At 65.0% G+C, this 55,847-nt stretch carries 52 protein-coding genes and 1 pseudogene; 36 read left to right on the top strand and 17 right to left on the bottom strand.

The features are described from left to right. Positions 1–235: 235 nt before the first annotated feature. Positions 236–877, bottom strand: a complete 642-nt coding sequence (narL, locus tag ACWKV7_RS22375; protein WP_483859916.1) for a two-component system response regulator NarL — start codon at positions 875–877, stop codon at positions 236–238. Next, positions 874–2,676: an ATP-binding protein gene (locus ACWKV7_RS22370; RefSeq protein WP_483859915.1), complete on the bottom strand. Its 1,803-nt coding sequence runs from the start codon at positions 2,674–2,676 to the stop codon at positions 874–876. Before ACWKV7_RS22370 ends, narL begins: the two co-directional genes overlap by 4 nt. A 237-nt stretch (positions 2,677–2,913) precedes the next feature. Between ACWKV7_RS22370 and ACWKV7_RS22365 the strand changes: the two genes are divergently transcribed. The 20 genes from ACWKV7_RS22365 to ACWKV7_RS22270 all read left to right on the top strand — a co-directional run bounded on the left by ACWKV7_RS22365 (position 2,914) and on the right by ACWKV7_RS22270 (position 22,487). Then, positions 2,914–4,176: an MFS transporter gene (locus tag ACWKV7_RS22365; protein WP_483859914.1), complete on the top strand. Its 1,263-nt coding sequence runs from the start codon at positions 2,914–2,916 to the stop codon at positions 4,174–4,176. A 21-nt stretch (positions 4,177–4,197) separates the two neighbouring features. Then, entirely contained in the window at positions 4,198–5,607 is a 1,410-nt protein-coding gene (locus tag ACWKV7_RS22360) for a NarK family nitrate/nitrite MFS transporter (protein ID WP_483859913.1), read from the top strand. 75 nt (positions 5,608–5,682) lie between these two features. Next, the gene (locus ACWKV7_RS22355) at positions 5,683–9,438 is read left to right on the top strand and encodes a nitrate reductase subunit alpha (RefSeq protein WP_483859912.1); all 3,756 of its coding nucleotides are present in this window, start codon (positions 5,683–5,685) and stop codon (positions 9,436–9,438) included. A 12-nt stretch (positions 9,439–9,450) separates the two neighbouring features. Then, positions 9,451–10,989, top strand: a complete 1,539-nt coding sequence (gene narH / locus ACWKV7_RS22350) for a nitrate reductase subunit beta (protein WP_483859911.1) — start codon at positions 9,451–9,453, stop codon at positions 10,987–10,989. 2 nt (positions 10,990–10,991) lie between these two features. Then, on the top strand, positions 10,992–11,747 hold the full coding sequence (gene narJ / locus ACWKV7_RS22345) for a nitrate reductase molybdenum cofactor assembly chaperone (RefSeq protein WP_483859910.1): 756 nt from the start codon (positions 10,992–10,994) through the stop codon (positions 11,745–11,747). After that, entirely contained in the window at positions 11,740–12,435 is a 696-nt protein-coding gene (gene narI, locus ACWKV7_RS22340; RefSeq protein WP_483859909.1) for a respiratory nitrate reductase subunit gamma, read from the top strand. The genes narJ and narI overlap by 8 nt, the downstream gene beginning before the upstream one ends. 563 nt (positions 12,436–12,998) lie before the next feature. After that, the gene (locus tag ACWKV7_RS22335; protein ID WP_483859908.1) at positions 12,999–13,952 is read left to right on the top strand and encodes a peptidylprolyl isomerase; all 954 of its coding nucleotides are present in this window, start codon (positions 12,999–13,001) and stop codon (positions 13,950–13,952) included. A gap of 73 nt (positions 13,953–14,025) precedes the next feature. Next, the gene (gene moaA, locus ACWKV7_RS22330) at positions 14,026–15,018 is read left to right on the top strand and encodes a GTP 3',8-cyclase MoaA (protein WP_483859918.1); all 993 of its coding nucleotides are present in this window, start codon (positions 14,026–14,028) and stop codon (positions 15,016–15,018) included. A gap of 303 nt (positions 15,019–15,321) precedes the next feature. Continuing rightward, complete coding sequence (locus ACWKV7_RS22325) at positions 15,322–15,720, top strand: hypothetical protein (protein WP_483859907.1); 399 nt, start codon at positions 15,322–15,324, stop codon at positions 15,718–15,720. A 35-nt stretch (positions 15,721–15,755) separates the two neighbouring features. After that, positions 15,756–16,334 carry a hypothetical protein gene (locus ACWKV7_RS22320; protein WP_483859906.1) on the top strand — a complete coding sequence of 193 codons (579 nt, stop codon included), beginning with the start codon at positions 15,756–15,758 and terminating at the stop codon, positions 16,332–16,334. 46 nt (positions 16,335–16,380) lie between these two features. After that, positions 16,381–16,893 (top strand): hypothetical protein, encoded by a 513-nt coding sequence (locus ACWKV7_RS22315; RefSeq protein WP_483859905.1) that lies wholly within the window; start codon positions 16,381–16,383, stop codon positions 16,891–16,893. A 449-nt stretch (positions 16,894–17,342) separates the two neighbouring features. Next, a complete protein-coding gene (locus tag ACWKV7_RS22310; RefSeq protein ID WP_483859904.1) occupies positions 17,343–17,885 on the top strand; it encodes a cysteine hydrolase family protein in 543 nt (180 codons plus the stop codon). 65 nt (positions 17,886–17,950) lie between these two features. Continuing rightward, positions 17,951–18,253, top strand: coding sequence for a PepSY domain-containing protein (locus ACWKV7_RS22305; RefSeq protein WP_483859903.1), 303 nt, complete (start codon positions 17,951–17,953; stop codon positions 18,251–18,253). Beyond that, on the top strand, positions 18,253–18,561 hold the full coding sequence (locus ACWKV7_RS22300) for a PepSY domain-containing protein (protein WP_483859902.1): 309 nt from the start codon (positions 18,253–18,255) through the stop codon (positions 18,559–18,561). The genes ACWKV7_RS22305 and ACWKV7_RS22300 overlap by 1 nt, the downstream gene beginning before the upstream one ends. Then, positions 18,561–19,232, top strand: coding sequence for a response regulator transcription factor (locus ACWKV7_RS22295; RefSeq protein WP_483859901.1), 672 nt, complete (start codon positions 18,561–18,563; stop codon positions 19,230–19,232). The genes ACWKV7_RS22300 and ACWKV7_RS22295 overlap by 1 nt, the downstream gene beginning before the upstream one ends. Then, positions 19,229–20,590: an ATP-binding protein gene (locus tag ACWKV7_RS22290; RefSeq protein WP_483859900.1), complete on the top strand. Its 1,362-nt coding sequence runs from the start codon at positions 19,229–19,231 to the stop codon at positions 20,588–20,590. Before ACWKV7_RS22295 ends, ACWKV7_RS22290 begins: the two co-directional genes overlap by 4 nt. Before the next feature lie 102 nt (positions 20,591–20,692). Further along, positions 20,693–20,956, top strand: a complete 264-nt coding sequence (locus ACWKV7_RS22285) for a PepSY domain-containing protein (RefSeq protein ID WP_483859899.1) — start codon at positions 20,693–20,695, stop codon at positions 20,954–20,956. A gap of 1 nt (position 20,957) precedes the next feature. Continuing rightward, complete coding sequence (locus ACWKV7_RS22280) at positions 20,958–21,485, top strand: cytochrome b/b6 domain-containing protein (protein WP_483859898.1); 528 nt, start codon at positions 20,958–20,960, stop codon at positions 21,483–21,485. 209 nt (positions 21,486–21,694) lie between these two features. Beyond that, positions 21,695–22,189, top strand: a complete 495-nt coding sequence (locus ACWKV7_RS22275; RefSeq protein ID WP_483859897.1) for an RDD family protein — start codon at positions 21,695–21,697, stop codon at positions 22,187–22,189. Positions 22,190–22,310: 121 nt separating this feature from the next. Further along, complete coding sequence (locus tag ACWKV7_RS22270; RefSeq protein WP_483859896.1) at positions 22,311–22,487, top strand: hypothetical protein; 177 nt, start codon at positions 22,311–22,313, stop codon at positions 22,485–22,487. Between the two features lie 3 nt (positions 22,488–22,490). Here ACWKV7_RS22270 and ACWKV7_RS22265 read toward each other — a convergent pair whose 3' ends face one another. From ACWKV7_RS22265 to ACWKV7_RS22255, 3 genes are all read right to left on the bottom strand, one after another. Then, positions 22,491–22,790 carry a TFIIB-type zinc ribbon-containing protein gene (locus tag ACWKV7_RS22265; protein WP_483859895.1) on the bottom strand — a complete coding sequence of 100 codons (300 nt, stop codon included), beginning with the start codon at positions 22,788–22,790 and terminating at the stop codon, positions 22,491–22,493. A gap of 137 nt (positions 22,791–22,927) precedes the next feature. Beyond that, positions 22,928–23,671 (bottom strand): SDR family oxidoreductase, encoded by a 744-nt coding sequence (locus tag ACWKV7_RS22260; protein ID WP_483859894.1) that lies wholly within the window; start codon positions 23,669–23,671, stop codon positions 22,928–22,930. Between the two features lie 65 nt (positions 23,672–23,736). Beyond that, positions 23,737–24,300: a TetR/AcrR family transcriptional regulator gene (locus tag ACWKV7_RS22255; protein ID WP_483859893.1), complete on the bottom strand. Its 564-nt coding sequence runs from the start codon at positions 24,298–24,300 to the stop codon at positions 23,737–23,739. Positions 24,301–24,458: 158 nt separating this feature from the next. On the opposite strand from ACWKV7_RS22255, the gene ACWKV7_RS22250 reads away from it, so the two are divergent. The 4 genes from ACWKV7_RS22250 to ACWKV7_RS22235 all read left to right on the top strand — a co-directional run bounded on the left by ACWKV7_RS22250 (position 24,459) and on the right by ACWKV7_RS22235 (position 28,561). Next, on the top strand, positions 24,459–25,091 hold the full coding sequence (locus ACWKV7_RS22250; protein WP_483859892.1) for a YdhR family protein: 633 nt from the start codon (positions 24,459–24,461) through the stop codon (positions 25,089–25,091). Between the two features lie 163 nt (positions 25,092–25,254). Then, positions 25,255–27,327 carry a ribonucleoside triphosphate reductase gene (locus ACWKV7_RS22245; RefSeq protein WP_483859891.1) on the top strand — a complete coding sequence of 691 codons (2,073 nt, stop codon included), beginning with the start codon at positions 25,255–25,257 and terminating at the stop codon, positions 27,325–27,327. A 380-nt stretch (positions 27,328–27,707) separates the two neighbouring features. Then, positions 27,708–27,866 (top strand): anaerobic ribonucleoside-triphosphate reductase, encoded by a 159-nt coding sequence (gene nrdD, locus ACWKV7_RS22240; RefSeq protein ID WP_483859890.1) that lies wholly within the window; start codon positions 27,708–27,710, stop codon positions 27,864–27,866. Then, positions 27,863–28,561: an anaerobic ribonucleoside-triphosphate reductase activating protein gene (locus tag ACWKV7_RS22235; protein WP_483859889.1), complete on the top strand. Its 699-nt coding sequence runs from the start codon at positions 27,863–27,865 to the stop codon at positions 28,559–28,561. Before nrdD ends, ACWKV7_RS22235 begins: the two co-directional genes overlap by 4 nt. 216 nt (positions 28,562–28,777) lie before the next feature. On the opposite strand, the gene ACWKV7_RS22230 is transcribed toward ACWKV7_RS22235, so the two are convergent. From ACWKV7_RS22230 to ACWKV7_RS22215, 4 genes are read right to left on the bottom strand one after another with little or no spacing between them, the layout of a single operon-like run. Then, positions 28,778–30,133 carry a 4Fe-4S binding protein gene (locus ACWKV7_RS22230; protein WP_483859888.1) on the bottom strand — a complete coding sequence of 452 codons (1,356 nt, stop codon included), beginning with the start codon at positions 30,131–30,133 and terminating at the stop codon, positions 28,778–28,780. Next, positions 30,130–30,981: an FTR1 family iron permease gene (locus ACWKV7_RS22225; protein ID WP_483859887.1), complete on the bottom strand. Its 852-nt coding sequence runs from the start codon at positions 30,979–30,981 to the stop codon at positions 30,130–30,132. The genes ACWKV7_RS22230 and ACWKV7_RS22225 overlap by 4 nt, the downstream gene beginning before the upstream one ends. A 9-nt stretch (positions 30,982–30,990) precedes the next feature. After that, entirely contained in the window at positions 30,991–31,311 is a 321-nt protein-coding gene (locus ACWKV7_RS22220; protein ID WP_483859886.1) for a cupredoxin domain-containing protein, read from the bottom strand. A gap of 1 nt (position 31,312) precedes the next feature. Continuing rightward, positions 31,313–31,846, bottom strand: coding sequence for an iron transporter (locus ACWKV7_RS22215; RefSeq protein WP_483859885.1), 534 nt, complete (start codon positions 31,844–31,846; stop codon positions 31,313–31,315). Positions 31,847–32,063: 217 nt separating this feature from the next. Between ACWKV7_RS22215 and ACWKV7_RS22210 the strand changes: the two genes are divergently transcribed. After that, positions 32,064–33,254: an NnrS family protein gene (locus ACWKV7_RS22210; RefSeq protein WP_483859884.1), complete on the top strand. Its 1,191-nt coding sequence runs from the start codon at positions 32,064–32,066 to the stop codon at positions 33,252–33,254. A 281-nt stretch (positions 33,255–33,535) separates the two neighbouring features. After that, positions 33,536–34,780 carry an acyl-CoA dehydrogenase family protein gene (locus tag ACWKV7_RS22205; RefSeq protein WP_483859883.1) on the top strand — a complete coding sequence of 415 codons (1,245 nt, stop codon included), beginning with the start codon at positions 33,536–33,538 and terminating at the stop codon, positions 34,778–34,780. A 22-nt stretch (positions 34,781–34,802) separates the two neighbouring features. Here ACWKV7_RS22205 and ACWKV7_RS22200 read toward each other — a convergent pair whose 3' ends face one another. Then, positions 34,803–35,819, bottom strand: a complete 1,017-nt coding sequence (locus ACWKV7_RS22200) for a patatin-like phospholipase family protein (RefSeq protein ID WP_483859882.1) — start codon at positions 35,817–35,819, stop codon at positions 34,803–34,805. A gap of 213 nt (positions 35,820–36,032) precedes the next feature. After that, positions 36,033–36,668, bottom strand: a complete 636-nt coding sequence (locus tag ACWKV7_RS22195) for a TetR family transcriptional regulator (RefSeq protein ID WP_483859881.1) — start codon at positions 36,666–36,668, stop codon at positions 36,033–36,035. Positions 36,669–36,808: 140 nt separating this feature from the next. On the opposite strand from ACWKV7_RS22195, the gene ACWKV7_RS22190 reads away from it, so the two are divergent. Both ACWKV7_RS22190 and ACWKV7_RS22185 read left to right on the top strand, forming a co-directional pair. Continuing rightward, positions 36,809–37,927: a ferredoxin reductase gene (locus tag ACWKV7_RS22190; protein WP_483859880.1), complete on the top strand. Its 1,119-nt coding sequence runs from the start codon at positions 36,809–36,811 to the stop codon at positions 37,925–37,927. A gap of 19 nt (positions 37,928–37,946) precedes the next feature. Beyond that, on the top strand, positions 37,947–39,029 hold the full coding sequence (locus ACWKV7_RS22185) for a fatty acid desaturase family protein (protein ID WP_483859879.1): 1,083 nt from the start codon (positions 37,947–37,949) through the stop codon (positions 39,027–39,029). 1,379 nt (positions 39,030–40,408) lie between these two features. Here the strand turns inward: ACWKV7_RS22185 and ACWKV7_RS22180 are convergent. The 6 genes from ACWKV7_RS22180 to ytfE form a co-directional block, all read right to left on the bottom strand. After that, positions 40,409–41,224 (bottom strand): helix-turn-helix transcriptional regulator, encoded by an 816-nt coding sequence (locus ACWKV7_RS22180; protein WP_483859878.1) that lies wholly within the window; start codon positions 41,222–41,224, stop codon positions 40,409–40,411. Beyond that, complete coding sequence (locus tag ACWKV7_RS22175; protein ID WP_483859877.1) at positions 41,225–41,767, bottom strand: kinase inhibitor; 543 nt, start codon at positions 41,765–41,767, stop codon at positions 41,225–41,227. A 149-nt stretch (positions 41,768–41,916) separates the two neighbouring features. Further along, positions 41,917–42,549 (bottom strand): LysE family translocator, encoded by a 633-nt coding sequence (locus ACWKV7_RS22170; protein WP_483859876.1) that lies wholly within the window; start codon positions 42,547–42,549, stop codon positions 41,917–41,919. Positions 42,550–42,630: 81 nt separating this feature from the next. Beyond that, positions 42,631–43,293, bottom strand: coding sequence for a YceH family protein (locus ACWKV7_RS22165; protein WP_483859875.1), 663 nt, complete (start codon positions 43,291–43,293; stop codon positions 42,631–42,633). A gap of 402 nt (positions 43,294–43,695) precedes the next feature. After that, positions 43,696–45,972, bottom strand: a complete 2,277-nt coding sequence (locus ACWKV7_RS22160; RefSeq protein ID WP_483859874.1) for a nitric-oxide reductase large subunit — start codon at positions 45,970–45,972, stop codon at positions 43,696–43,698. Continuing rightward, a complete protein-coding gene (ytfE, locus tag ACWKV7_RS22155) occupies positions 45,965–46,654 on the bottom strand; it encodes an iron-sulfur cluster repair protein YtfE (protein ID WP_483859873.1) in 690 nt (229 codons plus the stop codon). The genes ACWKV7_RS22160 and ytfE overlap by 8 nt, the downstream gene beginning before the upstream one ends. Before the next feature lie 151 nt (positions 46,655–46,805). Here ytfE and norR point away from each other — a divergent pair, with 151 nt between their 5' ends. The 8 genes and pseudogenes from norR to ACWKV7_RS22115 form a co-directional block, all read left to right on the top strand. Continuing rightward, positions 46,806–48,326: a nitric oxide reductase transcriptional regulator NorR gene (norR, locus tag ACWKV7_RS22150; RefSeq protein ID WP_483859872.1), complete on the top strand. Its 1,521-nt coding sequence runs from the start codon at positions 46,806–46,808 to the stop codon at positions 48,324–48,326. 396 nt (positions 48,327–48,722) lie between these two features. After that, positions 48,723–50,177, top strand: a complete 1,455-nt coding sequence (locus tag ACWKV7_RS22145) for an ATP-dependent nuclease (protein ID WP_483859871.1) — start codon at positions 48,723–48,725, stop codon at positions 50,175–50,177. 733 nt (positions 50,178–50,910) lie between these two features. Continuing rightward, positions 50,911–51,219: a hypothetical protein gene (locus tag ACWKV7_RS22140; RefSeq protein WP_483859870.1), complete on the top strand. Its 309-nt coding sequence runs from the start codon at positions 50,911–50,913 to the stop codon at positions 51,217–51,219. A 135-nt stretch (positions 51,220–51,354) separates the two neighbouring features. Further along, positions 51,355–51,960 (top strand): DUF6151 family protein, encoded by a 606-nt coding sequence (locus ACWKV7_RS22135; RefSeq protein WP_483859869.1) that lies wholly within the window; start codon positions 51,355–51,357, stop codon positions 51,958–51,960. A gap of 879 nt (positions 51,961–52,839) precedes the next feature. Beyond that, positions 52,840–53,289, top strand: coding sequence for a hypothetical protein (locus tag ACWKV7_RS22130; protein WP_483859868.1), 450 nt, complete (start codon positions 52,840–52,842; stop codon positions 53,287–53,289). 398 nt (positions 53,290–53,687) lie between these two features. Continuing rightward, positions 53,688–54,242: a molybdenum cofactor biosynthesis protein B gene (moaB, locus tag ACWKV7_RS22125; RefSeq protein ID WP_483859867.1), complete on the top strand. Its 555-nt coding sequence runs from the start codon at positions 53,688–53,690 to the stop codon at positions 54,240–54,242. Further along, positions 54,239–55,483, top strand: coding sequence for a molybdopterin molybdotransferase MoeA (locus tag ACWKV7_RS22120; RefSeq protein WP_483859866.1), 1,245 nt, complete (start codon positions 54,239–54,241; stop codon positions 55,481–55,483). Before moaB ends, ACWKV7_RS22120 begins: the two co-directional genes overlap by 4 nt. A gap of 200 nt (positions 55,484–55,683) precedes the next feature. Then, a pseudogene (locus tag ACWKV7_RS22115) lies at positions 55,684–55,847 on the top strand (alginate export family protein); the annotation flags it as partial.

Here is a 55,847-nt window from a genome sequence, read left to right as displayed (position 1 = left end):
ATTAGACACCTCGAAAACAAGGTCCAAACTAGCCGCCCCGCTGCGTTTTGTCAGGTAAATGCTGGCGATTTGCCGCTGAACGGTCCATTGGCACTCTAGGGTGTGGCATTTCGCTCGCACCCTTCCCGCCACCTAGGCGGCCTATAGCTTTCCCCTCTCCACTAGGCGTGCCCCCCGGCCCCTCTCCCGCGAGGGGAGGAGGGGGGCGAACTACCGGGCTATGCGCGTGGGGGATTCACCCCCGCATATGCTCCAGCGCCCATACCGCCGCTTCCACCCGCGAGCGCAGGCCGAGTTTGTGTAGCAGGTTCTTTACGTGGACTTTCACGGTGCCTTCGGTGATGCCGAGTTTGTGGCCGATCATTTTGTTGCTGTTGCCGCCGGCGACCATCTTCAAAACCTGGCGTTCGCGCTCGGTGAGTTCCACCTGGGGGGCGGCCTGGGGCGTGCGCAGGGCCTGGGCGAGGACGCGGGTGAGGGTGGGGCTGACGGCCAGTTCGCCGTCGAGCACGTCGCGGATCTGTTGGATCAGTTTTTCCGGCTCCATGTCCTTGAGCAGGTAGCCGTCGGCGCCCTGGCGCAGGGCGTCGCGCACGTCTTCTTCGGCGTCGGAGACGGTGAACAGCAGGACCTTGCCGACATAGCCGGCCTGGCGCAGGCGCTTGAGGGTTTCGATGCCGTTGAGCTTAGGCATGTTGTTGTCCAGCAGTACCAGCTCCGGTTGCAGTTGCGGTACCCGCTCCAGGGCCTGTTCGCCGTCGCTGGCCTCGCCGACGATGCTGAAGTCGTCTTCCAGCTCCAGCAGTTGGCGCATGCCGCGGCGCATCATCGGGTGATCGTCGACCAGCAGGATGCTGTGACGGTGGGCGGTGTTCATGCGACGGTTCTCTCTTGGTGATGGCCGAGGAAGTGCGGCCGGAACAGCAGGTGCACGCGGGTGCCGCGGGGTTCGCGGTGGCCGAGGTCGAGCTGGCCGCCGAGGCTGCGGGCGCGCTCCTGCATGATGTTGAGGCCGTGGTGCTGGCGCTGGTCGAAGTCGGCGGTCAGGCCGATGCCGTCGTCGTCGATGCTCAGTTCGACCTCTTCGCCGGATTGGCGCAGGTGCACCCAGACGCGTTCGGCCTCGGCGTGCCGCGCGCAGTTGGAGAGCGCCTCGCGGACGATCTGCAGCAGGTGGATCTGTTCGTTGGCGGTGAGGTTGAACGCCAGTGGTTCGACTTCCAGCAGCACGGGAAACTGGCCGCGCTCGGCGAATTCGCGGGTGGTGTCGTCCAGCGCCTGGTCCAGGCCGCCGTCCTGGATCTGCAGGCGGAAAGTGGTGAGCAGTTCGCGCAGTTGGCGGTAGGCGTTGTTGAGGCCGTCGCGCAGTTCGTTGCTGACCGCTTCCAGCTGTTCATGGCTTTCGCCGCGGCGCATCAGGGTTTGCAGGCGGCTGACCTGCAGCTTCATGTAGGACAGCGCCTGGGCCAGGGAGTCGTGCAGTTCACGGGCGATGATCGCGCGCTCTTCGAAGAGCAGCAGGCGGTGTTCCTGTTCGCGGGTGCGCTCCAGCGACAGGGCGGTGCCGATCAGGTCGGCCAGCGCCTGGATCAGCTCGCTTTCCCAGGATTGCGGCGCGCGTCCGTCGCGGAAGTTGGCGCGCAGCTCGCCGAGGTGATGGCCCTGGCTGTGTACCCGGCAGGTGAGCAGGTTGACGCGCTGCTGGCGTTCGCAGGTGGCGCAGTCGTTACTGGCGCAGATTTCGCGGGTTTCGTTGCCGTGCAGGGCGATCAGTTGTTCGGCGTGGTTCTCGCCGCCGCTGTGCAGGCACAGCGACAGGCGCAGCCCCGGAAGGCGGCTCTGAAAGCTTTGCAGCAGTTCGTCCAGGCGCTCGGCGTCGGCCTGCCCGGAGGCGATGCTGCGGCTGCTGTGGTAGAGCAGTTCCAGCGCGGCGTTGGCCTGGCCGAGGGATTGGGTTTTCTGCGCGACGCGGCTTTCCAGGGTGCGGTGGGATTCTTCGATGGCGTCGGCCATGGCGTTGAAGCTGAGGGCCATCTGGCCCAGTTCGTCCTCGGAGCGGTAGTCGACCCGCGCGCCGAGGTCGCCGGCGCGAAAGCGCTCGGTGGCGCCGACCAGTTCCTGCAGCGGGCTGATCACGCTGCCCTGTAGCTCGTACATGCCCACCAGCAGCACGATGACGGTGATGAACAGCGCCATGCCCTGGATGCCTTGCTGCCAGCCCTGCTTGCTTTCGCTCTGCTGTTGCAGCAACAGCACGAAATGGTCGAGCTGTTCGACGAAGTCATCGGCGTTGGCCTGGAACGAGCGCTCGTCGCCCCTCTCCAGAGCCGGGCGCAGCTCCTCGCTCCAGCGTCGCTGCAGGTCGGCATAGGCCAGGTGCAGGGGCGAGCTGCCGGTGCCGCGCAGCACCTGCTTGAGGGCCTGGCTGTGCAGGCGGTTCTGGATGTCCTCGCTTAGTGTCCGCACCTGCCGGGCGTCGGCACCGGCCTCGAGCTTCCAGCACAGGCGGTAGGTGGCCATGCGCAGGGAGCCGGCGGTGTTGATGGCGGCGGCGTCATCTTCGCTGAGCCAGGCGATAACGCCGGCGCTCAGCGCGCTGCCCAGCGCGAGGATGGCGATCAGCATCACCGCCAGGCCGGCGCGAACCGGCAGGGAACTGTGTATCCAGCGCAGCATGCCGCTACCTACCTCCAAAGAGTTCTTTCGGCCCGCGTATGGCTGGCCATCTACTACTACGAACGCTCAAGTAGCTGATTGGTAAAGGAATTTCGTTTGAAATCCGATCTACCACTTAAGGGGTAGTGGGGCACAGCATAGGCCTGGAGCGGCGTTTGGCTTCTTGATGCAGATCAAGTGAAGGGGGCAAAGGGCTACCTAGTGTGCGAGCCATGGCAAGCGAACGAGGAGTCGGCCATGGCAAGTCACAAGGTACGTCAGGGGTTGGTGTTGGGCATGAGTACCCTGGCCTTCACCGTCTGTTTCATGATCTGGATGATGTTCGCCGTGATCGGCGTGCCCATCAAAGAGCTGCTGGGACTCAACGAAACCCAATTCGGCCTGCTGGCCGCCACGCCGGTGCTGACCGGATCGCTGGTGCGCCTGCCGCTGGGCATGCTGACCGACAAGTTCGGCGGTCGCCCGGTGTTCTTCGTGCTGATGCTGGCCTGCGTGCTGCCGATCTACCTGATCGGCGAGGCCACGCAGTTCTGGCATTTCCTGGTGCTCGGCCTGTTCGTCGGTTTGACCGGGGGCTCGTTCTCGGTAGGTATCGCCTACGTCGCCAAGTGGTTCGACAAGCAGAACCAGGGCTTCGCCATGGGCATCTTCGGCGCGGGCAACGCCGGCGCCGCGCTGACCAAGTTCGTCGCCCCGGCGATCATCGCTGCCGCCAGCTGGCAGATGGTGCCGAAGGTTTACTCGGCGATCATGTTCGTCACCGCGCTGCTGTTCTGGTTCCTCACCAGCGAGCAGAAGAGCCACCGGGTGGCGAGCAGCGTGACGTTCCGCCAGCAGTTGCAGGCCCTGAAGGACCCGACCGTGTGGCGCTACTGCCAGTACTACTCGATCGTCTTCGGCGGCTACGTGGCACTGGCGCTGTGGATGACCAAGTACTACGTGCAGGAGTACAGCTTCAACCTGCAGACCGCCGCGCTGCTGGCCGCCTGCTTTTCCCTGCCGGGTGGCGTGCTGCGCGCCGTCGGCGGCTGGATGAGCGACCGCTGGGGCGCGCAGAGCGTGACCTGGTGGGTGATGTGGGTGAGCTGGATCTGCCTGTTCATCCTCTCTTACCCGCAGACCGATTTCACCATCCAGACCGTCGATGGACCGAAGTCCTTCCACATCGGCCTCAACGAATACCTGTTCACCGTGCTGATGTTTGTCATCGGCATCGCCTTCGCCTTCGGCAAGGCCTCGGTATTCAAGTACATCTCCGACGATTACCCACAGAACATGGGGGTGATCTCCGGCGTCGTCGGCCTGGCCGGCGGTCTCGGCGGCTTCGTCCTGCCGATCATGTTCGGCGCCCTGGTGGACCTCACCGGCGTGCGCTCCTCCTGTTTCATGCTGCTGTACGGCGTGGTCTGGGTCTCCCTGATCTGGATGTACTTCAGCGAAGTCCGCAAAACACCGCTGATGGGCAAGGGCGCGCAAGGCCCGATGTCCGCGGCGTCCTGATTCCCACGAGGAGAAACCACCATGACCGCCGTGAACAAAATGGCACCGCCGCCCAGCTCGGGCCCGGTGATCCACGATTGGCGCCCCGAGGACGCCGGCTTCTGGGCCAGCATCGGCAAGGCTATCGCCACCCGCAACCTGTGGATTTCGATTCCCGCGCTGCTGCTCGCCTTCTCCGTATGGATGGTCTGGAGCGCGGTGATCGTGCGCCTGAACAGCATCGGTTTCAGCTTCAGCACCGACGAGTTGTTCTGGCTGGCGGCGCTGCCGGGGCTGTCCGGCGCCACGCTGCGCATCTTCTATTCGTTCATGGTGCCGATCTTCGGCGGGCGCAAGTGGACCACCATCAGCACCGCCTCGCTGCTGATCCCGGCGCTGTGGATGGGCTTCGCCGTGCAGGACCCCGGCACGCCCTACAGCTCCTTCGTGATCATCGCGCTGCTGTGCGGTTTCGGCGGCGGCAACTTCGCCTCGTCGATGTCCAACATCAGCTTCTTCTACCCCAAGGCCCAGCAGGGCACCGCGCTAGGCCTGAACGCCGGCCTGGGTAACCTGGGCGTGTCGGTGATGCAGTTCTGCGTGCCGCTGGTGATCACCCTCGGCCTGTTCGGCGGCCTGGGCGGCGCGGCCCAGCAACTGCCGGATGGCAGCCAGCTGTGGCTGCAGAACGCCGGCTTCATCTGGGTGCCGTTCATTGCGCTGGTCACACTGGCGGCCTGGTTCGGCATGAACGACCTGACCTGCGCCAAGGCGTCCTTCGCCGACCAGGCGGTGATCTTCAAGCGCAAGCACAACTGGCTGATGTGCTGGCTGTACCTGGCCACCTTCGGCTCCTTCATCGGCTTCGCCGCCGGCTTCCCGATGCTGATCAAGACCCAGTTCCCGGCGGTGGATGCGCTCAAGTTCGCCTTCCTCGGCCCGCTGGTCGGCGCCCTGGTACGGCCGCTGGGCGGCTGGCTGGCGGATCGGCTGGGCGGCGCGCGGGTGACCTTCTGGAACTTCATCGTGATGATCGGCGCGGTGTTCGGCGTGCTGCACTTCCTGCCCGCCAGCGGTGCCGCCGGCGACTTCTACGGCTTCCTGGCGATGTTCATGCTGCTGTTCGTCACCACTGGCGTGGGCAATGGCTCCACCTTCCGCATGATCCCGGTGATCTTCCGCACCCAGCATGAGCGTGCCAGCGCCGGCAAGCCGGCCGCCACCCGCGAGCAGGCGCTGAAGAACGCCACCAAGGAGTCCGCCGCGGTGCTCGGTTTCAGCTCTGCGATCGGTGCCTTCGGTGCCTTCTTCATCCCGAAATCCTTCGGCACCTCGGTAGCCCTGACCGGCAGCCCGCACATGGCCCTGTATGTGTTCATCGGCTACTACGTGAGCTGCCTGCTGGTGACCTGGTGGTGGTATTCGCGCAAGGGCGCCGAGGCGCCCTGCTAGGCCCGGTTTTCGACCCCATTCAACGCGACACGCGCGGGGCGAAGACCCCGCGTGAGCCTGAGAGGAAAAACAACGATGAGCCATCTACTCGACCAGCTGCGCTTCTTCACCCGGAAGCAAGGCGAGTTCGCCAACGGCCACGGCGAGACCCGCAAGGAGTCCCGCGACTGGGAGAACGTCTACCGCTCGCGCTGGCAGTACGACAAGATCGTGCGCTCCACCCACGGGGTGAACTGCACCGGGTCGTGCTCCTGGAAGATCTACGTGAAGAACGGCCTGATCACCTGGGAAACCCAGCAGACCGACTACCCGCGCACCCGCAACGACCTGCCCAACCACGAGCCGCGCGGCTGCCAGCGCGGCGCCAGCTACAGCTGGTACATCTACAGCGCCAACCGCCTGAAGTATCCCAAGGTGCGCAAGCCGCTGCTCAAGCTGTGGCGCGAGGCGCGGGCCAGCAAGAGCCCGGTGGACGCCTGGGCGAGCATCGTCGAGGACCCGGCCAAGGCGCAGAGCTACAAGAGCAAGCGCGGCTTGGGCGGCTTCGTGCGTTCCAGCTGGGATGAAGTCAACGAGATCATCGCCGCCGCCAACGTCTACACCGTGAAGCAGTACGGCCCGGACCGCGTCATCGGTTTCTCGCCGATCCCGGCCATGTCCATGGTCAGCTACGCCGCCGGCAGCCGTTACCTGTCGCTGATCGGCGGCGTGTGCCTGTCCTTCTACGACTGGTACTGCGACCTGCCGCCGGCCTCGCCGATGGTCTGGGGCGAGCAGACCGACGTGCCGGAGTCGGCCGACTGGTACAACTCCAACTACATCATCGCCTGGGGTTCCAACGTCCCGCAGACCCGCACCCCGGACGCTCACTTCTTCACCGAGGTGCGCTACAAGGGCACCAAGACCGTGGCCATCACCCCGGACTACTCCGAGGTGGCCAAGCTCACCGACCTCTGGCTCAACCCGAAGCAGGGCACCGACGCGGCGCTGGCCCAGGCCTTCGCCCACGTCATCTTCAAGGAATTCCACCTCGACAAGCCGAGCGCCTACTTCACCGACTACGCCAAGCGCTACACCGACCTGCCGGTGCTGGTGCTGCTCAAGGAGAAGGATGGCGCCTACGTCGCCGATCGCTTCCTGCGTGCCTCCGATCTGGCCGACAACCTCGGCCAGGCCAACAACCCCGAGTGGAAGACCATCGCCCTCGACGGCAGCAGCGGCGAGCTGGTCTCCCCGCAGGGCTCCATCGGCTACCGTTGGGGCGAGAAGGGCAAGTGGAACATCGAGGCGAAGGAAGGCGGCGAAGGCCGCGAGGTCGACCTCAAGCTGAGCCTGATCGACGGCGGCGAAGCAGCCGAGGTGGCCTTCCCGTATTTCGGCGGGCAGACCCACGAGCACTTCACCCATGTCGAGGGCGACGCCATCCAGGCCCGCCGCGTGCCGGTGAAGAGCCTGACCCTGGCCGACGGCAGCAGCGCCAAGGTCGCCACCGTATTCGACCTGATGGCCGGCAACCTGGCCATCGACCGCGGCCTGGGCGGTGCCAACGTCGCTACCAGCTATGACGACGCCAGCGTGCCCGGCACCCCGGCCTGGCAGGAGCAGATCACCGGCGTGGCGCGCGAGAAGGCGATCCAGATCGCCCGCGAATTCGCCGACAACGCCGACAAGACCAAGGGTCGCTCCATGATCATCGTCGGCGCGGCGATGAACCACTGGTACCACATGGACATGAACTACCGCGGGCTGATCAACATGCTCATGCTCTGCGGTTGCGTCGGCCAGACCGGTGGCGGCTGGGCCCACTACGTCGGCCAAGAGAAGCTGCGCCCGCAGTGCGGCTGGCTGCCGCTGGCCTTCGGCCTGGACTGGAGCCGCCCGCCACGGCAGATGAACGGCACCAGCTTCTTCTACAACCACAGCTCGCAGTGGCGCCACGAGAAGATGAGCATCCACGAAGTGCTCTCGCCGCTGGCCGACAAGTCGCAGTTCCCCGAGCACATGCTCGACTACAACATCCGCGCCGAGCGCGCCGGCTGGCTGCCGAGCGCGCCGCAGCTGAACCGCAACCCGCTGCAGATCTGCCGCGACGCCAAGGCTGCCGGCCTGTCGCCGGTGGACTACGTGACTAAGTCGCTGAAGGACGGCTCGCTGCGCTTCTCCTGCGAGCAGCCGGACAACCCGGTCAACTTCCCGCGCAACCTGTTCGTCTGGCGCTCCAACCTGCTCGGCTCGTCGGGTAAAGGTCACGAGTACATGCTCAAGTACCTGCTCGGCACCAAGAACGGCGTGATGAACGAAGACCTCGGCAAGCGCGGTGGCGTGAAGCCCAGCGAGGCCGAGTGGGTGGACGAGGGTGCCATCGGCAAGCTCGATCTGGTCACCACCCTCGACTTCCGCATGTCCTCCACCTGCGTGTACTCCGACATCGTCCTGCCGACCGCCACCTGGTACGAGAAGGACGACATGAACACCTCGGACATGCACCCCTTCATCCACCCGCTGTCGGCCGCCATCGACCCGGCCTGGGAGTCGCGGTCCGACTGGGAGATCTACAAGGGCATCGCCAAGAAGTTCTCCGAGATGGCCGAGGGGCAGCTGGGCGTCGAGCAGGACCTGGTCACCGTGCCGCTGATGCACGACAGCCACGGCGAACTGGCCCAGCCGTTCGGCGGCACCGACTGGAAAACCGCCGGGGTCGACCCGCAGCCGGGCAAGAACTGCCCGAACATGGCGGTGGTCGAGCGCGACTATCCGAACACCTACAAGAAGTTCACCTCCCTCGGCCCGCTGCTGGACAAGCTCGGCAACGGCGGCAAGGGCATCAGCTGGAACACCGAGCATGAAGTGGCGTTCCTCGGTGAGCTGAACCACAAGGTCCGCGAGCAGGGCGTCAGTCAGGGCCGTCCGCAGATCGAGTCGGCCATCGACGCCGCCGAGGTCATCCTGTCCCTGGCGCCGGAAACCAACGGCCACGTGGCGGTCAAGGCCTGGGCCGCGCTGTCGGAATTCACCGGTCGCGACCACACCCACCTGGCGCTGCCGAAGCAGCACGAGGCGATCCGCTTCCGCGACATCCAGGCGCAGCCGCGCAAGATCATCTCCAGCCCGACCTGGTCCGGTCTGGAAGACGAACACGTCAGCTACAACGCCGGCTACACCAATGTGCACGAGCTGATCCCGTGGCGCACCATCACCGGCCGCCAGCAGTTCTATCAGGACCACCCGTGGATGCAGGCCTTCGGCGAGCAGCTGCAAAGCTACCGTCCGCCGATCAACACCCGCACCATCGACTACGTGAAGGGCAAGAAGCCCAATGGCAACACCGAGATCGTGCTGAACTGGATCACCCCGCACCAGAAGTGGGGCATCCACAGCACCTACACCGACAACCTGCTGATGCTCACCCTGAGCCGCGGCGGCCCGATCATCTGGCTCTCGGAGATCGACGCCAAGTCGGCCGGCATCGTCGATAACGACTGGGTCGAGGTGTTCAACGCCAACGGCGCCATCGCCTGCCGCGCGGTGGTCAGCCAGCGGGTCAAGGAAGGCATGGTGATGATGTACCACGCCCAGGAACGCATCGTGAACGTGCCCGGCGCGGAGACCACCAAGACCCGCGGCGGCCACCACAACTCGGTGACCCGCGTGGTGCTCAAGCCCACCCACATGATCGGCGGCTACGCCCAGCAAGCCTACGGCTTCAACTACTACGGCACGGTCGGTTGCAACCGCGACGAGTTCGTCGTGGTGCGCAAGATGGCCAAGGTAGACTGGCTCGACGGGCCGGACGGCGAAGCGCTGCCCCAACCCCTGCCGCAGGACCTTTGAGGAGTACCGACCATGAAGATTCGTTCACAAGTGGGCATGGTCCTGAACCTGGACAAATGCATCGGTTGCCACACCTGCTCGGTGACCTGCAAGAACGTCTGGACCAGCCGCGAAGGCATGGAATACGCCTGGTTCAACAACGTCGAAACCAAACCCGGTATCGGCTACCCGAAGGAATGGGAAAACCAGGAGAAGTGGAAGGGCGGCTGGGTGCGCAACGCCGACGGCTCGATCAACCCGCGCATCGGCGGCAAGTTCCGCGTGCTGGCGAACATCTTCGCCAACCCGGACCTGCCGAGCATCGACGACTACTACGAGCCGTTCGACTTCGACTACCAGCACCTGCACACCGCGCCGCTCGCCGACCACCAGCCGGTGGCCCGGCCGCGCTCGCTGATCTCCGGCAAGCGCATGGAGAAGATCGAGTGGGGCCCGAACTGGGAGGAAATCCTCGGTACCGAATTCGCCAAGCGGCGCAAGGACAAGAACTTCGACAAGATCCAGGCGGACATCTACGGCGAGTACGAAAACACCTTCATGATGTACCTGCCGCGCCTGTGCGAGCACTGCCTCAACCCGGCGTGCGCGGCCTCCTGCCCGAGCGGCGCGATCTACAAGCGCGAAGAGGACGGCATCGTCCTGATCGACCAGGAGAAGTGCCGAGGCTGGCGCATGTGCATCAGCGGCTGCCCGTACAAGAAGATCTACTTCAACTGGAAGAGCGGCAAATCCGAGAAGTGCATCTTCTGCTACCCGCGCATCGAAGCCGGCATGCCCACCGTCTGCTCGGAAACCTGCGTCGGCCGCATCCGCTACCTCGGCGTGCTGCTGTACGACGCCGACCGCATCGCCGAAGTGGCGAGCACCGCCAGCGAACAGGACCTATACCAGAAGCAGCTGGAAATCTTCCTCGACCCGCACGACCCGAAGGTCATCGCCCAGGCGCTGAAGGACGGCGTGCCGCAGTCGGTGATCGACGCCGCGCAGAAATCCCCGGTGTACAAGCTGGCGGTGGACTGGCAGCTGGCCCTGCCGCTGCACCCGGAATACCGCACGCTGCCGATGGTCTGGTACGTGCCGCCGCTGTCGCCGATCCAGAACGCCGCGCAAGCCGGCACCGTCGGCATGAACGGGGTGATCCCGGATGTGGACAGCCTGCGTATCCCGCTGCGCTACCTGGCCAACCTGCTCACCGCCGGCGACGAGAAGCCGGTCAAGCTGGCCTTGAAGCGCCTGCTGGCGATGCGCGCCTACAAGCGCGCCGAGCAAGTCGAAGGGGTGCAGGACCTCAAGGTGCTGGAAGACGTCGGCCTGTCCGTGGACCAGGTCGAGGACATGTACCGCTACCTGGCCATCGCCAACTACGAGGATCGCTTCGTGATCCCGTCGGCGCACCGCGAAGACGCCGCCAGCGACGCCTTCGCCGAGCGCTCCGGCTGTGGCTTCAGCTTCGGCAGCGGTTGCAGCGGCAGCTCCGACACCAACATGTTCGGCGCGAAGAAGGCCAACAAGCGCGACGTGCTGAAAACCGTGCAGTTGTGGGAGGAATGAGCATGCAAATCCTCAAGGTGATTTCGCTGCTGCTCGACTATCCCACCGAGCCGTTGCTCGGTGCCGCCGACGAGCTGGAGGAGGCCATCGCCAAGGCCCGCGAGATCAGCCCGGCCCAGCGCAGTGCGCTGATCGAGCTGCTGCAGCGGCTGTGCGACAGCGACCTGATGGACGCCCAGGAAGGCTACTGCGAGCTGTTCGACCGCGGCCGGGCCTTGTCGCTGCTGCTGTTCGAGCACGTGCACGGCGAGTCCCGCGACCGCGGCCAGGCGATGGTCGACCTGATGGCGCAGTACGAAGAGGCCGGTTTCGCCATCGGCCTCAAGGAACTGCCGGATTACATCCCGCTGTACCTGGAGTACCTCGCCAGCCGCGACGACCTGGAGGCCCGCGAGGGCCTGGCGGATGTAGCGCACCTGCTCGGCCTGCTCGCCGCGCGGCTGGAGGAGCGCGACAGCGACTACGCCGCCTGCTTCCGCGCGCTGCTGCAGATCGCCGGCGAGGAGCCCCAGGCGCTGCTCGCCGAGGTGCGTCAGCAGGTGGCCAAGGAAGAGCGCGACGACTCCCTGGAAGCGCTCGACCGCATCTGGGAGGAGGAGCAGGTGAACTTCCTCCAGGCCGAACAGCAGGACCGCTGCAGCGCGCTGCCGAGCGGGCCGGGCAAGGCTCGGGAAGAGAATCCGGTGCCGCTGCACTGGGTGGATTTCAAGCAAGAAGGGGCCGGCGCCGTGCCGGTCCGGGAGGTGCGCAATGTCTAGTTCCAACCTGCTGCTGTTCGGGGTCTACCCGTATGTTGCCCTGGCCATCTGCGTGATCGGCAGCTGGGCTCGCTTCGACCTGTCCCAGTACAGCTGGAAGGCCGGCTCCAGCCAGATCTTCAACAGGACGGCGGCCGAGCAGCGCTACATGCGCATCGCCAGCAACCTGTTCCACGTCGGCGTGCTGTTTATCCTCGCCGGCCACTTCGTCGGCCTGCTGACGCCGCAGGCGGTCTACCACTCGGTGATCAGCACCGCCAACAAGCAACTGCTGGCGATGATCTCCGGCGGCTTCTTCGGCGTGCTCTGCCTGATCGGCCTGCTGATGCTGCTCAAGCGCCGCCTCGGCGACCCGCGCGTGCGCGCCAGCTCCAGCACCTCGGACATCCTGATCCTGGTCGTGCTGCTGGTGCAGTTGGTGCTTGGCCTGCTGACCATCATTGCTTCCACCGGCCATCTCGACGGCTCGGTGATGGTGATGCTGGGCAACTGGGCGCAGAGCATCGTCACCTTGCAACCGGTCCAGGCCGCCGCCGCCATCGCGCCGGTAAGCCTGATCTACAAGCTGCACGTGTTTCTCGGCCTGACCCTGTTCGTGCTGTTCCCCTTCACCCGCCTGGTGCACATCGTCAGCGCCCCGGTGTGGTACCTGGGCCGGCGCTACCAGATCGTGCGGCAGAAGGGCTGAGCCGTACCCGGATGAACACCGCTGTTGGGCTTCGCAAGCTCAACCCAACCTACGGACGCGATATGTAGGTTGGGTTGAGGGACGCTCTACCCCGAAGCCCAACGGACGAGGACCGGACGAGCACACGGGCCATGCCCGCGAAACGAGGCCCGGACACCAGCGGGGCCGAGACTCCGCAATGTTGGGTTACGCGGCGCTCGGACGACTGAGTTGCCGGCGGGAGCGGGGCATTGCGCCGCTAACCCAACCTACGGACTGACAACCCCCTCTCCCCCTCGCGGGAGGTGACTGCAGGGATGCAGGGGATAGGGCGAGGCGGGATGCAAAACCCCGAGGAATGGGGCTCGCCAGACGGGGAGGGGAGCGCTCCCCTGTAGGGGCGAATTCATTCGCCTGAGAACGCCCAGGCAAAGGAATCCTTCCCTGCCGGGCACGTACCAACCCCCTCTCCCCTCACGGGAGACGACTGCAGGGATGCAGGAGGTAGGGCGACGCAGGATGCCAAAGCCGAGGGCCGGGGAGAGGGGACCAAGCCCCACCCCGAACCAACGAGGAAAACCGACATGGCATGCGGATGTGGTGGTGGAAACGGTGAAGGCGGCTGCGGCGGCCAGCAACCGGTCATTGATACGAACCCGGCGGTGCACGAGATCGTGCCCGAGCCGATCCCGACGGCGGACGAACCCGAAGCCGAAGAAGACGAGTCAGCCCCCGAGCTGATCGCCACCAGCGCCCAGGAATGGCCGCGGGTGAAGGTCAACGGCGTAGCCATCGCCCCCGAGGCGATCGCCCTGGAGCTGCAGTACCACCCGGCGGATAGCCGCAACGAGGCGGTCTACCTGGCCACCCAGGCGCTGGTGATTCGCGAGCTGCTGCAACAACGCATCCACGCCCTCGGCCTGCGGGTGCGCCCGCAAGCCGGAGAAAGCGAGGAAGAGGCGGCCACCCGCGCGCTGATCGAGCAGGAAGTGCAACTACCGAAGGCCGACGACGACGCCTGCCGGCAGTACTACGCCGGCAACCAGTCGCGCTTTTACAGCGCGCCGCTGCTCGCCGCGCGGCACATCCTGCTGGCCTGTCCGGGCGACGACGAAGTGGCCCGCAGTGAGACCCGCGAGCGGGCACAGGCATTGCTTGCCGAACTGCAAGCCGACGGTGGCCGCTTCGCCGAACTGGCCATTGCCCATTCCGCCTGCCCATCGAAGCAGCAGGGTGGTGCTCTGGGCCAACTGAGCAAGGGCCAGACCGTGCCGGAGTTCGAGCGGCAGTTGTTCCGCCTGGCCGAAGGGCTGGCCCCGCAGCCGCTGGAAACCCGCTACGGCTTCCACATCGTCTGGATCGACCAGCGCATCGACGGGCGGCAATTGCCCTACGAGGCGGTGGCCGAGAAGATCCGTGACGAGCTGAACCAGCGGGTCTGGCAGGTCGGCGTAGCGCAATACCTGAAGAGCCTGGTAGGCGCAGCCGATATCCAGGGTATACAGCTCGAAGGCGCGGATTCGCCCTTGATGCAATGAGCCAGGATGTAGGGTGGATGACGCTTCACCCATCCACCACAACGGTGCAGCGGTGGACGATTTCGGAGCAATGATGGCGACGCATTTACAAGACGGCTTCGGCCGGCAGATCGACTACCTGCGCCTGTCGGTGACCGACCGCTGCGACTTCCGCTGTGTGTACTGCATGGCCGAGGACATGACCTTCCTGCCGCGCCAGCAGGTGCTCGGCCTGGAGGAACTGTACCGGGTCGCCGCGATCTTCGTCGGCCAGGGCGTGAAGAAGATCCGCCTCACCGGCGGCGAGCCGCTGGTGCGCAAGGGCATCGTCGGCCTCTGCGAGAAGATCGCCGCCTTGCCCGGCCTGCGCGAACTGGTCATGACCACCAACGGCTCGCAGCTCGGCAAGCTGGCCCGGCCGCTCGCCGAGGCCGGGGTCAAGCGCCTCAACATCAGCCTGGACAGCCTCGATCCGGCGCGCTTTCGCGCCATCACCCGCACCGGCGAGCTGCAGCAGGTGATCGACGGTATCGACGCCGCCCGCGCCGCCGGCTTCGCCCGCATCAAGCTCAACTGCGTGGTGATGAAAGGCCGCAACGCCGACGAGGTCGCCGACCTGGTGGACTTCGCCATCGCCCGTCAGCTGGACATCAGCTTCATCGAGGAAATGCCGCTGGGCGTGGTCGGCCGCGACCGCGGCGAGAGTTTCTGCTCCAGCGACGAGGTGCGCGCACTGATCGCCGAACGCCACGCCCTGCTGGATTCCGCCGAGCAGAGCGGCGGCCCGGCGCGCTACGTGCGGCTGCTGGAGCACCCGGATACGCGCATCGGCTTCATCTCGCCGCACTCGCACAACTTCTGCGCCACCTGCAACCGCCTGCGCGTCACCGTGGAAGGCCGCCTGCTGCTGTGCCTCGGCCACGAAAACGCCATCGACCTGCGTGGCCTGCTGCGCCGCCACCCCACCAGCGATGCGCCGGTGCTCGACGCGATCCAGGCGGCCCTCATGCGCAAACCGCTGCGCCACGAATTCTCAACCTCCGGTGAGGTGCAGGTGCTGCGCTTCATGAACGCCAGCGGCGGCTGACCCCTCACCGCCATCTCCCATTGGCCTGATCGTTCGGGCCATTAGCCACTCGCTGCCATCGGTCACGCTGGCGGTGCGTGGCTTTTTTTTGTGCGGCCGATCTCCCTTCGAACGCACCGCCCGCTATGTCCGCTGCGGCGCCTATACACTGCGCGTCCGTGTCCAGAGGGGCGCGGATGGGTTCAATGCCTGCACAGGATAGGGATGATCATGAGAATGGGCCGAAGGATTGTGCTGCTGGCGTTGCTCGCGTCAGCCTTGAGCGGGTGTGTCGACCCGCGTATCAGAGCCCTCGATAAATACATGCGGTTCGTCCCGGTGATCCTGCTGCTGGAGGATGGACGCCTCTACTCCGGAAATGCCGTGGACTACCTGCGCGGCGAAGGCATTACCGAAGTATCCATTTCAGTGGCGGGCTTCGGTGAAGGTGCCTGCAGAGCCCGGGATTTCCATTACCTGAGTCAGACCCGCGCCGCTATGCAGTTGCAGTGCACCGATGAGACCGATGCGCTGGTCGAGTTGGATCTGCAGAACATCCATCGCGGTATCGCCCGCGGCCAGTACCTCCGGGGCGGTCAGCCTGCCGGCCAGTTCACCCTGACCCTGGGCATGAAGCCGAGCGAGGCCAGTGCCTACCTGCCCATACCGCCAGGGAAGCGCCTGGCCCGGACCGAGGACGGCTTGCGCCTGCTGCCGCAGTAGCGCCTGGCTGGACGACTGTAAAAAGGACTTTGCTCATGTTGCGTTTGTTGCCCCTGTTGCTGTGCCTGCTGGCGACCCTTTCCGGTTGCATGACCTATTCTTCCCAACGCGGCCCAGAGCCCGCGCAGTGGCCGCCAGCCGCCGCTTCGCAGCCGCCCTTGCGCGCCCAGGTGAGTTTCGACGACCAGCACTACGTCAATGGCAGCCATACCGTGTCGGGCGGCTTCTACGACCCCTCGCATGTGCGTACCTTCAAGCGCGAACTGCTTGCCAGCGGGCGCTTTCGCCAGGTGACCGAGCGGGACATTCCCGCCGATGTGCACCTGGACATGCTGCTGGTGAACTACGAGAGCGGCAGCGAGGCGGCGGCCATGCTCACCGGCGCCAGCTTTTTCCTGCTGCCCAGCGTTCATCGGCGGCAGATCGTCATGCGTACCGTGGTGCGCGACGCCGAAGGCCGCGAACTGGGCCAGATCGAAAAAAGCGAAACCCTGACCACCTGGCTGCATCTGGTCTTCATCGTCACGGCACCGTTCAACGCCAGCCTAGACCAGGTGGTCGCGCGCCTGACCCGCAGCACCCTGGATGAAGCGATCCAGCGGCAACTGCTCTGATCCGACCGCCAGGTCGGTTGCGAACCGCTAGACACGGAGCCTCGCGATGAAAAAACTGCTGATCCTGGCCGTGCTGGCATTCTGTGCGGCGTGCGACAGGCACCATGGCAAGCCGGTGGCCACCCTGGCCTATGTTGAGATCGCCCGGCAACCGGGGGCGGGACTCTACGACCTGCATTTCAGTTCCGACCTGGACCTGCCGAACATCTTCAGCGCCGACGAGAGCCCGATTGGCGGAAAGTTGCGTTGTGCACTGGGCGAAGACGACGAGGATCTTTCCATCGATCACGTGTTGCGACTGTCTGCCCGCGGCCACGTGGAGGCGGATACGCCCGCCCGCGTGGCTGGTCGCTATCGGTTCGTTGCCTCGCTGCTGTTTAGCGAAACGCTGGACGGGGACAGGTCCCATCGTGACCTGGACGCTGCCGAACTGGATGCGCTGCTGTCGCGGCGGCAGGAGATTCCCTGCAAGTACATAGCGACCGCGTTCGGCTACAAGCCCTACTACTCCGGAACGCTGAGGGTTCCGACCCGCGCTCTGCTGCGCCAGGGTGATTGAAGGAGGAGGCAAGGCGGCTGGTCGCTCGGCGATTTACCTGCCTTCCTATGGCAAAAGGCTTACACGCCTCGGTGGCGGTTGGCTCTTTTGCCATCACGCCTCGGCCCGTAATCTATACCCATCCTCTGACGCAAAGGACGCGTCAGGATCAAGGAAGATCGACCATGGCCCGGATGGCTACCGACAGGATGTCGGAATGGTCAGGAAGAAACCCGCCCCGGCGGGTTTTTTGTTGCCTGCGAAAAAGACTTGCGAGCGACGGAGCCGCATGCCCATGATGCGTCCCATGACTATTTCCGCCCTCACGACCGATACCACTACGACCGCACCCAGGCGGGTCGTGAGGGCGTGAGCGGCAATTGAACCGCGCAATTCTCAGAGGCCCCGCCAGCGATGGACGGGGCCTTTTCGTTTCTCCGTCCAGCTTGGCCAGATAAGGAGAAACACCCATGCAAACGTTCAGCTCCAGTCGCTCCGCCCTGTTGATCGTCGATATGCAGGTCGGCCTGTTCGATGGCCCGGAGAGGCCTTTCGACCGGGAGCGCGTCCTCGCCAACATCAACATCCTGCTCGACAAGGCGCACGCCGCCGAGGTGCCGGTCTTCGTGGCTCGCCATACCGGACCGCAGAACTCCCCGATCGCCTCCGGCAGCCCGGCCTGGCAATTGGTGCCGGGGTTGCGGGTGGATGCGCAACGGGATCGGCTGTTCGAGAAGACGCGCCCCAGCTGCTTTTTCGACACAGGGCTGGAGCAGTGGCTGGAAGCGCTGAGCATCGACACGCTGGTCGTCGTCGGCATGAAGACCCAGTACTGCATCGATAGTACTTGTCGCCGCGCAGCGGAGCTCGGCTTGCAACCGGTCCTGGTGGCGGACGCGCATACCTGCATGGATACGCCGGTGCTGCCGGCCCGGGCGATCATCGAACACCATAATCAGACCCTGGGGGGCGGGTTCGCCACGTTGCGCGCGGCGGGCGATGTCGAATTCTGAATTCAGCTTGATTTCAGCCAGCCTGCATAACCTTGGTGGCGTCGAAACCCACCGAGGACAAAACCATGCACAAACTGATCGCCCTGACCGCCACCCTGCTGACCATCGCCACCGTCGCCCAGGCCCGCGACCTGGGCCCCGACGAGGCGCTGAAGCTGCGCGACGCTGGTACCATCCAGTCGTTCGAGAAGCTCAACGCCGCCGCCTTGGCCAAGCATCCGCAGGCCACCGTCGAGGAGACCGAACTGGAGGAGGAATATGGCCGCTATGTCTATCAAGTCGAGCTGCGCGACGCCCAGGGCGTGCAGTGGGATCTTGAGCTGGATGCCAGCAACGGCCAGGTCCTCAAGGACCAGCAGGACGACTGATGCGTAATCGCCGCAGCACGGCCTTGCTGTTGAGCCTGAGCGTGCTGGGGAGCAGTGCCCTGGCACGCGACCTGGACCAGGACGAAGCCCTGCGGTTGCGCCAGCGCGGCGACATCCTCGCCCTCGAGGATCTGCTGCACAGCGCCCTGCAGCGCTACCCGGGCGCCGCCCTGCTGGAGGCCGAGCTGGAGGAAGAGGACGGCCGCTATGTCTATGAGTTCGAGTTGCTGTTGCCCGATGGCCAGGTGCGCGAGCTGGAGCTGGATGCCCTGGACGGCCGCCTGCTGAAGGATGAGGAAGACGACTGATGCGCCTGTTGCTGGTAGAAGACCATGTGCCGATGGCCGAGGAGCTGCTCGCCGGCCTCAGCCGCCAGGGCTACGCGGTGGACTGGCTGGCCGACGGGCGCGATGCCGCCTACCAGGGCGCCTGCGAACCCTACGACCTGATCGTGCTCGACCTCGGCCTGCCCGGCAAGCCGGGGCTGGAGGTGCTGCGCGAATGGCGGGCCGGCGGATTGGCCACGCCGGTGCTGATCCTCACTGCGCGCGGTTCCTGGGCCGAACGCATCGAGGGACTCAAGGCGGGTGCCGACGATTACCTGAGCAAACCCTTTCACCCCGAGGAACTGCTCCTGCGCCTCCAGGCGCTGCTGCGCCGTGCCCATGGGTTGGCCAACCAAGCGCAACTGGAGGCCGCCGGGCTGCAACTGGATGAGCGCCGCCAACGTGTCTGCCGCGGCGACGACCAGTGGCTGGACCTGACCGCCGCCGAATTCCGCCTGCTGCGTTACTTCATGCTTAACGCCGGCACGTTGCTGTCCAAGATGCAGTTGGCTGAGCACCTCTACGACGGTGAGAGCGAGCGTGATTCTAATGTCATCGAGGCGCACGTCAAGCGCCTGCGCGACAAGCTCGGCCGCGACATCATCGAAACCCGTCGCGGCCAGGGCTATTGCTTCAACGGGACCGGCGGGTGAGGTCGATCCAGCAACGCCTGGGCCTCGGCCTGGTTGGCGCGTTGCTGCTGGTCGGCCTGCTGTTCGCCCAGAGCAGCTTGTGGCTGTTCGACCTGACGCTGCGCCGCTATCTTGAGGGCAACCTGCGGGAAGAGGCGCAAGGCATATTGATCGCCCTGGTGCGCGGTCCCGACGGGCTGCAGCTCGACGAGGCGCGCCTGAGTCCGCGCTACCAGCGGCCCTTCTCCGGCCACTACTTTCGCATCGACCTGGGCGAGCGCAGCTGGCGCTCGCGCTCGCTATGGGACAAGCAATTGCCCGCGCCGGTGGAGAGCGGCCTGCAGGCCGAGCTGGTCGCGGGGCCGCAGAGCCAGCAACTGCTGACCTATCGCTCCGACTACCGGCGCTTCGGTCAGCCGATCTCCATCAACGTGGCCCAGGACTACACCCCGGTACTGGAGAGCTTCAGCCGCCTGCGCCAGCTCAGCCTGTGGCTCGGCGGCGGCGCCTTGCTGCTGATCCTGCTGCTGCACTGGCTGATCGTGCAGCGTGCGTTGCGTCCGCTGGAATCCGCGCGGCAGCAGATCGCCCAGCTCCAGCGCGGCCAGCGCGCCGAGCTGGATAAGCAGGTGCCGACCGAGTTGGAGCCGCTGGTGGCGCAGATCAACCACCTGCTCACCCATACCGAGGGCACCCTGCGGCGTTCGCGCACCGCCCTGGGCAACCTTGGCCATGCCCTGAAAACGCCCTTGGCGGTGCTGCTCAGCCTGAGTTCTCGCGAAGCGCTACAAGCGCACCCCGAACTGCGCGCGCGCCTGCAGGACCAGCTGGTGCAGATCGAGCAACTGCTGGCCCGCGAGCTGGGGCGTGCGCGCCTGGCCGGCGAGGCCTTGCCCAGCGCTCATTTCGACTGCGCGGCCGAGCTGCCGGGCCTGCTACAGACCCTCGCGACCATTCACGGCGGCAGTCTCGACATGGACTGGCAGGCGCCACCCGGACTGCGCTTGCCCTGGGACCGCGAGGACATGCTGGAGCTGCTTGGCAACCTGCTGGACAACGCCTGCAAATGGGCCCACAGCCAGGTGCGCCTGGAGATCGTCCGGGTGCCCGCCGGCTTCCAGCTGCTGATCGACGACGATGGTCCCGGCATCGCAGTGGAGGCCCGCGAAACCGTGCTCGGGCGCGGCTCACGGCTCGACGAGCAGACTCCCGGCCATGGTCTCGGCCTGGGCATCGTGCGCGATATCGTCGAGGCCTGGCGCGGCGAGATGGCGCTCGATGACAGCCCGCTGGGCGGGTTGCAGGTGAGCGTGTCGCTGCCGGGCGCCTGGAGCAGCGGGACGGTGAATGTCGTTGGCGCATCGCATCGGCCGGGCTAAGCTTCGGGCCGCCAGGTATTGCAGCGTGCCGCCGCTCTTAAGATCCCTTTAAGCGAACGCTTGTAGCCTGCTCCCTCACAACCCCACACATAGGATTTTCCCATGCGCAAATTGCTTCTGCTCACGCTCGCCATCGCCAGCCCGCTGGCCTTTGCCGGCCCCGAGTGCACCACTGCCGACAAGGCCCAGTGGCAAGACCAGGATAAGTTCCAGGAAGACCTCAAGGCCCAGGGCTACGAGATCAAGAAGTTTCTGGTCACCAAGGGCAACTGCTACGAAATCTACGGCTGGAACAAGGACAAGCAGAAGGTCGAGATCTATTTCGATCCGGTAAGCGGCAACGCGGTCAAGACCGAGATCGACTGATATGAGCCAGGAAACCCTGCGCCTGTGGGATCCGGTGGTGCGCCTGTTCCACTGGTCCCTGGCCGGCGTATTCATCGCCAATTACTTCTTCACCGAGGAAGGCGATGACTGGCATCGCTGGCTGGGCTACTACGCCGTGGCCTGGTTGGCGATCCGCCTGGTGTGGGGTTTCATCGGCACGCCGGCGGCGCGCTGGGCGGACTTCTGGCCGACCCCGGCGCGGCTGAAGGCGCACCTCGGAGCGCTGTTCGGCAGGCGCCCCTACCATCGTCTCGGGCACTCGCCGCTCGGGGCATTGGTGATGATTCTGATGATGCTGTTGATGTTCGGCCTCGGCGTCACCGGGTTCCTGATGGAGGAGGTCGATTACTTCTGGGGCCTGGATGGGCCGAAGGAGGTACACGAATTCTTCGCCAACAGCGTGATGGCGCTGGTGTGCCTGCATCTGCTGGCGGCGACCGTGGAAAGCCTGCGCCTGCGGGAAAACCTGCCGCTGTCGATGATCACCGGGCGCCGTCGCAAGCTCTGACCCGCCCATGGCGCACCTTCCGGTGATGTCAGGGGCTCCTCCTCGTGCGCCAGTTCAAGAAACGTCGTGCTTCCAACCCGGGCCCGCGTGGGCGCCGCTAGAATGCAGCGGCCGACCCCTCGCGGCTTTCCGCGCGCCCAGCGCATCGGCTGGTGGCGACGGGTCGACAGTGCCAACGAGAAGAACATGACGTCACAAGGAGCATTGCCATGAGTGAAAATCTATATGCACCGCCGCAGGCGGCATTGGTCGAGGCCGCGGAAAAACACCAAGTCACCGCTTCCCGCTGGAAGCGACTCGGCGCGTCGTTCATCGATGCCCTGTCGATCATGGTGATCACCATCCCGATCATGTTCGTCACCGGCGGTTTCGACGGCATCGAGAGTGGGGAATCGCCCTCGATCGGCTACAGCCTGGCGGTCGGCCTGTTGGGCATCGTCGCGTTCTGCCTGATGAACTTCCAGTTGCTGACGAAACAGGGCAAGACGCTCGGCAAGAAGGCGGTCGACATCAAGATCGTGTCGCTGGATGGCGAAGTCCCCGGCGCCAACCAATTGGTGAAACGCTACGCGGTGTATTTTCTTCCCGGGCAGATTCCTTTCGTGGGCCAGTTCATTTCGCTGATCAACATCCTGTTCATCTTCGGCGGCGAGAAGCGCTGTGGGCACGACCACATCGCCGGGACCAAGGTCGTAGAGGGCTGACGGCAGGCTCGCCCGTTGCCCGGGCGAGCGGCTAGCCGCGGTGGTGGACGGGCGGGGGCGAACCATGGGCGGTCACGCGGGCCTAAAGTAGAGGTCCGCTGAAAACGCCGGGAGGTACCCGATGAACCGTGCCAGCCATTCTCCCGTTCGCGCCGACGAGTCGCCGCTGAACGATCTGGACGAAGCCGAGAGCGAGATCGAGTCGGAGCAGGAGCCCGAGCTTTCCGAGGAAGCCAGGGACCATCTGGACAAGATGCCGCCGCCCCCCGATCCGATTCCCGATCCCGGCCCGATGTAGACCTCAGAAGTCGAAGAGGTCGGACAGGAAGCTCTCGCGTTTCTTCTTCTTGTAGTAGCCAGCGTGGTGATGGCTGCCGTCGTGCTGCCCGTGGCGAGGCTGCGGCGGCGGGGGCTGGTAGGCCGGTTGCGGTGCGCTCTGCTGCGGCGCAGGGGCAGATGTCGGCTGGCTCGAGCGCTCGATGATCTTGTCCAGCTCGCCACGATCCAGCCAAACGCCCCGGCAGTCGGGGCAATAGTCGATTTCGATGCCTTGTCGTTCGGACATCACGAGGCTGCTGGTCTTGCAGACGGGGCAGTGCATGGAGGTTTTCCTCTCGCTCGCGGAGTTCCCCTGCCGGTTGGCGGGCGCCGTGCCGGCAGGACCTGAGTCGGCCACGCTACCGACCCGCCTGGGCACCGTCCAACGCAGATCTTTGCAAGTTGTAAGCGCTTGCAGCCTCAGCGTCCGCCGGCGACGTCCACCCATGCGCCGGTGACGTAGGAAGCCTTGTCGTCGAGCAGCCAGCAGATGGCCTCGGCGACTTCCTCGGCGCGGCCCGGCCTGCCCAGCGGGGTGGCCTTGCCCAGGCGCTCGGCGCGGTCCGGTTGGCCGCCGCTGGCGTGGATCTCGGTATCGATCAGGCCGGGGCGCACGGCGTTGACCCGCACGCCGTCGCCGCCCAGCTCCCTGGCCAGGCCACGGGTCAGGGTGTCCACCGCACCCTTGGCGCCAGCGTAGTCGACATATTCGAACGGCGAGCCGAGGGTCGCCGCAATCGAGGAGACCAGGACCATCGCGCCGCCCTGGCCGCCGCGACTGCGGGCCATGCGCCGGGCGCCTTCGCGGGCGCAGAGGTAGGCGCCGAGCACGTTGACGTCGAACACCCGGCGCATGCGCTCCAGCGACATGTCCATCAGCGGCAGCGGCGGTGCCACCACACCGGCGTTGATCACCAGGCCATCCAGTGGACCGAGCGCGGCCATGCCATCGAAGATCCGCAGCACGTCGGCTTCCTCGGTGACATCGCCCTGTAGCGCCAGGGCCCGGCCGCCGGCGTCGGCGATCTGCTTGACGACCGCCTCCGCCGCGTCGCGGTCGTCACGGTAGTTCACCCCCACCGTCCAACCCTGCCGGGCGGCGAGCAGGGCGGTGGCGCGACCGATGCCGCGGCTGGCGCCAGTGATCAACAGGGTTCGGCTCACAGGCATTCTCCCGGGTTGCGATACGCCGCCAGCTTGCCTGCCCGGGCGCGGCTCTGCCAAGCGCCTCAGCCCAGCAGCAGGCGCTCGGTGGTGGCTGCGATCTGCGCGGCCAGTTGCGGGCTGCCAACGGCGCGGGCGAGGGTCACGGCACCGGCCAGGGTCGCCAGGGCAGTGAGGGCGGCGCTCTCGTCCCGTGGTGCGCCGGCGGAGAAGGGGCCGGCGGCGATGAGCGCGGCGACCTCCCGCAGGTCGGCTTCGAACGCTTCCCTGGCCGGTGCGTCCGAGCGCGCTACCTCCGGCGCGAGGCTCTGCAAGGCGCAGCTTTCCGCCAAATCGCAGCAGCGCTTGCTGCCCAGGTAAAAGCGCACGAACTCGGCCCACCAGGTCTCCCCGTGGGCGTCCTGGAAGTGGCGCACACCGGCTTTCAGGTCGGCCATGCCTTCGGCCACGGCCTCGCGAAAGGCCGCGGCCTTGGAGCCGAAGTGGGTATAGAAGGCGCCGGAGGTGACCCCGGCCTCCTTGGCCAGGCCATCCACGCCGGCACCGCCGAAGCCGCCGCGACGAAAGCCGCGGCCGGCGGCATCGAGGATGCGTTGGCGGGTTTGCTGTTTCTGTTCGGAGCGGGACATAGCTTCTGCTCGCAGGGGTTCGTTTGGGCAAATTCTACTTGATTGAATAACGATCGCTATGCGATTTTAAATAACGATCGTTATTTGTGCGGTCGTGCGCTGCGCCGATGTTCAGGCGCCAGCACCTAATCCCTGTATCCAGCTGGAAGGAAATAGCCATGCAAATCAAAGCGTTCGTCTACACCGAGCTGCAGAATTCCGTGCCCTTCGCTGAGGCGCCCTGGCGGACATTGAACCCTGTTCTGCTGCAACAGCCCGGTCTGATCAACAAGACCTGGCTGTCCGGCGTCGCGAACCACTCGCTGGGCGGCCTCTATGCGTTCGACAGCCTCGCCAACGCACAGCGCTTCGTTACGGCGTATTTTCCCAACGAGGTACGCGGCTTCAATGTTGCCCAGACCAGCCGCATCTTCAATGCCGAGGTCGTGGTAGAGGCGAGCAGGGACATGAATTCCGCGCACTTTGGCGGCAAGCTTGATATGCAGCCCGGCGCCTTCGTCTACACCGAGGTGCAGCTCAGCCTGCCCTTCAATCAGGTGCCCTGGCGGGAGATGAATCCGACCCTTAAGCAGCAGCCCGGCCTTCTCGCCAAGACCTGGCTGAGTGGCGTGCATACCCATACGCCGGGTGGGTTCTACGCCTTCGACACGGTGGAAAATGCAACGGCGTTTGCCGTCGATTACTTTCCCACGGAGGCGGCCAATCTGAACGCCGCATTCACCACGCGGATTTTCGATGGGCGGGTGGTGGAGGAAGCCAGCAGGCAGCTGCGTTCACCTTTCTTCGCTTAGGAATTTACCGCAGGGCGGCGGCGCGGTCGCCGATCCGCCCTATCGGGCGACGTTCGTCGCCCTTGACCGCAATCAATTTCCAGACCGCCCTTGCCGGGTACCGTGCACAACATCTTGTGGTAAGCGTCGTTGTTCTTATCCACCTATTGTGTATGGAGACCTTATGTCCATCCTGCCCCTGCATTACCGTCCAACCTCGCTGCGCAAGCGCGACGGCAGCCTCGTACCGTTCGACCTCGGCAAGATCGAGCGGGCCATCGCCGCTGCCGGGCAGGCCACCGGCGAGTTCGGCGCCCCCTATGCCCAGGCGCTCGCCGATGCGGTGCTGGCGCGTCTGTTGGAGCACCGGGCGCTGGACGTGGAACAGGTGCAGGACCGCGTCGAGCGGGTACTGATGGAAGCCGGCTACTACCCGACCGCGCGCGCCTACATCGTCTACCGCGAACGCCATGGCCGGCTGCGCCGCGACCGCAAGGCGCTGGTGGACGTGGCCGCGTCGATGAACGAGTACCTGTCGCGCGAGGACTGGCGGGTGCGGGCCAACGCCAACCAGGGCTATTCCCTCGGCGGGCTGATCCTCAACGTGTCCGGCAAGGTCACCGCCAACTACTGGCTGGACGAGGTGTACAGCCCGGAGATCGGTCGCGCCCACCGCGAGGCGGACCTGCATGTCCATGACCTCGACATGCTTGCCGGCTATTGTGCCGGCTGGTCGCTGCGCAGCCTGCTGCACGAGGGCTTCAACGGCATTCCCGGCCGGGTCGAGGCGGGGCCGCCGAAGCATCTGTCCAGTGCCCTGGGACAGATGGTCAACTTCCTCGGCACCCTGCAGAACGAATGGGCCGGCGCCCAGGCGTTCAGCTCCTTCGACACCTACCTGGCGCCCTACGTACGCAAGGACGGCCTGGGCTACGACGAGGTGCGCCAGGCCATCCAGGAGTTCATCTACAACCTCAACGTGCCGTCGCGCTGGGGCACCCAGACGCCCTTCACCAACCTGACCTTCGACTGGGTCTGCCCGGCGGATCTGCGCGAGCAGATCCCGGTGATCGGTGGCGAGGAAATGCCCTTCGCCTACGGCGAGCTGCAGGCGGAGATGGAACTGATCAACCGCGCCTACATCGAGGTGATGATGGCCGGCGACTCCCTCGGCCGGGTGTTCACCTTCCCGATTCCCACCTACAACATCACCCACGACTTTCCCTGGGACAGCGAGAACGCCGAGCGCCTGTTCGACATGACCGCACGCTACGGCCTGCCGTACTTCCAGAACTTCCTCAACTCGGACATGCAGCCCAACCAGGTGCGTTCCATGTGCTGTCGCCTGCAACTGGACGTGCGCGAACTGCTCAAGCGCGGCGGTGGGCTGTTCGGTTCGGCGGAACAGACCGGCTCGCTCGGCGTGGTGACGATCAACTGTGCGCGCCTGGGCCATCTGTACCGCGGCGATGTGGCGGGGCTCTACCGGCGCCTCGACGAATTGCTGGAGCTGGCCCGGCAGAGCCTGGAGGTGAAGCGCAAGGTGATCCAGCAGCACATGGACGCCGGCCTCTACCCCTACACCAAGCGCTACCTCGGCACCCTGCGCAATCACTTCTCCACCATCGGCGTGAACGGCCTGCACGAGATGCTGCGCAACCTCACCGACGACCGCGAGGGGCTGCATACGGAGACGGGCCGCACCTTTGCCCTGGAGCTGCTCGACCACGTGCGGGCGACCCTGGTGCGCTTCCAGGAGGAGACCGGCCATCTCTACAACCTGGAGGCGACCCCGGCGGAGGGCACCACTTATCGCTTCGCCAGGGAAGATCGCAAACGTTTCCCCGACATCCTCCAGGCCGGTACGCCGGGGGCGCCGTACTACACCAACTCCTCGCAGTTGCCGGTGGGCTACACCGACGACCCCTTCGAGGCCCTGGAGCTGCAGGACGACCTGCAATGCAAGTACACCGGCGGCACCGTGTTGCACCTGTACATGGCCGAGCGCATTTCCTCGGCCCAGGCCTGCAAGAACCTGGTGCGCACTGCGCTCGGCCGCTTCCGCCTGCCGTACCTGACGATCACCCCGACCTTTTCCATCTGCCCGGTGCACGGCTACCTGGCCGGCGAGCACGAGTTCTGCCCGAAGTGCGACGAGGCGTTGTTGCAACGCCAGGCGGCGTGCGCGGGGGGACCTGCGGCGCGTGAACAGTTTGGGGACGCATCCGCTCGCCCGACGCTGCCGGGATCGATGTAGGGGCGAATTTATTCGCCTGCCCCGGCCACCGCTGGCGAATGAATTCGCCCCTACGGAGCATTGCGTGAGCAGACGAGGCAGTGATGCCGACATCGCAAGGAGCAAGACACGACGGGCCAAGCGAAGGCGTTTTTTGTAGGGGCGAATTTATTCGCCTGCCCCGGCCACCGCTGGCGAAATTCGCCCCTACGGAGTTTGCGTGAGCAGGCGAGGCAGCTGATGCCGGCGTTGCAAGGAGAAAGGCACGACGGGCCAAGCGAAGGCGCTTTTTTGTGGGGGCGAATTTATTCGCCTGATACGGCCCGCGGGCGAATGAATTCGCCCCTACATCGCCTGCCGGCGACAACCGATTTCATCATCCACAACAAGGAGCAATACCCATGAACCAATCCACCCAACTACCCGAAGCCCAACGCCAGCGCTGCGAAGTCTGGACCCGCGTGATGGGCTATCACCGCCCGGTCGCCGCCTTCAACGCCGGCAAGCAGTCCGAGCACCGCGAACGCCGGCATTTCACCGAAGCGGCTGCCGCTCGGTGAGCTACAGCCTCAGGGTCGGGGGGCTGGTCCCCCTGACCACTCTCGATTATCCGGGCAAGCTGGCCTGCGTGCTGTTCTGCCAGGGTTGCGCCTGGCGCTGTCGCTATTGCCACAACCCCGAACTGATCCCACCCAGGGCCGTCCACGAGCGGCCCTGGGCGCAGGTGCTGGAATTTCTCCAGCGCCGTCGCGGCTTGCTGGAGGCGGTGGTGTTCAGCGGCGGCGAGCCGACCTTGCAGCAGGCGCTGCCGAGCGCCATCGAGCAGGTTCGGGAGATGGGCTTCAAGATCGGCCTGCACAGTGCCGGCATTCGCCCGAAGACGTTTGCCCGCGTGGTCGGCCAGGCCGATTGGGTGGGCTTCGACGTCAAGGCCCTGGCCGAGGACAGCGCGCTGATCACCGGCGTATCCAACAGCGGCAAGGCCAACTGGCGCAGCCTGGAACATCTGCTGGCCAGCGGCGTGGAGTACGAATGCCGCACCACGGTGCACTGGCACCTGTTCGATGCCGAGCGCCTGTTGCGCCTGGCCGAGCGGTTGCGCCGGTTCGGCGTGCAGCGCTTTGCCGTGCAGTGGGTGCGCACCGCCCAGATGCTCGATCCGGAGCTGCCCTGGGCCCCGCCGCCGCTGGCCGAGCGCGAGCTGTGGCGGCGGTTGGAAGGATTGTTTCCAGCGTTCGTATTGCGTGGGCGATAGCGCCGTGGCGAGGTTGGTCTCTGCGCGTAGCTGCGGCTGGGTATTTTCACCGCGCTGCGCAACGTAAGGCGTAGGTTGGGTTGAGCGCAGCGATACCCACCCTACGAGGATCGACTCCGTAGCCCGGACAGGCGCCAGCGCAATCCGGGGCCATGCCTCGGTCGGGCGGGAGCCCGCTTGATATCCATCCCCGCTGGGCCTTTCAGGGATGCGGGATCAATTCCAGCCCCAGAACTGCAACCACCAGCCGTAGCCCACCAGCAGACATCCCAGCCCCAGGCAGGTCTGCGCCGCAACCTGACGAGCGATGTCGGCGCGACCCGGCCGTAGCACCCGCCAGCCCAGCCATAGGCTCCAGGCGATGGCCCCGCCCAGCAGCAGGGCGCGCCCGGCGTCCACCCATGCCAGCGACCACCCTTCGTAGCGCAGCAGCTTGACGGTGGTGGCGGAGAGGCCGAGAAACAGCCCGGCCGCACCGAGGGGAATCAGGCACAGCGCGAGCTGCCGCTGCGCCACCGCGCCGAGGCGCGCGCCCAGGGCGGTCAACAGCCACAGCGAGCCACCCAGCAGCAGGGCGGAGGCGAACAGGTAGGCCACGATCAGGCCGCCATCCAGCCAGGTGAAGGCGTCGTTGACCTGCGGGTAATGGGTCAGTAGCCACCAGGGCGCGTCGGCCTCCAGCGGCCAGAAGATGTTCCGCTCCACCAGCCACTCGGCCGCCGCCTGCTTGAGGGCAATGAACCAGGGGCTGACCGTCCACTGGAAGGCGCCCATGGCCAGGCCGATGACGCCGAACAGGAGCAGGCGCACATCCCAATCGCTGCCGCCGTGGCGCTCGACATGGATGATCTCCACGTTCGGCGAGCGCAGTTGCAGGGCCACCGCGCCGCGCTGGCCGCTGCAACGGCCGCAGGCGTGGCAGGCGCTGGCGCCCTGCATGCGGCGGATGTCGATCAGCGGCGCGCAGTTGGGTGTCGGCAGGTGCGGCGGGGCGTTGTCGCGCCAGCGCTGCTCGTCGACACGGAAATGCACCGGTGCCAGGCGGGCGAGCAGGGCGAACACGCCGCTCACCGGACACAGGTAGCGGCACCAGACACGCTTGCCGCGCCCGTAGAGAAAGCCCACCAGCATGGCGGCGATGGTGGAACCGCCGAGGATCAGCAGCGCCGCCTGGGCATAGTCGTAGACGCTGATCAACTGGCCGTAGAGGGTGGTGAGGAGGAAGCCCACCGTCGGCCAGCCGCCCCAGCGCAGCCAGCGCGGTGTACCGCGACCGAGGCCGTGCCGGCTGGCCCATTCGCTGAGCGAGCCTTCCGGGCAGAGCACGCCGCACCAGAGACGCCCGAACAGCACGATGGAGACCAGCACGAACGGCCACCAGACGCCCCAGAAGATGAACTGCGCGAACAGCGTCAGATCGTCCAGCATCCGCGCCTGCGGGGCTGGCAGCGGCAGCAGGGCGGGGATCACCAGCAGCGCCAAGTAGAACAACACCACGCCCCACTGGATGGTGCGGATCGCCCCGGCGTGCCGGCGCATGGCATCGCCCAGGCGCGCCAGGGCGCTGTTCATGCGGCCTCGACCCGCAACGGCGCGGGCGCCGGGGTGCGCCAGAGCCAGGCCCAGGCCAGCAGCCAGTAACCGCCGAGCAGCAGCACTGCCGCCAGCGAGGGCATGGCGCGGTAGCCGGCGAAGTCGGCGAGCACGCCGCCGAGGCCGGCGCTGTCGTCGAGCCAGACTGAACTGTCCCACAATGGATCGCCGAGCCAGGCGTAGATGGCCTCTGGCAGTTCCATGCCCATCAGTTGTCCACTGACCCGATCCAGCCCGGCCATCAGCAGCGCTCCGCCGAGCAATAGCAGCAGCGCCTCGCTGATCTGGAAGAAGCGCCGCCAGGACAGAAGCCGCTGGCTCGCCTGCAAGGCGGCGAAGGTGGCCAGGGCGAGCAGGAATCCGAGCACCCCGCCGATGATGAAGCGCCCCAGCTCCAGCCCCTGCTGTTGTGCCCCGATGCCATAGAGGAACACCACCGTCTCGCTGCCTTCCCGGCCCACCGCGATCAACGCCAGCAGGGCCAGGCCGAGGCCGGTGCCGTGGGCCCGCGCACCTTGCTCCAGGCTGGCGCGCAGGTGACGGCCGTGGCGATGCATCCAGCCGACCATGTGCAGGATCAGGCCGCTGGCGATCAGCACCAAGGCGGCCTGGAACCACTCGCCAGCGCTTCCCGCGAGCCAGTCGCCAGCGCCGAGGATCAGCAGCGCCAGTACCAGCGACAGCAGCATTCCGCCGGCCACGCCGCTCCACAGCATGGCCAGGCCGCGGCGGGCGTCCGGCTGCTGGCGCAACCAGGCGTAGAGGATGCCGATCACCAGCAGGGCTTCGACGCTTTCGCGCCAGACGATGAACAACGACTGTCCCATGATGGGCTCCTACCGGGCGACGATCGCCCCCTCCGGCAGCTCCGGGTGGAACTCGTCGAAGAAGGGGTAGCGTCCGGGTTTCAGGGGATGGATGACCACGAAGGACGTGGCCCCCGGCGAAAGCACCTTCTCCACCCGCAGGGGGATGCTCTCGAACTCGATGGGGCCGTTGCCCTCGTTGCGCACCACGATCTTGAAGCGCTGCCCGGCCGGCACCTCGATCACCTGCGGGCTGAAATGCCCGTCGCGGATGCCCAGCTCATAGGTCGGCAAACCGGCCTCGGCGAGCCCCGTCAGACCCAGTGCGAGCCACAGCAGGGCGGCGCGCATCTCAGTAGCCGCCTTTCTTGCCGATGCCGGCGAAGGTGAACTCATAGTGCAGCTCGCAGGCCTCGAACCAGGGGGCGACGCCGGTTTCCTTGTCCACGTGCCGGCCGAAGCCGCCATGGCCGCCGCCCGGCGGCAGCACGGTGAAGGTCAGGCGGTATTTGCCCGGGCCGAGCAGTTTGACGTTGTCGCCGTAGTGCGGCCCGTCGTTGGCCACCATGGCGTGGAAGTCGCCATTCAGCTGCTGGTCGCTGCCCTGCCTGGTCAGCGCATAGCGCACCGTCAGCCCCGGCACGAAGCTGCCTTCCTGGAAGCCGTTGCGGTTGTCCTCGGTGGCCCGCACGTCCGCCTCCAGATGCACATCGGATTCGGCAGCCGCGCGCATCATGCCGGCCGGCTCCATTTCGATGGGCTGCAGGTAGACCGCTCCGACTTCCATGCCGCCGCAAAGCTGCGGCTCGCCGATGGGGTATTCCTTGGCCTGGGCCAGCGGGGCAATGCACAGCAGGGCAAGGGGAAGGGTAGTGAGGGGGCGCATGAACGATCTCCAATGGCAAAGGGACGGGGGCAGCCTACGAGGCGCCAAGCGAAGCGATAATGATTCGCGTCAATTTTTATGAGGATTGCCCTGTGGCAAACGGGCGCAGCCGCGCAACCGTCGAGAGGTGCGAGACTGACCTCGATCAAGGTGGGCGGGGACGTGCCCCGTTACAGTGCAAGCCTGATCCCTCATGTCGTCGCTCAGGAGATAGGCCATGCTGATTCTCGATCGCCGCCGGGCCCTGGCCATTGCGCCGCTGCTGCGCCTTGGCTTTCGCCCGTTCTTTCTCGCCGGCGCTGCGTTGGCACTGCTGGCCGTGCCGCTGTGGCTGCTGGCGTTGAGCGGCTGGTTGGGGGCCTGGCAACCGGCCGGTGGCTGGCTGGCCTGGCATCGCCACGAGCTGTTGTTCGGCTTCGGCCTGGCCATCGTCGCCGGCTTCCTGTTGACCGCAGTGCAGACCTGGACCGGCCGGCCGGGGCTATCCGGCAAACCGCTGGCGCTGCTCGCCGGGCTGTGGCTGACGGCGCGGCTGGCCTGGCTGGCGGATGCGCCGGACGTGCTGCTGGTGCCGCTGGAACTGAGCTTCCCGCTGCTGCTGATGGTGGCGATGGCGCGCATGCTCTGGGCGGTGCGGCAGACGCGCAACTACCCCATCGTCGCGGTGCTGGGCCTGCTGGCCCTGGCCGACGCGTTGGTGCTGGCCGGACTGGTGCATGACGAAGACGGCTGGCAGCGCCAGGGCGTACTGGCCGGCCTGTGGCTGATCGCGGCGCTGATGGGGCTGATCGGCGGGCGAGTGATTCCCTTCTTCACCCAGCGCGGCCTGGGCAGGGTGGAGGCGGTGCTGCCGTGGGTCTGGCTGGATATCGCCCTGCTGCTCGGCACCCTGCTGGTGGCGCTGCTGCATGCGGCAGGCCCGGCGCTGCAAGCCGAGCCGGGCATGGCGGTATTGTTCGCCGCGCTGACCCTCGGCCACCTGGTGCGTCTGGCCCGCTGGTACGACCCCGGCATCTGGCGCGTGCCGCTGGTGTGGTCGCTGCACCTGGCCTACGCCTGGCTGATCGTCGCCACCGCCGGCCTGGCGTTGTGGCACCTGGGCCTGCTCGCCAGCTTCAGCCAGCCGGTGCACGCCCTGACCCTGGGCGCGATGAGCGGGCTGATCCTGGCCATGCTCGCCCGCGTCACCCTCGGCCACACCGGTCGGCCGCTGCAATTGCCCGGCGGCGTGGCGGCGGCCTTCGCCCTGCTCAACCTCGGCGCGCTGGTGCGGGTCTGGCTGGTGAGCTACTGGCCGCTGCCGGCGCTGTGGCTGGCGGGGGCCTGCTGGGCGCTGGCCTTCGCCCTCTACCTCTGGCGCTACGCGCCCATGCTGTGGAGCGCGCGGGTGGATGGTCATCCGGGGTAGCTGTGAAGCTTCGGCGCCCTCGTATCAGCGTTGGGTTTCGTCGCTGCGCTCCTCAATGCCAACCTACCGGTATGGCCAAGCCTCGGACGTAGGTTGGCGTTGAGCGAAGCGAAACCCAACAAGGGCGCTGACCCCGATTTTCCCTGTTCCGGAAATGACCGAGATCAATCTTCCGGCGAATCGGCGATTTGTGAATGGGCGCGATTCAGGCCACGCAACAAGCTTATGGCGGCGCTCGCACAGGCATAGGCTGGTGGCACCTTCCTTCTCTGGAGACTTCCATGGACTACGCCTACAGCCCCCGCGTGGAGACCCTGCGCCGCCAGGTGCGCGACTTTCTCGACCGACACATCGTGCCGCGTCTCGGCGCCTGGCAGCAGGAGGTGGCGGCCGGGCACTACCCGGTGTCGTTCATGGCCGACCTCAAGGCGCTGGCCAAGGCCGAAGGGCTGTGGAACCTGTTCCTGCCCTCGCTGCGCGACGACGAGCCGGGCACTCGGCTGAGCAACCTGGAATACGCGCCGCTGGCGGAGATCATGGGCCGGGTCAGCTGGGCCTCGGAGGTGTTCAACTGCAACGCGCCGGATACCGGCAACATGGAGCTGCTGCACCTGTTCTCCACCCCGGAGCAGCGCGAGCGCTGGTTGCTGCCGTTGCTGCACGGCGAGATCCGTTCCGCCTTCGCCATGACCGAGCCGGACGTGCCCTCGTCGGACGCCGCCAACATTCAGACGCTGATCCGCCGTGACGGCGACGACTACGTGATCAACGGCCGCAAGTGGTTCATCACCAACGCCTCCCATCCGGACTGCAGGCTGCTGATCGTGATGGGCAAGACCGACCCGGACAGCGAGGCCCACCGCCAGCAGGGCATGATCCTGGTGCCGTTCGACACCCCCGGCGTGCAACTGCTGCGCAACATCCCGGTGCTCAACCACTTCGCCCCGGAAGGCCACAGCGAGCTGCTGCTGAAGAACGTGCGGGTGCCGGCGGGCAACCTGCTGGGCCGCGAGGGCGAGGGTTTCATGATGGCCCAGGCGCGGCTCGGGCCGGGGCGCATCCACCACTGCATGCGCTCCATCGGCATGGCCGAGCTGGCCCTGGAACTGATGCTCGAACGCGCCCAGGAGCGCAAGACCTTCGGCCGCTACCTGCACCAGTACGCCAATATCGGTGACTGGATCGCCCAGTCGCGCATCGACATCGAGCAGGCCCGCCTGCTGGTGCTGAAGACCGCCTGGATGATCGACGAGGTGGGTGCCAAGGCGGCGCGCAAGGAGATCGCCATGATCAAGGCACTGGTGCCGCGCATCCACACCCAGGTGGTGGACCGTGCCATCCAGGTGTTCGGCGCCATGGGCCTGACCCCCGACACTCCACTGGCCGACCTGTACACCGCCGGCCGCGCCCTGCGCCTGGCCGACGGGCCGGACGAAGTGCACCTGCGCAGCATTGCCCGCATGGAGCTGGACGCCAGCCAGGCCCGGCGCGGCGAGACGGCCGCTTACCTGACGCCGCCGCGCTAGGGACCGCCCGGGCGGCCGGCGTTCAGGCCCAGTTCGCTTCCACCCAGGCGCGCACCGCCTGCCACTCGGGCGCGTGCTCGATATATTGGGTGGTGTCGTCCACCAGCAGGCTGACGTGTTTCCAGTCATCCAGGCCGATGGGGTCGCTGAGCGTGACGTTGGCCCGGCAATAGTTGCCCGCCAGCAGTTGCGCCGCCTGGCTGGCGGCGAGCCTGGCGGTGGTGTCGAAGGTCAGGTTGAGCAGCGGCATCGCCGGCACATGGCCGGACTGGCTCGGCCACAGCCAGTAGCGCGCGCCCCAGTCCAGCGGCTTGGCGATGGCGGACGGCGGGATGCCTTCCGGGGCGTTGCCGGTGCCCAGCGAGAGCATGCGCAGGTCGCCGAGGGTGTCGACCAGGCCGCCGGACAGCGCTTCGACGATGGCGGTCATCGAGGGGTTGTTGGCGAAGGTGCCGCCGTCGGCGAAGAAGCCGTAGTCGCCGATGCAGTAGGGCGGAAAGTAGGTGGGCGCTGCCGAGGTGGCCAGTGCCGCATCGCTCATCTTCAGCATGCGGTAGGGGTTGCCGCGGGTGTTGGAGAAGGTGCACGGTGTCCAGGCGCGCTCCTGCCAGAGGCGGGCTGAGTTGATCGCGATGAAGCGCTTCCCGTCGGCCAGGGTCCGGTCGCCCAGCAGGCGCGCGGCGATCTTCTTCAGGCCGTCGTTCTTGTACTGGCAATAGAACACGCCGGGGCCGGTCAACGCTTCCAGGTTCTCCAGGGCGTCGAGGCTGGCAGGCCTTGCCCGCCAGGGCTGTTGCTCCGACAGCAGCCAACCATTGGGCTGGAAGATGGTGTGACCCTCGGTCTTGTAGATATCGATGATCTCGTCGATCTCGACGCCATTGAGTAGCGCCAGCGCGAGCAGGCCTCCGGTGGACGTGCCGGCAAAGCCATCGGCCTTGGCGATCACCCCGCAGCGCGTATCGAGGTCCTTGATCAGCAAGGCGGTGATCAACCCTCGAATGCCCCCGCCATCGCAGCACAGAATCTTGAAAGCCATTTCATATCCTCCCTGTCGACCATGTTCGGGCACCGGCCTCGGTGCGTGCCGGTTTGCCAAGGCCTATTCCTGGAGGCGACGGGGCTGTGACAGAGCCCGCCGCGTCGTGCTTCAAGCGTTAGCGCCTTCAGGCTAGTCTGCGCGTCGGGAAGATTTCCATCGCGAAGGGGGTTTGGCGACAAAGGGTCTGATGGCTTTTTGCAATGGCAGGGCTTACGCGCCTGGCTTGCCCAGCCCTTGCCAATGCTTGGCGCCGATGAAGATGAAGCGCAGCTGCTCGATCATCTTGGCTTGCGGAGTCAGGTGCGCCGGCAGGCCGTCGGCAGGCGGATCGATCAGCTCGGGCAGGGTAGCGAAGACGGTTTTCACCACCAGATCGGCGATGATCGCCAAGGATTCCCCGCCCAGGTGTCCCAACTTTCCAATCTGCGTCAGGTCGTCGACGAGGTCGGAGGTGATGCCCTCGCGCAGCGCGCCGATGGACTGGCGCACCGGCTGCGAGCCGCCGTATTGCTCGCGGGCGAGGAACAGGAACTGCGAGCGATTCGCCGCCACCACGTCGAGAAAAATGCGCACCGAGGCGTCGATCACCCCGCCGAGTTCGAACTCGTTGCGGCGCACTACGCGAATGGTCTGGCGGAAGGTCTCGCCCACCTCGGCCACCAGTGCCAGGCCGAGCTGGTCCATGTCGTCGAAATGCCGGTAGAAGCCGGTCGGCACGATTCCGGCGACCCGGGCCACCTCCCGCAGGCTCAGGCTGCCGAAGCCGCGGCCGCTTTCCATCAGGCTGCGCGCGGCATCCATCAGGGCTTGGCGGGTCTGTTGCTTTTGAACGGTGCGAGGAGACATGAACGGCTTTTTTTCTAGGAATGCCGGCACTTTAGCAAACGGGCTCGGATAGCGTCGAACCGCATTCAGTGAACGACTGTTGACTGAGATGGTCTGCTCTGTCAGCGTAGTGAACAACTGTACACTGAGAGGCCGCCATCATGACCCTGATACCGCTCCCCATCGCGCGACGGCTCCACCCCGTCCTGCGTCCGCTGCGCACCCTGGTAACCCATGGCTGGCTGCGCGAGGCGGGTGTCGACGCGGCCCTGGCCTGGCTCAACCCGGCCTGGCGTCTGAACCGGGTGTTCGCCCGCGTGCAGGCGCGGCGCTGGGTCGCGGACGACATGCTGGCGCTGACCCTCAGGCCCAACGGCAACTGGCCCGGTGCGCGCGCCGGGCAGCACGTCCAGCTCTACCTGGAACTGGACGGCGTGCGCCTGAGCCGCAGCTACAGCCTGACCGCGCTGCATGCCGACGGCAGTTTCGAGATCGCTATCAAGCGCCAGCCCGGCGGACGCCTGTCCAACCGCCTGCTGGACCGACTGGCGGTGGGCGATGCTGTGGAAATCGGCCGGCCGGACGGCGAGCTGGAGTGGCCGGCGCAAGCCGAAGGCATCCTGTTGCTGGGCGCCGGCAGCGGCCTGACGCCGTTGCTCGGGCTGGTGCGCAGCGCTCTGGCCCAAGGCTTCGGTGCACCCGTCACGCTGCTGCACTACGTGCGCGAACACGGCCAGCGGGCGTTTCTCGACGAGCTGCAGGCGCTGCAGGCACAGCACGCCAATTTCCAGGTGCGCTGGGCACTGAGCGGCGAGCCGGCGCAGGCCGGCGAGCTGAGCGGGCGCTTCGCCGCCGAGCATCTGCACGACCTGGGCGATGTCGACCGGCGCAGTGTGTTTGCCTGCGGTCCGGCCGGTTTCGTCGAGCGCGTGCAGGGCTGGTGGTGCAGCGCGCCGCGCCAAGGCCGGTTGCAGGTGGAGGCCTTCAGCTGGCCGCGGCTGGCGGAGGACCCCGGCAGCGCCCGCCAGGTGCACCTGCGCTTCGCCCGCAGCCGTTGCGACAGCACCGGCGACAACGCCCGCAGCCTGCTGGAACAGGCCGAAAGCGCCGGCCTGCGCCCGGCCCACGGCTGCCGCCAGGGCATCTGCGCCAGCTGTACCTGCCTGCTGCTCGGCGGCACCGTGCGCGACCTGCGCAGCGGTGTGCTGTGCGGCGAACCCAATCAACCGATCCGCCTGTGCGTCAGCGCCCCGCACAGCGACGTGGTGATCGATCTGTAGCGTCGACAAGGAAACCACCATGAGACAAGACCGCGAACTCGGCCTCGCCGAGCTGCAAGCCTTCGGCGCCGAGCTGGATGCCCTGCGCCAACGTACCCTGGCCGATCTCGGCGAACAGGACGCCCGCTATATCCGGCGCGTGCGCCGTGCCATCCGGCTGTGTGCCGGAGCCGGCCGTGTGCTGCTGATGTTCGGCTGGCTACCGCCCACCTGGCTGCTCGGTACCGCGCTGTTCGGCCTGGCGAAGATCCTCGAGAACATGGAGCTGGGCCACAACGTCATGCACGGCCAGTACGACTGGATGAACGACCCGGAACTGGCCGGGCGCAGCTACGAGTGGGATATCGCCGGCCCCAGCGATTTCTGGCGGCACACCCACAACCACATCCACCACACCTATACCAACGTGCTGGGCATGGACGACGACATCGGCTATGGCGTGGTGCGGTTGTTTCCGGAGCAACGCTGGAAGCCGTTCTACCGCTGGCAACCGCTGTGGGTGACGATCCAGGCCCTGCTGTTCCAGTACTCGATCGCCATCCAGCATCTGCGTCTGGACAAGCTCTACAAGGGCAAGATCAGCCGAGAGGAGGTGCGCCCGCTGCTCAGGCAGTTCAACCGCAAGGTGGCGCGCCAGTGGGCCAAGGACTACCTGTTCTTCCCGCTACTGGCCCTGCTGCTGGGGGCGAACGCACTGGCGGTGCTGGTCGGCAACGTGGTCGCCAACCTGATCCGCAATCTGTGGACCTTCGCGGTGATTTTCTGCGGTCATTTCACCGAACGGGCTGCTGTCTTCCCCCGCGAATGCGTGCAGGGCGAGAGCCGCGGCCACTGGTACCTGCGCCAATTGCATGGGTCGAGCAATCTGCAGGGCGGTGCGCTGTTCCATATCCTCACCGGCAACCTCAGCCATCAGATCGAGCACCACCTGTTCCCAGACCTGCCAGCCCGCCGCTATGCGGCAATGGCGGTGGAAGTACGGGAAATCGCCGCGCGCTATGGGCAGACCTACAACACCGGCAGCTTTTCCGCACAACTTGGCACGGTGATGCGGCGCATATGGCGGTACCGGTTGCCGAATGCCGAGCCGCTGGCGGGCTGAGGCTGGCGTCGCGGTGCCTGCTCCTGGATACCGGCCTTCGCCGGTAAGACGGGGGTGTTGAATGGTCCGTGCTGAGTCGCCAGCCTCGTTTGTGCCTGGCAGGCCGCTCCGGCTTTCCTGTGTAGTCTGCCGCTTCACACAACCTGGTCGCCCCGGCGAAGGCCGGGGCCCAGTGAGGTTTACGGGGTACTTCGGCGCTGCCTGTCCCTGGGTACCGGCCTGCGTCGGTAAGACGGGGATGTTTGTGAGTTCGTGGTAGGTCGCCTCATCGTTCACGCCTGGCAGGCCGCTCCGGCTTTCCTGCCTATTCCGCCGCTCCATTCAACTCCGTCGCCCCGGCGAAGGCCGGGGCCCAGGGAGGTTTACGGGGACTTCGGCGCTGCCTGTCCCTGGATACCGGCCTGCGCCGGTAAGACGGGGGTGCTTGTGGGCTCGTGGTTAGTCGCCTCATCGTTCGCGCCTGGCAGGCTGCTTAGGCTTTCCTGTGTAGTCTGCCGCTTCACACAACCTCGTCGCCCCGGCGAAGGCCGGGGCCCAGTGAGGTTTACGGGGGACTTCGGCGCTGCCTGCCCCTGGATACTGGCCTTCGCCGGTAAGACGGAGGTGTTTGTGAGTTCGTGGTAGGTCGCCTCATCGTTCACGCCTGGCAGGCCGCTCCGGCTTTCCTGCCTATTCCGCCGCTCCATTCAACTCCGTCGCCCCGGCGAAGGCCGGGGCCCAGGGCTTTACCGGAACGTCGGCGCTGCCTGCCCCTGGATACCGGCCTGCGCCGGTAAGACGGGGTGTTTGTGGGGTCGTGGTAGTTTCCTTGTCTTTCGCGCCTGGCAGGCCGCGCTGGTTTTCCTGCGTACTTCTTCGCTTCACACAACCTCGTCGCCCCGGCGAAGGCCGGGGCCCAGGGGCTTTACCGGAACGTCGGCGCTGCCTGCCCCTGGATACCGGCCTGCGCCGGTAAGACGGGGTGTTTGTGGGGCCGTGGTAGTTTCCTTGTCTTTCGCGCCTGGCAGGCCGCGCTGGTTTTCCTGCGTACTTCTTCGCTCCACACAACCCCGTCGCCCCGGCGAAGGCCGGGGCCCAGGGAGCATTACCGGAACGTCGGCGCTGCCGGTCACTGGATACCGGCCTGCGCCGGTAAGACGGGGGTGTTTGTGGGTTCGTGGTAGGTCGCCATTCTCGTTCGCAGCCTGGCAGCCTGGCAGCCTGGCAGCCTGCGCCGGTTCCCCTGCTTATTCGCCTGTCCCCAGGCAACCCCGTCATCCCGGCGAAGGCCGGGATCCAGAGAGGGTTCGTGGCGCTTCGGCGCTGTTTGCCTCTGGGTATCGCCTGCGCCGTTAAGGCAGTGCTGGCTGAGGAAGGGCAGCGGTGTGTATCCCGCTGCTTCAGAGCGCTGCGCGCAGACCGCTCGGCGACAGGCCGAAGTGCTGGCGAAAGCGCACTGCGAAGCGTGACGCCGAAGCGTAGCCGCAGGACGCGGCGATTTCGCCGATGGGCGTGGGGGTGGTTTGCAGCAGGTTCAGCGCGAGGCCCAGGCGCACGTCCTCGACGATCTCGCGAAAGTGCCGGCCCTCTTCGGCGAGGCGCCGGCGCAGGGTGGAGGAGCCCATATGCAGGCGTTCGGCGACCGTGGCGACAGCCCAGTCCTCGGACGGATCGAGCAGCAGCAACTGCTGCACGCGGGCGCTGAGCGGGTCGCGTCGGTCCATCAGCAGGGGCGCGGCGCCACCGTTCAGGGCCAGCGCCAACAGCACGCCCTCGGCGTAGTGGTTGCGCAGTGCCGCCGGGGTATCGCCGGCCAGGCTGGCGAGCAACTGCTCCCAGGCGGTGGCCAGGTGACGGTCGAGCGGCACCACCAGGCCGTTCTTCGACGGGGTGGCCAAATGCGCATCGAGCTGCCGGGCATGCCGCGCACGGAAGCGGGCGATCAGCTCCGGGGTGAAGCTGACCACATCCGCCTGGTAACCCTGCGCGCCCGGATGGTTGGCAATGCCCAGCTCCTCGCCGGCCGGCATCAGGACCAGTTGCCGCGAGCCGGCGCGCATCGTGCGGCCGCGCCATTGCAGCAGCTTTTCGCCTTGGCGCACGCGACAGAGCATCGGCGTGAAGACCGGCACCCGGTGCAGCGCGTGGGCGCGCCGCGCCTGGATCACCACCGCGGCGATGCGGCTTTCGTCGGCAAGCTCGTCGCGCACGGTCATTCAGCGTCCGTAGCGGGCGGTCAGCTGGGCTTTGGCCAGCACATTGGCATTGAGCAGATAGCCGACCAACGCGCCGCTGCTGTTCGCATCGACCGGCAGGCTGGCCTCCTTCAGCGCCCAGACGGTGAACTGGTAGCGATGGGGCGCATCGCCGACCGGCGGGCAGGCGCCGCCGAAGCCGGCGCTGCCGTAGTCCGTGCGCCCTTGCACGGCGCCTTGCGGCAGGATTCCTCCGGCGCTGCCCGCGCCTGTATCGAGGCGGGTCACCGTGGCGGGAATGTTCACCAGCGTCCAGTGCCACCAGCCGCTGCCAGTCGGGGCATCCGGGTCGTAGGCGGTGATCGCGAAGCTCTTGGTGCCGCTCGGCGCGCCGCTCCAGCTCAGCTGCGGCGAACGGTTGCCGCCGCTGCAGCCGAAGCCCTCGAATACCTGTTGCGAGGACAGCGTCTGGCCGTCGGCGATATCGCTGCTTTCCAGGCGGAAGGTGTCGGCCTGCACCGACGCGCAGAAGGTGGCGGCGGCCAGCCAGAGTGCGGGTTTCATGGAGATTCTCCTTGAGTGACGGGAGGCCAGTGTGCCGCCGGTTTACCGCTGCCATTGTGCCGAAACGCTCGCCGATTGTGCGCGAGCGCTCGACAGATGAAAAAGCCGCATATCCCGTCGGTAGGCGGCAACGACCGTCGCCCGGGCCGTCAGTTGCGGTTGGCCAGTGCCAGTCGACACGCCAGGCCAAAGAACACCGAGCTCAGCAGGTACTGCGGCAAGCGCGAGGGGCGCCGCCGGGCTGAGAAGCGCCGGCTGAGGGTGCTGGCCAACAGAATGACCAGGCCGTTGATCAGCAAACCGATCAGGTTCAGCAGGGTCGCCAGGATCAGCATCTGGATGACGAGGGAACCTGCCTGCGGCTCGACGAACTGGGGAAACAGCGCCAGCACGAACAGCGCCATCTTCGGGTTGAGCAGATTGGTGAGCAGGCCCTGGCGAAAGATCTGCCCAACCGAAGAGCGTGCCCCGCCTTCGCTTGTCGTCCAGAGTGTGTCGGTCGAGCGAAGGGTCTTCCAGGCCAGATAGAGCAGATAGGCAGCGCCTGCGTAGCGCACCAGGTCATAGGCCAGGGGCACGGTGGCGAACAACTGGGCCAGGCCGAGCGCCGCCGCCAGAGCATGGCAGTAGGTGCCGAGCTGGATGCCCGCCAGCGAGGCGAAGCCCGCCGCGCGACCCTGGCTGAGGCTGCGGGAGGCGATCAGCAGCATGTCCGGGCCGGGCGTGGCAGCCAGCGCCAGACAGGCGCCGGAGAACAGCAGGAGGGTGGTGAGGCTGAGCATCGCAGGGGCCTTTCGCGGGCTACTACAAAAGGGACGTCAGTGTACCTGGGCAAGCGCGAGCGGAAACCTGCTCTGCGAGGGTCAGGTCGACCCCTCGCCAGCGTTGCCCTCCAGCTGCGCCAATCGCTCCTCCAGCGCGGCGATGCGTGCCTCCAGTGCCTCCAGGCGGTCGGACTGGGCCGGGCCGTCGCTGCGAGCGCCGCTCTGGCTGGCGGCAATCGCCGCCTGACGGTCTTCCTCGGTGCCGAGCAGGTGCATATAGCGGTCTTCCCGCTGGCCAGGCTGGCGCGGCAGCTGGCAAGCCAGTTCGCGGCCGATCAGACGTTCCAGCTGGTGGCGCAGGTCTTCCACGTCGTCGAAGTCGTGCATGCGGTTGCTGCGGGTGAGCAGTTCGTTGAGCGTCTGCGGGCCACGGAGCAGCAGCAGGCCGACCAGGATCTGCTGGGCGTGCACCAGGCCGAGCGCCTTGTCGATGCGATGCTCCCAGCGGTCGGCGCGGCTGCCCATCACCAGGCGAGCCATGCCGCGGCCTTCCAGCACACGCAGGCTCTGGCCGACTTGGCCGGGGGTGAGGTTCATCACCGGCTCGCGGCTGGTCTTCTGGTTGCAGGCGGTGACCAGGGCGTTGAGGGTCAGCGGATAGGTTTCGGGGGTGGTGGCCTGCTTCTCGATCAGGCTGCCGAGGATGCGCGCCTCGATGGCGGTCAAGGGTTCGCGGGGTTGGTTTTCCGATTCGCTGGTCATGGCGGCTCCCTGTGCTGAAGTGGGCAATAGCCTAGCCTGGGCGCGCCACGGTGGATATGCGGGAGGTCTGAAATCGCGCGACGGGCCATGTGTAGGGGCGAATTCATTCGCCTAATCCAGGTTCCGTCGGCGAATGAATTCGCCCCTACAGGTGGCAGTCCGGACAAGCGCCAGCGCAATCCGGGGCGGCGTCTGGCTCGCGCTGCGTTCTGGTGCCTCAGTCACTCGGCCATTTAGCCTGGACTACAGGCTGCGCAACTTTCTGCTGTAGGGGCGAATTCATTCGCCTATCCAGGCCCGGTAAGGCGAATAAATTCGCCCCTACAGATGGAGTCCGGATAAGCGGCAGCGCGATCCGGGACGTTGCGCCCCGGATCGCGCCGCGCTGCCTGTTGCAGGGACTCAGGCCCCTTCCGCTACCGTCACCCCCTGCACGTCGGTTGCACGGTTGCCGAACAGCACGCCGGAAGCCACCTGCCAGGTCATCGCCAGGGCGCCGACGATGAACACCACGTCGCCGAAGGTACGCACCCAGCGCAGGGTCTCCAGGATGTCCTGCTGCATGAACGCTTCACTGCGGGCATACCACAGGCCCTGGCTGGCGCTGGCGTGGAACTGCAGGATGCCAATCGGCAGCAGGCTGGTGGCGATCATCAGCACCAGGCCGCCGTTAAGCCACCAGAAGGCGGTCTTCATCAGCCGCTCGTTGAACTGCATCTGCGGGCGGATATAGCGCAGCACCAGCAGGGTGAAGCCCAGGGCGAGGAAGCCGTAGACCCCGAACAGCGCGGCATGGGCGTGTACCGGTGTGGTGTTGAGGCCCTGCACGTAGTACAGCGAGATCGGCGGGTTGATCATGAAGCCGAACACCCCGGCACCGAGCATGTTCCAGAACGCCACGGCGACGAAGCACAGCAGCGGCCACTTGACCCGCTCCATCCAGGCCGCGCGGCTTTTCAGGTGCCAGTTCTCCCAGGCCTCGTAGCCGAGCACGATCAGCGGCACCACTTCCAGCGCACTGAAGGTGGCACCGACCGCCATCACCGGGGTGGTGGTGCCGGCGAAGTACAGGTGGTGGAAGGTGCCCGGCACGCCGCCGAGCATGAACAGAGAGGCCGACGCCAGGCTGGCGGTGGTGGCCATGCGCTTGGACACCAGGCCCATGCTGGAGAAGATGAAGGCCAGCGCGGTGGTGGCGAACACCTCGAAGAAGCCTTCCACCCACAGGTGCACCACCCACCAGCGCCAGTACTCCATCACCGACAGGTGGGTGCGCTCGCCATAGCCGAAGCCGGCACCGTAGAACAGCCCGATGGCGATCACCGAAGCGGAGAGCAGGGCCAGCAGGTTCTTGTCGCCAGGCTGGCGGAACGCCGGGAGGATGCCCCGCAGCATGAGCAGCAGCCAGAAAGCGACGCCAGCGAACTTGCCGATCTGCCACAGGCGGCCGAGGTCGACGTACTCATAACCCTGGTGGCCCAGCCAGAAATTCCATTCCGCCGGCATGATCTGCGCGATGGCCAGGTAGTTGCCGGTGAACGAACCGACCACCACCAGCACTAGCGCCCAGAACAGCACGTCCACGCCCAGCTTCTGGAACTTCGGGTCCTTGCCGCCGTTGATGAGCGGCGCGAGGAACAGCCCGGCGGCGAGGAAGCCGGTGGCGATCCAGAACAGCGCGCTCTGGATGTGCCAGGTGCGCAGCAGCGAGTAGGGGAACCACTGTGACAGCGGGATGCCGTAGAACTCCTGGCCTTCCACCGTGTAGTGCGCGGTGGCGCCGCCGAGGCAGACCTGGAAGGCGAACAGCCCGACCACCAGCAGCAGGTACTTGCCCAGCGCCTTCTGCGACGGGGTCAGCCCGGCCAGGGTCAGCGGGTCGTGTACCGGCGCCGCCGGCTCTTCTTCCTCCTGGCCGCGCAGGAACGCCCAAGCCCAGACCAGGAAGCCGATACCGGCGATCAGCAGCACCACGCTGACGATCGACCACATCAGGTTCTCCGCCGTCGGCCGGTTGTCGATCAGCGGCTCGTGGGGCCAATTGTTGGTGTAGGTGGCCTCGCTGCCGGGGCGCTCGGTGGCGGCGACCCACGAGGTCCAGAAGAAGAACCGGGTGAGCTGCTCGCGGCGGGCATCGTCGGGCAGGGTGCCTTCCTTCATCGCGTAGCTTTCGCGGGTGCTCTGCAGCTCCGACGTGCTGCCGAACAGGCTGTAGTAGTAGGCGGCGGTCTGGCGCACGGCCTCGACGCGGCGCTCGCTGAGCACCAGCACCTGGTCGGCGTTGACGTCGTTGCCGCGGTACTCGCGCTTCAGCCGCTGGCGTAGAACGGCCTGGGCCTCGTCGTCCAACTCGGCGAAGGGCTTGCCGTAGGTGTCGTTGGCCGCCAGATCGAGCCAGGCGACCAGCTCGCGGTGCAGCCAGTCGGCGCTCCAGTCCGGCGCCTGGTAGGCACCGTGGCCCCAGATCGAGCCCAGTTGCATGCCGCCGACGCTCTGCCAGGCGGTCTGGCCGTCGAGAATGTCCTCGGCACCGAACAGCACCTCGTCGTTTGTCGTCGTCACCTGCTGCGGGATCGGCGGCGCCTGGCGATAGACCTCGCGGCCGAACCAGCCGAGCAGGCAGAAGGTGACCCCGAGCACCGCGATCAGCAGCGCCCAGAGCTTGCGATATTCAGCCATGGGCCACCTCCTGCGCACCGCTCAGGGCTCGGGCGAACAGCACGTTGTTCTCCAGGTGGATGTGCTGCATGAGGTCTTCGCGCAGCTCGGCGAGGCCGGTGTAGAGCGCGCGCCAGGTGTTGCAGGCGTTGGCCGGCGGAGTGATGTCGTCGGTCAGCTCCATGATGCGCTCCAGCGAATCGCCGTGCTGGTCGTGCTCGAAGCGCATCACCGCGATCGGCCCCTGGGTCTGCCCGGCCAGGCCGCGGGTGAGCATGGGGAAGAGGATCTGCTCCTCCTTGAGCATGTGGCTTTCCAGCTCCTGCAGCGTCTGTCGCAGATGGTCGGCCAGGCCGTTCGGGCAACTGGGGCGTGCACCGTGGACCTGCTCGACGCGGCTGGCCAGGCGGATCAGCTCCGGTAACTGCTCGCGGTGGCGCGCATGGAAACGCGCGAGGATATGAGCGATCAGGTCGTTGAAAGGTGCGTTGCGCCAGTCCGGCTCGCTATTCTGCTGGATCTGCAGGGCCTCCAGTTCGCCGGCGATCTGCAGCGGGTCCAGGCCGCGTTGCTCGGCGGCCTGGCGCAGGGATTTCTGCCCGCCGCAGCAGAAGTCCAGGCGATGGTTATGGAATATCCGGGTGGCGCCGGGTATGGCACAGGCGAGGTTGCCCAGGCTGTGGTCGAGGTAGCTGCTGCTCATAGGTATCTCCAGTGAGGCGAGAAAGACACCTTTACCGGGGCAAGCAGCGTGCCATACGCAACTGACTGAAATTAAAGGATTTTAAATTTGTCGTGGTAAAAAATACCTATCGCGGATAGGGTTAATAAAACCGTGCTGGGTATTTATAACCATGATGGAAGAAGCGCTGCTGGCCGACCTGATCACCGAATTACCCAACGCCGTGCGCCTGCAACGGTTGGTGCAGACCCTGCGCGAGCGCTTCCAGTGCGGCGCGGTGGGCCTGCTGCGGCTGGACGGCGACTGCCTGCGCCCGGTGGCGGCGGTTGGCCTGGTGCACGAGGCCCTCGGCCGGCGCTTCGTGATCGCCCAGCATCCGCGTCTGGCGGCCATCCTGGCGCGCCGCGAGCCGACCTGGTTCGAGCCCGACAGCCGCCTGCCCGACCCCTACGACGGCCTGCTCGACGAGCACATCGGCGAACCCCTGCCGGTGCACGACTGCATGGGCGTCAGCCTGTTCGTCGAAGGCGCTCCCTGGGGCGCCCTGACCCTCGACGCGCTGCACGCCGGCACCTTCGACGACCAGGCGCGGCGCGACCTGCAGCGCTATACCCTGCTGATCGAAGCCGCCGTGCGCATTACCCGCCTGGAACACGAAAACCGCAGCCTGCGCCTGGCCCGCAGCGACGCCAGCGGCTCGGTGCAACTGGACGAAGGCGAAATCCTCGGCCAGAGCAAGGCCATCCGCCAACTGCTCGGCGAACTGGAAGTGGTGGCGGACTCCGAACTGCCGGTGCTGCTGCTCGGCGAAACCGGCGTCGGCAAGGAACTCTTCGCCCGCTGGCTGCATCGCCACTCGCGGCGCAAGCACAAACCGCTGGTGCACGTGAACTGCGCTGCGCTGCCGGAATCCCTGGCCGAGAGCGAACTGTTCGGCCATGTGAAAGGCGCCTTCTCCGGCGCCAGCACCGACCGCCCCGGCCGCTTCGAAGCGGCCAACGGCGGCACGCTGTTCCTCGACGAAGTGGGCGAGCTACCGCTCACCGTGCAGGCCAAGCTACTGCGTGCCCTGCAGAATGGTGAAATCCAGCGCCTCGGCGCCGACAAACCGCGCCACGTCGACGTGCGCATCATCGCCGCCACCAACCGCCAGCTCGGCGATGGCGTGCGCGACGGCCACTTCCGCGCCGACCTCTACCACCGCCTCTCCGTCTACCCGGCGCCGATCCCGCCGCTGCGCGAACGCGACAACGACGTCCTGATCCTCGCCGGCCACTTCCTCGAACTGAACCGCGCCCGCCTCGGCCTGCGCAGCGTGCGCCTGTCCCCCGCGGCGGAACGCGCCCTGCGCGCCTACCCCTGGCCCGGCAACGTGCGCGAGCTGGAACACGTCATCAGCCGCGCCGCCCTCAAACTGCTCAGCCGCGGCGCCTCCCGCAGCGAAATCCTCACCCTCGAACCCGACCTGCTCGACCTCGACATCCCCCAGAGCATCGCCGCGCAACACATCCCCCTCACCCCCGAAGCCGGCGCCCCGCTGCTCCCCCTGCGCGACGCCGTCGACGCCTGCCAACGCCAAAGCATCCACCAGGCCCTCACCGCCAGCGCCAACAACTGGGCCAACGCCGCCCGCCTGCTGGGCATCGATGCCAGCAACCTGCACAAGCTGGCGAAGCGACTGGGAGTGAAGTAACCGCGCCTCACGGCGCCGCCCCCGTGCACTCGGCAAAACCCCCGCACGCTCAACCACCCCTCTCCCCTTGTGGGAGAGGGGCCGGGGGAGAGGGGGAAGCTACAGGTTGCACAGAGCGGCGAAGAAAGAAGGACACGAGCGACACACCACCGCGGCGAAAACAAGCGGACCGTTTGGCGGCAAATTGCCAGTGCTTGCCTGACAAAGCGCAGCGGAGTGGCTAGTTTGAATTTTGTTTCCGAGGTGCCTAATGCGTCCCAAGTCACTCCCTCACGCAGGCCTCCGTGATGCTTTCAACGAGTTAGCCTGCAATGGAATGTATAGGCGCCATCTGTGGTTTGTTCGTACACCCATTTCGGGGAGCGTGATTGTTGTTAGGCAAACAAGGAGTCAATGTTGGCCGATATAATCAAGAAGCTACAATCAAAATACGCCGAGAAGAACCGCTACGCGAATTTTGGTCCATGCTTGCGTAGAATTTACATCGATGGTTTTAGAGGTATCTACTCTATTAATCTAGATCTCGATTTTCCGATAACGGTGATCTCTGGGTTAAATGGCGCAGGAAAGAGTACGCTAGGGCAGTTGGCGATTTGCGCTTATAAGAAGCCATCTACGTCCGTGGATTACAAGAGGCAGTACATAAAGGACTTTTTTCCGATCTCTCCGGCTGACCCTAGGCCAATCTCGGATGGCGCAAAAGTAATTTACTTCTACGAGACTGATGATCACAAAAAACCGCAAGAAGTAACGGTATCCCGAGCAAGCTCAGCTTGGTCAGGCTACAAGAGGCAGCCAGAACGACATTGCTATTATGTAGGCTTCACAGTCTACATACCGAAGGTTGAGCGTCGAGACCTAAGTGTTTATGGTGGCGCAAATCTCCAGTTCACGGAGAGGCGGGAGATCGATGGAGAAGTAATTAATAAGATGGCTCGAATCATCGGCCATAAGTATGATGATGTCACTTTTCAAGGTGTTTCGCATAAAGGGAAAGAATCGGAAGTTGGCATAGCATCAAGGCTTGGGTATTCGTACTCCGAAAATAATATGGGCTTCGGTGAAGGTCGAATTCTTTATACTGTTGATAAGCTTGAAACATCACCGGAGCAGAGTCTTTTTGTTCTTGAGGAGCCGGAGACTTCACTCCATGAAAGCGCTCAATATGAGTTTGCAAAATATCTACTTGATGTGTGCAGTAGGCGGCATCATCAGATTATTCTTTCAACGCACTCCAGTGTAATACTCAATGCTCTCCCTTCCGAATCAAGAAAGCTAATTCTTAGAGACGAATCTGGTGTTGATATAAGAAATGGAATATCTTCAAATCAGGTTCGCTCCATCTTGTCATCGGGCCATGTTAGGCAGCTTGATATTTGCGTTGAAGATATATTTGCAAAGGTATTGCTGACCGAGGTGATACGCATTAAGAAGAAAGAGCTACTAAAAGCCGTTGCAATCCACGATGTTGGAGACACGTATGCCGTCCGCGAGGCCGTGCGCGTCCTAAACAAAACAGGAAAGAAAGCTATTGCCGTAAGAGATGCGGATGTTGGCAAGGCGCCACAAGAAATGCTCTATTCTTTTCCTGGGCAGGAGCCGCCGGAGGTAGAGGTATTTCGAAATCCAGAAGTAAAGTCCCTGCTCAAGAGTAAATATGGATTAGATGTGGATTGGGTGCTTGAGAGAGAAGAAGTTACGGATCATCACAAGTATGCTCAATGTCTTGCGTCTGAAGCGGAAACCGAAGAGAGTGTTATTAGAACGATTGCCATAGAGCGGTACATCACGGAAATTGGCGATGAATTTAATGATCTTATTGCTGTGATTGAGAGTGCAGTCAATACCTAGCGAGCTACCAGGCTTTTGCGCGGATTGTTGGGTATCGCTGGTGGGTATCGCAGACTTAATCCACTCTATAGGCTGTTCAATGGGAAGTTAATGGTTGGTTGGAAATGACACCAAGATTTTGGCATTACATCAGCGGAAAGACGGAGCCTTTCAAGCGGAGACTTGTAGCTGGTGTTTTGTTCGGATTGATTTTGACCCAGGCTATGTTCGGTACGGCGATGCTGCTAAAGGATTACCACAAATGGCTTTTCCTTATGCTATGGCTGTCGTTCCTTTTGCTATTCTGGTGCGCTGGCCTGTTGCTTATAAGATGGATGTATCGGACCTTGCCTGTAAAACCGGTCGGGCGGCTCTCGCAAGCTAAATATTTCTGGGAACTGATTGTGGGTTGGTATGGAGCTATATTCTGCGCGGTGTGGTTTTCCGGCCTAATTTTGGCTACTGTCGTTGCCCCGTTTTTCATCCTGTTTACTTGAGACTCGTAGATTTTTGATGGCTCCCCACGCTCCGCGTGGTAGCCCAGCCTGGGACGCTCCGCGTCCCGGACGCGGAGCGTCCTTGGCGGCATTCCCACGCGGAGCGTGGGAACGATCAGCTCAAAGGTTGGGTTGAGCGCAGCGATACCCGGCAGGCGGACTACCAGGCTTTTGCGCGGGTTGTTGGGCATCGCTGGTGGGTATCGCAGGCTCAACCCACCCTACGCACTGGGTCCACCCAAGGCTTGGATTGGTGCATGGTTGTATTTTTCTTGTGGAGGTCTCCGGGAATGGAAGTTGGATATTTATCCAGAGAAGTATCTGTCAAAATAACTTTTGGTCACCTTCTTCTTGCCTGGCAAGTCATGTCTGACAGGTTTTCGGATTTGCAATCCCATGATGATCTTTCAGAAGAAGAGAAAAGGGCTGTATGGGGATTAACGGACTTGCTTGAAAACGCGCTAGTCGAGAACGGTATCACTGGGAGGCCTAAAGCCGAGTGGGAGACTCTGATTGATAGTGCCAAGGTGTTCATGAAAACCATTCCAGTAGATTTTCTAGACTAAGCTGGCGGAGATAAGGGATAGCTATATTTTTAGTTCCCTCTGGTCGACCTCGCAGGTGGATTGTTCTGTCACTGGGTCCCGTTCCGAAAAATGAATGTTTCCCCTTTTGGCTTCGATGCCAAGGAGAGCCTCAACATGGAAATACAGTGCCAATGTGGAAAGTTCTGCGCCAGGCTCAAGGCATTTCCCAATAGCACGCCGGGGCGCCTGGTTTGTTATTGCGATGATTGCCAGGCTTATCTGCGCCACCTCAAGCGCGAAGATCTGCTCGACCCCAATGGCGGCACGGAGGTGATCCCCGCCTATCCTGCCGATGTCGAGATCGTTCGCGGGCAAGAGCATCTGAAATGCACACGCCTGTCGCCTCGCGGGCTATTTCGTTTCTCCACGTCATGCTGCAACACGCCCATCGCCAATCTCCGGCCCAATGCGCCGTGGGCGGGGTTCCTGCGTTGTGCGTATGCGGCCGGTGATGCCCAGCAACTCGATCAGGCCTTGGGGCCGGTCCGCAGTCGCATCATGGGCCGCTACGCGAAAGGCACCCCGCCCGAGGGCACCCCCCAGACCTTTAACCTGAAGGCTTTTGCGACGGTGATGCCGTTCATGCTGAAAGGCATGCTGATGAAAAAGGCCAAGCCATCTCCGTTCTTTGCCCAGGATGGCGTTACTCCGGTTGTATCTCCGCATGTCCTGGATAAAGCAGAGCGGAAGGCGTTGTGCACAAATACATATAATGGCTAAGCGGAAGAAGATGAGGTGGATTTATTTTTCCCTTGGTGACCTTGCGGGGGATACTAGTTGACGCTCTGCCTGGGTTCGAAATCCGTCTTCTTCTTTGGTAAAGCTGTCGTTGAGCTAAAACGTTAATTTATGAATTTTCTGGGTATGGTGCTAGGCACAGATGAACGAGCTTGCTGCACATATTTTCGATGCCTACCACGACTATCGTTGTAATTTAAATGCATCAAGGTGGCGCTATCGTCTTATATGTTTTGAGGATAATTATCGAGATGGAATTGCTATGGCTCTGTCCGGAGTCACTGAAGCGCTTAAGCTCCGCTCGCAGTCACATATAGACGACTGTATAGCTTTTTTAATTGTAGATCCTCTCTATGACGGATCTGGCTATCAGAAAGAGTGTATTTGGAGTCGGCTACCTAAATTCACTATTAACCACGGTCAATTGGAAAGGCTGGAGTTTTTGTCACTTGCATTTCTCGATAGGAAGCTGCGTCGTGAGTTTTGGTATATGTGCCGCGCTATGAACAAGCTAGGCAGCAGCGGCTTTTGGCGTCAAGTTGAGAGGATTTCAAAGAGTGCGGAAGGGCCGAAGCAGTTACGTGCCCTTTGGCTGCTAAGCTATAAAGATTCCTTAGAAGTAGGTGAGTCGCAGAGAATCTACGTTCGCATGCAAGTACTCAGGTCTAGATTTTGTAAGAGCTAGCCAAGCGGTCAAGCTCGCGCAGCTCCTGTGTTGAACTATCTTGCTAGAGGCCGTTTAACGCAGCGTTAGACCCTGCAAAGAGCTGTAACGTCGTAGAAGTGCCGCATGAGCTAGGACGTGTCGCTATACAAGCTCACCAGATACCTAACAATGGGGGATATCCCCGGTGACAGGACATGCCTATTAATCAAAAATTCGGAGGCCTTAGCCTAATGCTGTGGCTAACTATTCTTCTATTGGTGCCAACACTTGGTTTCTGGGTGGCATTGCTCGCAGCCATGAAGGCTTCGGTTGAAGGGCATTTATTCTGGTATGTGCGACTTGTGTTTTTTATAGCCCTTGGCATTGCCCCAATATTGGTTTGGCTTTTCTGGATGCCTGGCCGCCAGCAGGCCGCGCTTCGCTTTGGCAGGAAGTTTTACCTCTTCAATTTCATTGGGATATTTTTTTCATTTCCGGCATTGTTGGTAATAGATAAGTTTATAGACCCGTCGCTGGTATCCAATCGCTCTTTTGGCAACATCATAGGGTCGCTGCTGTATTTTCTGTTCGGCTATGCACTCTGGTATTTCGCTATTTATCGCGGCGCAGCAAACGGTTCAAGTTGCTCGCTCGAGAAGGGCTAAGGCCGCATCCTTAATGCAAGGCTGGAGTCACATTTGCTGGATTGCGCGGGTTGTTGGGTATCGCAGGTTCAGCCCAGCCTACGGGTTTCCTGCTTGCTGACGCGCAGTGGTGAGAATTTGCCGTTTTGTGCCTGGTAGTTTCACAGTTTTTTCGAGCGCATCGCGTTGCCTGCCCTGGATACCGGCCTTCGCCGGTATGACGGTGTGGGTAGCCGGTTCGTTTTGATGATTTCCACGCGTCGTTGGATCGGGCAGGGGCGCTCCGACCTGACTGCTGGGCCACTCGGTCGCACCCTTGGGCATACCCCCTCTGCACCACCCGGCTACCTCCACCGGGGAATAGGTCCGGCGCGCGTTCCGGGTCAGGCTTTAGCGCAATCTGATTCGAGGATTGCGTCATGGCCCATCTGGCTCAACAGGATTTCCGCTCGCTGCGCATCGCGGTGCTGACGGTCAGCGACACCCGCAACCTGGAGACCGATACCTCCGGGCAGACCCTGATTGCCAACCTGGAGGAGGCCGGCCATGCGCTGGCCGAGCGGGCGTTGGTGATCGACGATATCTACCGGATTCGCGCCCAGCTCTCGCTGTGGATCGCCGATCCGCTGGTGCAGGTGGTGCTGGTCACCGGCGGCACCGGCTTCACCGCGCGGGACAATACGCCGCAAGCGGTGGAGCCGCTGCTGGACAAGCGCGTGGAGGGCTTCGGCGAGCTGTTCCGCCAGGTGTCCTACGCCGAGATCGCCACTTCCAGCCTGCAGTCCCGCGCCCTGGCCGGGCTCGCCAACGGCACCCTGGTGTGCTGCCTGCCTGGCTCGCCGAATGCCTGCCGCACCGCCTGGCAGGAGATTCTCAAGCCGCAGTTGGATAGCCGCACGCGGCCGTGCAACTTCGTCGCCCATCTCAAGCAATTGCCCGAGCAGGCCCGCGCCTACTGCGGGAGCCGGTCATGAGTGCCTGTGCCTGCACCACCCAGGGCAGCGGCCTGCGCCCGGTGGACGAGGCCATCGCCGCGCTGCTGGAACGGGTACCGAAGGCGCCGCCGATGGAGTGGGTGGCGCTGGAGCATGCCCTTGGCCGGGTGTTGGCGGAGCAGGTGCGCGCACCGTTCGATGTGCCGGCCTGGCACAACAGCGCGATGGATGGCTACGCCCTGCGCGCCGCCGACGTGTCCGCCGATGGCGGCTGTCTGCCGCTGGCCGGGCGCATCGCCGCCGGCGATCCGGCGCTGGCGCCGCTGCCGCCCGGCCATGCGGTGCGCATCTTCACCGGTGCGCCGTTGCCGCCGGGGGCCGACAGCGTGGTGGCCCAGGAGGATTGTCGGGTCGAGGGCGAGCGTATCTGGCTGCCGTCGGTCAAGCGCGGCGCCCATGTGCGGCCGCAAGGCGAGGAGGTGCAGCAGGGCGAGGCGGTGCTGCCGGCTGGCCAGCGGTTGCGCCCGCAAGAGGTGGGCCTGCTGGCCAGCCTCGGGTTGGCGCGGGTGCTGGTTTACCGGCGTCTGCGCGTCGGCCTGCTGAGCAGCGGCGACGAGTTGCGCGAGCCCGGCGAGAGCCTGGCGCCTGGGCAGATCTACAACGCCAACCGCTACAGCCTGGGCGCTGTGTTGCGCAGCCTGGGCATGGAGGTGCACGACTACGGGGTGATGGCCGACGAGCTGGCCGCCAGCCGCGATGCGCTGAGCCTGGCGGCGTCCGAGTGGGACCTGTTGATCACGTCGGGTGGCGTCTCGGTGGGGGAGGAGGACCATCTCAAGCAGGCGATCCGCGAACTCGGCCAACTGCACTTGTGGCGCCTGGCGATCCAGCCGGGCAAGCCGCTGGCATTCGGCGAGGTGGGCGGTAAGCCGTGGATCGGCTTGCCGGGCAATCCAGCGGCGGCGCTGATCACCGCGCTGGTGGTGGCGCGGCCGTTCCTGCTCAAGGCGCAGGGCGTCGGCGATTCGCTGGTGCCGACGCCGCTGACATTGCCGGCCGGTTTCGACTGGCTCAAGCCGAACCCGCGCCGGCAGTACTTGCGGGCGCGGCTGGAGCCGGATGCGACCGGGGCCCTGCGCGTCGTGCTGCACCCGCGCCAGGGCTCGGCGATGCTGACCTCCGCCTGCTGGGCCGATGGCCTGGCCATCGTCGAGTGCGACCGCACGCTACATGCGGGTGAGCCGGTGCCGTTCCTGAGCTTCGCCGAGCTGTTGCACTGAGCCGCTTGACCATCATCAAGGGCGTTTTCCACCGCGCGCCCTAGAGTGGCCTCACTTCGTGTCGCCTAGCTTCGCCGACCGGCTGTCGTGGCCGGAGAGGAGCCCGCATGTCTTCGTTTTGCCTGCCCCCGGTGGCTGCTTGTTGCCGCCGCGGCGCGCCAATGCCTCTGAGTTTTTCTGTCTGTTGAGGATGTAACGCCATGCCTACCCGCAAACCCGCACTGCTCCTGCTCGCCCTTGCCGGAACCGGGCTTTCCCAGGCCGCCGCCGGGCAAGCCTTCAGCGACCTGTTCACCGAAGGCAAGCCCATTCTCGACGCCCGCTACCGCTACGAGCACGTCGACCAGGACAACGCCCTCAAGCA

This window comes from Zestomonas ipomoeae, assembly GCF_057128665.1.
The sequence above is the reverse complement of the archived record's forward strand: the minus strand, read 5'-3'. Positions and strand labels throughout refer to the sequence as shown.

What these genes read in the sequence shown, in the direction of transcription:
- narL (WP_483859916.1), bottom strand. Translation starts at nt 877, where the DNA reads ATGAACACCGCCCACCGTCACAGCATCCTGCTGGTCGACGATCACCCG.
- ACWKV7_RS22370 (WP_483859915.1), bottom strand. Translation starts at nt 2,676, where the DNA reads ATGCTGCGCTGGATACACAGTTCCCTGCCGGTTCGCGCCGGCCTGGCG.
- ACWKV7_RS22365 (WP_483859914.1), top strand. Translation starts at nt 2,914, where the DNA reads ATGGCAAGTCACAAGGTACGTCAGGGGTTGGTGTTGGGCATGAGTACC.
- ACWKV7_RS22360 (WP_483859913.1), top strand. Translation starts at nt 4,198, where the DNA reads ATGACCGCCGTGAACAAAATGGCACCGCCGCCCAGCTCGGGCCCGGTG.
- ACWKV7_RS22355 (WP_483859912.1), top strand. Translation starts at nt 5,683, where the DNA reads ATGAGCCATCTACTCGACCAGCTGCGCTTCTTCACCCGGAAGCAAGGC.
- narH (WP_483859911.1), top strand. Translation starts at nt 9,451, where the DNA reads ATGAAGATTCGTTCACAAGTGGGCATGGTCCTGAACCTGGACAAATGC.
- narJ (WP_483859910.1), top strand. Translation starts at nt 10,992, where the DNA reads ATGCAAATCCTCAAGGTGATTTCGCTGCTGCTCGACTATCCCACCGAG.
- narI (WP_483859909.1), top strand. Translation starts at nt 11,740, where the DNA reads ATGTCTAGTTCCAACCTGCTGCTGTTCGGGGTCTACCCGTATGTTGCC.
- ACWKV7_RS22335 (WP_483859908.1), top strand. Translation starts at nt 12,999, where the DNA reads ATGGCATGCGGATGTGGTGGTGGAAACGGTGAAGGCGGCTGCGGCGGC.
- moaA (WP_483859918.1), top strand. Translation starts at nt 14,026, where the DNA reads ATGGCGACGCATTTACAAGACGGCTTCGGCCGGCAGATCGACTACCTG.
- ACWKV7_RS22325 (WP_483859907.1), top strand. Translation starts at nt 15,322, where the DNA reads ATGCGGTTCGTCCCGGTGATCCTGCTGCTGGAGGATGGACGCCTCTAC.
- ACWKV7_RS22320 (WP_483859906.1), top strand. Translation starts at nt 15,756, where the DNA reads ATGTTGCGTTTGTTGCCCCTGTTGCTGTGCCTGCTGGCGACCCTTTCC.
- ACWKV7_RS22315 (WP_483859905.1), top strand. Translation starts at nt 16,381, where the DNA reads ATGAAAAAACTGCTGATCCTGGCCGTGCTGGCATTCTGTGCGGCGTGC.
- ACWKV7_RS22310 (WP_483859904.1), top strand. Translation starts at nt 17,343, where the DNA reads ATGCAAACGTTCAGCTCCAGTCGCTCCGCCCTGTTGATCGTCGATATG.
- ACWKV7_RS22305 (WP_483859903.1), top strand. Translation starts at nt 17,951, where the DNA reads ATGCACAAACTGATCGCCCTGACCGCCACCCTGCTGACCATCGCCACC.
- ACWKV7_RS22300 (WP_483859902.1), top strand. Translation starts at nt 18,253, where the DNA reads ATGCGTAATCGCCGCAGCACGGCCTTGCTGTTGAGCCTGAGCGTGCTG.
- ACWKV7_RS22295 (WP_483859901.1), top strand. Translation starts at nt 18,561, where the DNA reads ATGCGCCTGTTGCTGGTAGAAGACCATGTGCCGATGGCCGAGGAGCTG.
- ACWKV7_RS22285 (WP_483859899.1), top strand. Translation starts at nt 20,693, where the DNA reads ATGCGCAAATTGCTTCTGCTCACGCTCGCCATCGCCAGCCCGCTGGCC.
- ACWKV7_RS22280 (WP_483859898.1), top strand. Translation starts at nt 20,958, where the DNA reads ATGAGCCAGGAAACCCTGCGCCTGTGGGATCCGGTGGTGCGCCTGTTC.
- ACWKV7_RS22275 (WP_483859897.1), top strand. Translation starts at nt 21,695, where the DNA reads ATGAGTGAAAATCTATATGCACCGCCGCAGGCGGCATTGGTCGAGGCC.
- ACWKV7_RS22270 (WP_483859896.1), top strand. Translation starts at nt 22,311, where the DNA reads ATGAACCGTGCCAGCCATTCTCCCGTTCGCGCCGACGAGTCGCCGCTG.
- ACWKV7_RS22265 (WP_483859895.1), bottom strand. Translation starts at nt 22,790, where the DNA reads ATGCACTGCCCCGTCTGCAAGACCAGCAGCCTCGTGATGTCCGAACGA.
- ACWKV7_RS22255 (WP_483859893.1), bottom strand. Translation starts at nt 24,300, where the DNA reads ATGTCCCGCTCCGAACAGAAACAGCAAACCCGCCAACGCATCCTCGAT.
- ACWKV7_RS22250 (WP_483859892.1), top strand. Translation starts at nt 24,459, where the DNA reads ATGCAAATCAAAGCGTTCGTCTACACCGAGCTGCAGAATTCCGTGCCC.
- ACWKV7_RS22245 (WP_483859891.1), top strand. Translation starts at nt 25,255, where the DNA reads ATGTCCATCCTGCCCCTGCATTACCGTCCAACCTCGCTGCGCAAGCGC.
- nrdD (WP_483859890.1), top strand. Translation starts at nt 27,708, where the DNA reads ATGAACCAATCCACCCAACTACCCGAAGCCCAACGCCAGCGCTGCGAA.
- ACWKV7_RS22230 (WP_483859888.1), bottom strand. Translation starts at nt 30,133, where the DNA reads ATGAACAGCGCCCTGGCGCGCCTGGGCGATGCCATGCGCCGGCACGCC.
- ACWKV7_RS22225 (WP_483859887.1), bottom strand. Translation starts at nt 30,981, where the DNA reads ATGGGACAGTCGTTGTTCATCGTCTGGCGCGAAAGCGTCGAAGCCCTG.
- ACWKV7_RS22220 (WP_483859886.1), bottom strand. Translation starts at nt 31,311, where the DNA reads ATGCGCGCCGCCCTGCTGTGGCTCGCACTGGGTCTGACGGGGCTCGCC.
- ACWKV7_RS22215 (WP_483859885.1), bottom strand. Translation starts at nt 31,846, where the DNA reads ATGCGCCCCCTCACTACCCTTCCCCTTGCCCTGCTGTGCATTGCCCCG.
- ACWKV7_RS22210 (WP_483859884.1), top strand. Translation starts at nt 32,064, where the DNA reads ATGCTGATTCTCGATCGCCGCCGGGCCCTGGCCATTGCGCCGCTGCTG.
- ACWKV7_RS22205 (WP_483859883.1), top strand. Translation starts at nt 33,536, where the DNA reads ATGGACTACGCCTACAGCCCCCGCGTGGAGACCCTGCGCCGCCAGGTG.
- ACWKV7_RS22200 (WP_483859882.1), bottom strand. Translation starts at nt 35,819, where the DNA reads ATGGCTTTCAAGATTCTGTGCTGCGATGGCGGGGGCATTCGAGGGTTG.
- ACWKV7_RS22195 (WP_483859881.1), bottom strand. Translation starts at nt 36,668, where the DNA reads ATGTCTCCTCGCACCGTTCAAAAGCAACAGACCCGCCAAGCCCTGATG.
- ACWKV7_RS22190 (WP_483859880.1), top strand. Translation starts at nt 36,809, where the DNA reads ATGACCCTGATACCGCTCCCCATCGCGCGACGGCTCCACCCCGTCCTG.
- ACWKV7_RS22185 (WP_483859879.1), top strand. Translation starts at nt 37,947, where the DNA reads ATGAGACAAGACCGCGAACTCGGCCTCGCCGAGCTGCAAGCCTTCGGC.
- ACWKV7_RS22180 (WP_483859878.1), bottom strand. Translation starts at nt 41,224, where the DNA reads ATGACCGTGCGCGACGAGCTTGCCGACGAAAGCCGCATCGCCGCGGTG.
- ACWKV7_RS22175 (WP_483859877.1), bottom strand. Translation starts at nt 41,767, where the DNA reads ATGAAACCCGCACTCTGGCTGGCCGCCGCCACCTTCTGCGCGTCGGTG.
- ACWKV7_RS22170 (WP_483859876.1), bottom strand. Translation starts at nt 42,549, where the DNA reads ATGCTCAGCCTCACCACCCTCCTGCTGTTCTCCGGCGCCTGTCTGGCG.
- ACWKV7_RS22165 (WP_483859875.1), bottom strand. Translation starts at nt 43,293, where the DNA reads ATGACCAGCGAATCGGAAAACCAACCCCGCGAACCCTTGACCGCCATC.
- ACWKV7_RS22160 (WP_483859874.1), bottom strand. Translation starts at nt 45,972, where the DNA reads ATGGCTGAATATCGCAAGCTCTGGGCGCTGCTGATCGCGGTGCTCGGG.
- ytfE (WP_483859873.1), bottom strand. Translation starts at nt 46,654, where the DNA reads ATGAGCAGCAGCTACCTCGACCACAGCCTGGGCAACCTCGCCTGTGCC.
- norR (WP_483859872.1), top strand. Translation starts at nt 46,806, where the DNA reads ATGATGGAAGAAGCGCTGCTGGCCGACCTGATCACCGAATTACCCAAC.
- ACWKV7_RS22140 (WP_483859870.1), top strand. Translation starts at nt 50,911, where the DNA reads ATGGTTGTATTTTTCTTGTGGAGGTCTCCGGGAATGGAAGTTGGATAT.
- ACWKV7_RS22135 (WP_483859869.1), top strand. Translation starts at nt 51,355, where the DNA reads ATGGAAATACAGTGCCAATGTGGAAAGTTCTGCGCCAGGCTCAAGGCA.
- ACWKV7_RS22130 (WP_483859868.1), top strand. Translation starts at nt 52,840, where the DNA reads ATGCCTATTAATCAAAAATTCGGAGGCCTTAGCCTAATGCTGTGGCTA.
- moaB (WP_483859867.1), top strand. Translation starts at nt 53,688, where the DNA reads ATGGCCCATCTGGCTCAACAGGATTTCCGCTCGCTGCGCATCGCGGTG.
- ACWKV7_RS22120 (WP_483859866.1), top strand. Translation starts at nt 54,239, where the DNA reads ATGAGTGCCTGTGCCTGCACCACCCAGGGCAGCGGCCTGCGCCCGGTG.